We start from the raw sequence: 40384 nt of genomic DNA on the forward strand, positions 1-40384 counted from the left end.
TGCTATTGTACGTATTTGTGATGCTATTTCGCGAACGGACTTATAACTCGTAGACGATGCTCATCGGTGAAACGGTGATGCTCAAATGCGGATTGATGCTGCCCTGACAGCGAAATAATCACTTGAATGGCTTACAAAAATCATATTTATCCTCTCCGTATTAATTATCTATGTATTTGACATATTCACTTATCGAAAATATTTCACTTTCAGGGTCTATCATGATATCTGGCTCTGTCACGTGGTTATGTAGATTGTCAACTTGTATAATCTTTAATGCTTCCATTTGATCATCAATAATTAATGCATTGTCTATTAATAATGTTGTGTTTGGAAGTTCATCCCGAACCTTAGATAACAATGCAATTAAAGTGTTTTTCTTCTCTTCAGAATAATTTGCCACATGTACAAGTACTGGCATCCCCCTACTTTCCATTGCGCCCCCAATTAAACATATTTTAACCATATACAAAAAATTATAACATATGCATCATACGATACATATGTTATATCTGAATTTTCTAAATATTTTTAGAAAGAATGTTAATTTCTTACTAATCTGTCGCTACTTCAAATGTTCTATGCTCACTTTGTCAGTTAACCTTGAAAAACTTAAATCAATATTATCTTCTTCCACTAACCAACAGTATGCCGTTGTTTTAGATGCATATCCCCATGGTTCATAGGTTTTAGTATACGCATTGTAAAGCTGGGAAGATTCAAACGTAACATTTTTCAAATACGAGCCATCTGTATAGTCATTGCCATCAATTCTTGGCACTAGAGAAACAAATCGATAAAATCTACACCATGCATAGCCATCTTTAACAGAGAACATGTCATCTGTATTGTAGGTTAAGGTTTCAGTTCCGATCTCTTCACCACGATCATCTAGGAACTGATACCAACCCACAACATCAACACTGCCGTCACTTTGAGGCTTAACCGCTAAAGTGATTTTTACATCCTCGGCATCTGGGTAGGTTTCACTAGACCAATGGAGTGCCTGATCGCTATTGCTGTAGTACATGGGTTGCCAGCCATTCCCTTTATTACCAAGTCCCATATCGATACCACCATAAGTACCTAATACACCCACTGAAATAAAGGCATTGCGTTCTTCTTGATTAAGTTTTACTCGACTTAAATCAACTGATGTAAATAGCTCCGTATATTTGTATGACGCCAATGCCTGCAAATAATAATGCGCTCCAAACCCTTTTTCTAAAAAGGTCTCAACATGTCCATCATTATCTAACCCTTTTAGAATATCGTAGTTATATTCACATAGCGTATTCTCTTCCGACTCGCCTTCTATAGCAATTTTAAAATACTTTGTTTCCTGAGAAATCAATTCTGAATAACAGGCATCTTTCCATGCCGAAATCCAAATTTTATAATTTCCTGTCCCACTTAAATCTTTTTCATCAATATAGAGGCGCGACCGTCTTAAATCCTTAAACTCTATTTTCTCGCCTGTGTCTTGATTTAAAATTGCAACCCAATAGTATTTTCTTTTACTGACAGCTCTCCATCAAGGTCTAGTTCATCTTCAATGATAAAATAACCACCGGCGTAGTCGTTCTTGACCTTCATACCAATCGTTGTACCTGCAAACGACATGTCACCGCCGAGAATAGTAATCAAACAAAACAATAAAAACACTCTTTTCATGACTTCCTCTTTTTATAGCTTCACATGCTAAACACTTTTAAATTGAACAACTTCTTTTTACAATTTGGTTATAGCAGATTATAAAAATACTCTTTTTAGGGGAGAAATTTATGTAAAAGATATCTCTTATATTTTCAAGAGACCTCTTTTGGGCTAAAGCTATTCGTATTCATTTAAGATTGCGACGTATTCGTTTTCGATGAAATCAAATTCAGCTTTAGTTGCGACTTTTTCAGCGACTGATATGAGTAATTCTAAGAGAAATTTGTAGTTTTTAAGAAACTTTTCTGGTTGCTTAATTAATAGATTTTTATAAATTTTTAAGCTTTCGAGCCTATGTTTTAGTTCGTTTGAAAAGTCTTCTGATTGACTTAAATATTGTGAATTACTATGGTGACAAACCGCTAGATTGTGCCACGTCGTCCATAAGGATGGATAATCCTCGCCATAAGTTGATTTTTCTTTTTCTGCTACTTTTTCATACAGGGCAATCGCTTCGTCATATTGGCCTTTTTTTTCAAAAACATACGCTTCTGCTGATAAAGCTACTAAATCTTCTTTACTTTGATCTCCATAATTTTTTGCACATAGCTCCTCATAAGTTTTTGATAAATCAGAAGCCTCATTTAACAAGCCAAATTGATTCATATACCTAATTACTCTTACTACATCCGTTACATTTTCTTGTTCAGAAAGCGCCCTCAATATGTCTTTATCCCAACGGTTTTTTTTCATCATCAACCCAAGGCTCATCTCATAATACTGCTCCTTGCAAGAAACATTAAAAACATCTGCCCTTGATAGAAGTGACTTTAGACCTAAATCATCTTTTAGAGTATTATACTGATAAATTACTTCCTTCACACTCCTATTAGTTTTTGGTTGATCGATAAAAAATAAGATAATCTGTCTTTTAAGGTTATTAATTTCTTTTTCTGATAGTATTGTTTCAATCGTTCTTAGGGTATAGGCATGGCGCCACTTGTATCTCCCATTGTCCTCAATCATAAAATGTCTTATTGAGCCTAATAGAAGATCCATATCTATAACATCTAGTGTAATGTTGAATTGTTGTTTTAATATACTCATCAATTCTACCATTGTAATACCATATTCTGAAACATATATAAGACCGATCACAATCTGAATCAGCTGCTTTCCATAAATTTCAATGCGCTTGTTAAAAACAGCAATCATAAAATCTTCAATATTTATAACCGTAGAGCCCTTTGAATCTTTTGTGTAGTCATTAATCACAGACATCAAATTGTCATGTTTTGAGTAAGTAACGAGTTCATGCAATAAATAAGATAAAAATAGTGGATTTGATTTTAACTGATTATCAACACTTAAAACGCTTGATAACATTTCCTCTCGTATATGTGGTTTACCATATTTTTTCATAAACGTTTCTTTGATCAGTGCTTCCTGCTCCTCTAGCGTCATAGGATAAACATCAATAATTAGGCTTTGCTCTCCGATCATGAGTCTTTGTAGTTTGTCCATCTTATCATTGTTATCAGAAGCAATACTGATGATGATTTGAACGTTACTTGGGAGTCGTTCAGGCAGCCAATTAAAATTAGTATCATCCAGCTGATTAATACCATCTAAAATCAGTACTAGGTCCATATCACCGCCTTCAAGGCGACTAAGCCAATTTTTAAAAGTTCCAATTAACTCAGCGCGCTCATAAGGTATTTTTTCACTTGAAAATCTAATGTACCGATGCTGTAAGTCTATTAGAATCTTGGTGATATATTTTTCGAGATTAGCAGAAGCATTTTTCTCAACGTAGTATCCTAATACGTCTACTTCATCTGAATTCAGCAGGTCGTAATGCCACTTTGCAAGCACTGAGCTTTTACCCATACCAGACGCTCCTATCGCTATGGCGTATGACTTAACGGACTCATAGAATTCATTTAACTGCATTTCGAGCGCTCTTCGGGGTATGTAAGATTTTAATTGTTTACTTAGATAACCCTGTGTCATTATTTTATGGCACTCTAAAAGGTCTAGCTCATGAGGATATTTCTCTTCAATCATTTTTTTAATGTCATCAATCAATTGATTTTTTAGTGCTTCAGTATCTTTAAAAACACGACAGCATGCCTCATATTTTTTATGTATTTTATTTCTTAGGCTCTCTTGCAATACTTTCTGCTGTGGGGACTCTAAATAATTTTTATATTTTTGCTCGATTTCTTGTTGTGATAATGGCTGATCAATTGTACGTTCTAATAATTCATAGCGAAATGTTTCAAGATCTACAGGATATCGCTGGTCGTCCGTTAGGTAAAAGAGCACATGGGGATTTAATCTTTTATCAACGCCCAACATGAATTCTATTTCAGTAATTGATTTCCTTTCAGAGATAGACTTTTGAACAATTGCTTTATGGAAAGGACTGAATGTATTTTCATCAATTGCTGATAGATCCTCTTCTGTTGGGCACCAACCATATCTATTTCCCAAAAGACCTATAAAATATGGTGCACATGTTTCGATGGATTCTAAGCAGGCTTTAATCACCTTACCATTTTTGATTTGGTTTCCCTCTTGGTCAAAATCTGCATTGACACCTAATCTTAGATCTACCACATTTAACGTTACACCTCTTTTTTCAGCAAATGTCTCTACACTCAATATCCCTTCCTTGATGGCGTTGCGCTCTGCTTCTAAGTCCTCAAAAGTTGAGGATAAGAAAAAAACCATTTCTCTAGAATTGGGGTCTCGTAGTTCATCCTCTGGATTAACTTTGTTTAGTATTTGGTTGAGATTATATATTTCTTTCATTTTTTCAAATGTTTTCATTTGTATAGGTCCTTTTCCTCTATATTGAAAGTGTACTATTGTTAATCATAATATTTTTTTGGGGAGAGCTATTTTTTTAAACCTGCATGTTCATATGAAACTGATTTGATGCATTTAATCAAGTGATTTTCATATTTCTGCCTAGTTCTCGTCAAAAATCCTTCGCTGAGCATTGGCATTACGTATCTTTTATGCAACTCTCGATGTTCCATATCTAAATCATCCCATTTTTTCATAGAAGGGTTCATATTCAATAGGCTATTCTTGATTTCAGCATAAACGTACCCTTGTAATGAACGTTCATTAAACCAACGGTTATGTTCTGTAATAGAGAGATATTCTGTAAATTGATTTTCTAAACATTCCTTTGTACCACAGTTAAAATCAACACAATCAGCTAACGAATCCATTAAATCATAGATAAATTCAGTGTGAAGCACACTCATTAATGAAGAATCCTTAAACAATTCAGGTAGTTTGTCTAGGCTCGCGACTTCAAACTGATGGTTTGCATTGATTTTTGTATTGGTCATATAATTGATAAATACATCAATTGCTTTTGGCCCGAATTGTTTGTAAAAGGCGTCGAATTGAATTATTAGATCCGTTACGCGGCTAATATAAACTGCTGGATTACATTCTTTACCCAAAGAACCTTGTGTGATGATTGCGTTGATATAGTTGGTCAGAATCCCATATTCAGAATCATTACCTTTTGTTGTCACAAAAATTTCCTCTGTATTTTGAACAATATTTGTTTGACACGCTTTTTCGATAATCCTTCTAATTTCTGGTTCACTTGTGCTGCTAATATAAAACTGTTTAATGTGTGCTAACTCAGTTACAACTTTATCGGGTTTAATTGGTACTACTTTAAAATGCTCAGGATTTATACCAATATTGATATTATTCAGAATTGCTTCATCAGACATGTCACACACATTATAATCCAAGTAATAGACTGTATATGGCAACTGAGTATTGTAAATCGCAATTCTTGATATTTCGAAAAATGTTCTACGCAACAACTGCCGCGAACCGGCAACTAATATATTGATATCTTCTAGTGATGATTTAAACTTCTCAAAAGTAATTTTTTCATGTTTTGCCACATCTGCATCATCACAAAAAATTATTTTTGAAAGTGATGAGCCAATTTTGCTACTGGCAATCATCTGTCTGATTGAAATATCATAGGGGTTAATAAAGCAGGTATTAAACTCTCGATTGATTTGATTAAATGCAGGATCATAAGAATAAAAATTTCGCTCTTCATCTGTTTTATACTGAATATAACACAGTTTACTCTCCCCATTTCCAGCGCCCCAAGTTTTTTTGATAATTGCCTTAATCTCTTTTTTTAGATTTCCAGCATCTTTATTCTCACATTGAACTTGTGCCTCAAGGATATCCTTTTTCATCTGAAAAGCAAGCTTTTCGCTTTTTGTCCGGTAATAATTTTTGTAGATCATTTTAGCAATTTGGACATTTTTTTCAGTTAAATCACATAAAAGATAAACTGTTTTTGCGTTTGAGATATTACAAGCTTCTAAACTCTTAATCAATCGTTTATCATCATAAATGTTAATATAAACATGTGGAATTTCACCGTCCTGATTTACTTTTGAAAAATCAATGATATCTGTGTACCCAATAACGACTTTTTTATTAAAAGGTGCTTTTCTTGAAAGTGTTTTGGCTAAATCGGTAATATAGCCTTCAGGTCGGTCAGAAATAATCACAACATCTTTATAAAAGCTCCGAATTAAAAAATAGCGCAACTTTTGATGCAATAAAACAATGACAATTGAACCGGAAGCAACAAATAGTGCTAAAAAACGTCCTACACTCAGCAAATGGTTTATTTCGATTTGTTCATCAATATGCCATTCTCCTAAGAAAAGCAGCATTGCACTGTAAATAGCATCTTGAAAAGCAATCTTTACTTCTAATGTTAAAATAGCAATCATATTGATGAAAAAAGTGACAACCCATAAGCTTACCAAAATACGTTTTTCAATCGATATTCGTTTGGCAAGTATTAAAATGATATATTCAGCAGCCGCAAACACAAGTACAAAGAATATCAATGGATCTTTTCCCATTCTTAACATTAACGGTATTTGATAGAACCAAACCATGCCACTCATCAATGCTAAGCAAAAAATATAAATAGTGACTGATATGCCTTTATGTAATCCCATGTCCTGATTATTATGTTTATCCATCTTAACCGCCCTCCTAATATGGTACCATTTCACTTTATACTAAGATCGCATTCATTTTCTTTATACATTTCACAAGCTGTCTTGTATAGTACAATTCATCAAAGTGGTAACTTCGCATTATAATTCCCCAATATTTATATTATTACATAAATTTAGCAATTTTACATACAAACGCCTAAATAATAAATTGAGGTAGTAACAATTTAATAGGCATTTGCCACTACCTCATGTTTGATAATATTTCTAGATGTTGTAAGCATCACAACAAAGTTTTCATTGTTCGTAAATTTGCCAAAGACACCCAACTAACACTTTGCAATGTCGTCATCATTCTCTACACCTTCTCCAAACCGTTTAGTATACCATTTTATGATTGATTTAATCCTCACAAAATAATCTTTACAGTGGTTCAGTTATTAGTTAACAGGTCATTGAATTTAAAAATAATAGAGGTTACTTATGAATGTCTATTTAGAATCATTCATAGTATCTGAATAATCCTTTGTTCAAACTTATTATTTTAATTGCTTCTTCAAAACTAGAGAACTCTTTTATAGATGCACATGATTTTAATCCAACTAATGACTTAGTATTGGTGAATGCACCATTGTCATGAGTATCAATCACCTCTATCTTACCCGATTCAAATTTATTTACATATAGTGTATGTCCAGCCGGGAAGTGTGGCGTTCCTGTTGCTATACGTATGAATATTCCCTCCGGGTGCTTTATCAGTAAATTGTTGAGGCGCTGTTCAAAGCTTGAACTCGAGCTTGGAATAGCTTCAGAAGAAATGCTATATTTATTTTTTTCTGTCACAGGCATTACTTTAGTAGGATTAAACCATACGGTATAACCATTATTTGAGTACACTTGTCTTGGCGTAATTTGATAACCAACTAGGTTGGAAAGAAGGTTTGATGCAGAGATAATATAACAGCTACTTTTAATAGTAAAGCCTTGGTAACCAACCCCCATCACATAAGGTGTGTACTTTTTCAGATTACCCATATAGACATATTTCCCCACATAATTGCTTCGATTGTGAAATCTGGCGATGATCCCAAAAGGATTTCCTGTATCTGCATAAATCACTTTGCTTATAAAGAGTGGATTATAACGAGTGTATGCAATAATGGGGTACTTATTACCTGTTAAATCATATGTGCGCGGATATGATCGAATCGGTGCGTCATTAATTGGCTGATAAAAACCGGTTGCATCTTTGTATGAGGTATATTTCAAGTCATTCATTTTAATATATGTGTCATTGTATGTTTGCCCATATGGCGTGCTAGAGATGTATTTTATTGCTTTTATACTGACATACTTATCTTTTAAGAGCGTTTTACTGCTAGGAATAGGTAAATAGCTACCCATTGTATAAATATTTGATTGCCTAATAGCAATGTAATTTCCTGGGGGATATACTGTTGCAGCATAAGATGAACTGTTGATGTTAATAAAAATTACACTGAGGACAAATAATAATAACAATTTAGTAATCATCAGAATCCTTTTTTCCGTTGAAGTTTTTCCATATCTATCATTACTTTGAACTTGACAAAAATTATGATAATGACACTTTATCTTGAATAAGTTTTCAAACATAGTAACCTCCTTAATAATAAACACACACATGTGAACATCAACAATCTATCTTACGAATGGCCTTCGATAGTATTATTATAACTAGTTACAACAATTCCAACTTTAGGGGGAGGTTTTTAATAAAAAGGACCCTCTAGTATGTTCAGGGAGTATACTCTATTGCTTTATTATTGCCTAAATTCTAAATATCTAGCAATCAATATTCTAATAGCAGTAATCAAAGTACTGCTTCCTTTAACTACTGCTATTTTAGTTGTTACTTTGAGATCATAATCTGTTCAATCTCATGTTGCATCCAATCAATAAGTTGCCACTGTTCACGGTACAAGTATTGCTTGATACTAACTGGTAAAACATTGGATGTTTCTAGCTCTTGAAAAGGTTCAAACATATTTCGTGCCTGTTCAAGATACATCTCATTTTCCTTTTCTAATGCATCAAACACCCTGTTTTGAATCAAATTACTTTTTGAGCGATTAACTCGATCAACTTTTACAACAAGGTACTGTTTATGCGACTGAAATTCAGATAATATTACTTTGATTACTTCATAAAAGTTATTTAAAAAGGTTTGCAATTCCTCTTTACTAAAATATTTTAGTTCCAATTCCCACCCATCAATTCTTTCTAGTATAACCTCACTAGTGGGTATTTTAAATTCTTGGTGACCTTCATTTAATGTCGATGCCATTTACTTGCCTCCTTTTTATAAGGCTTGGTATTTTTGGTTTTCAATGAGGTTGTAGTATTCCATAAGCAATTTATCTATGCCGTCATAGTAGTAGTCAATTTTCTTCTTAAGCGATTCAAGCGCTTTCGATTTCATATACTCATTTTTATAAGTATAGATACGCTCTTCAAAGCCTTCGATAAGTACTTGAAATTCATCCTCTTTTTCATCAATTGCCTGCAACGCATTTGATTCATTTTGTTTAAATGCTCGAGTGAGTTCTACTTGTAGTGTAGCGTTCATTTGCATTAACCGCTGCTCCATGGTTTTTTGAAGGCTTTTTACCCTTGCTTGCTGGATTACTTGCATTTCGTTGTTTTGCGCCTTAAGTTCATCCACCATCAATTCGATTTCCGCATTGTCGACAACTTGCGTTTTTCTTCGGTTGAGCATTTTGGATACAATACCGACGTTTTTTTCTCGAAATTGTCGTAATAACATCTGCGTATCATTCGTACGCGTTTGGATAATTCTTGATGATTCTGACACCGTGTTTTCCATAGCGTCTCTTGAAGACATATCTCTTTGATCCAACACTCTAATTTCTGACATATAGCATACTCCTTTCATTATCAACACCCTTTGGTGTAACATCACTTCTTATGAATCTTTCTTAAGTTTTCGACTTTTAAAATCATCTAAAATTGTCACGATATCCGTAATGAGATTTCTGTCCAGATCCTTTTCAATTTCATCTCTGAACTTGTGCATATCGCGTTCTGTTTTGAGGGTATAGTTCTCATATTTGTCCTCGACCACATCTGCTTCAACCGCTTGTTCAAACATTTTTAAATCACTGTCATACTTAATCATGTCCATTGCACGTCTAAAGTCTAACCTGTTTTTCTTCATTTCAATTCTGTATTCCAAGTCTTCTTTGGCAATCTCTTGAAGTGGGATTACAAAAGGCACTAAGGCACCTGCAATATGATTAAACAGAACGTACATAGTCAATTCAAGAACTAGCGCTATTAACCCTACCAATACTAAGACCCACCATGAATAAGTCGTTTCAACATTGAAACTCATGTTGATTGTCTCTTTAAAATTTTCAAATAGGGCTACATTTTTGTGTATGTTTCCCTCAAAGGTATCCTTGGATAAAGAATCAAGAGTCGCTTCATAATCTGAGTTAAGCGCATCAAGCCTTTCATTATGTGCGCTAACCAGCGCACTTTGTTCTGCCAAGAGCTGCATATAACGTTCACCGATGCCGGTAACTCTTTCCTTTTCTTTTTCTTCCTCAAGCTGATTGTATTGGTCCAAATAACTATCATTTTCAAGCTTCACTGCATTTTCATACTGGTCTTTGGCAAGTACTTGACTCTCAGCTAAAATCTCATCTACATTTTGATTGAGCATCACACCCGAAATCGTTATACAGGTAAAAAGTGCTGCAATCCCAACTAGAAAGAGGCGCCATACGACGCTTATAAACTGCATCGCACCATCCATCTGCTTTGTAAATCGTTCGATAAAAATACTGGAGATCTTCGCCAAATCAAGTGCAATCCCAGCAAGTAATGGGATATATGTATTTGGAAAAATACTATCCACCACAAATACCGTTGTTGAAACGCTGATTAAAAATGCTGCGATGCCACAAACCAACAGAATAACCCATATTCCCAATTTGATGAATTTTGCAAAAAACAATATGGGTGAAATGTCCATAAGCCTTCTTCTCATCCTAACTACCCCTTTCTAAATCATTTAGATTTACGTTTAAAAACCTCTTAAAACTACTTACACGATTAGTCTTAGGATTGACCTTCGATATACTAATTGTAAATGATTTAAGTTAGTCACTTATTAGGGGGGAGATTTTTATGCAAAAAGAGACCTCTTAGATTTTCAAGAGACCTCTTTTTTAGGTTAAAGCTATTCGTATTGATTTAAGATTGCAACATATTCGTTTTTGATGAAATCAAATTCTTCTTTAGTTGCGACTTTTTTAGCAACTGATATGAGTGATTCTAAGAGCACTTTATAATTTTCAAGAAATTCTTCCGGTTGCTTAATTAGAAGATTTTTGTAAATTTTTAAACTTTCAATCCTATGTTTTAGTTCGTTTGAAAAATCTTCTATTTGACTTAAATATTGTGATTTATTATGGTAGCAAACCGCTAGATTGTGCCACGTCGTCCATAAGGATGGATAGTCCTCGCCATACGCCGTTAGGCGTTTTTCTGTTACTTTTTCATACAGGGCAATCGCTTCGTCATATTGGCCTTTTAATCTCAGTGCGCCGGCTAGATTGTGCCACGTCGTCCATAAGGATGGATAATCCTCGCCATACGCCGTTAGGCGTTTTTCTGCTACTTTTTCATACAGGGCGATTGCTTCGTCATATTGGCCTTTTGATCTCCGTGCGCCGGCTAGATTGTTCCATGTCGTCCATAAGGATGGATAATCCTCACCATACGCCGTTAGGCGTTTTTCTGCTACTTTTTCATACAGGGCGATTGCTTCGTCATATTGGCCTTTTGATCTCCGTGCGCCGGCTAGATTGTGCCACGTCGTCCATAAAGATGGATAGTCCTCGCCATACGTCTTTGACATCTTTTCTGCTACTTTTTCATACAGGGCGATTGCTGAGTCATATTGGCCTTTTGATCTCAGTGCCCCAGCTAGATTGTTCCACGTCGTCCATAAATCTGGATGGTCCTCGCCATAGGTTGATTTATCTTTTTCTGCTACTTTTTCGTACAGGGCGATTGCTTCATCATATTGGCCTTTTGATTCTAAAGCCCCTGCTAGATTGTGCCACGTCGTCCATAAGGCGGGATAGTCCTCACCATACGCCGTTAGGCGTTTTTCTGCTACTTTTTCATACAGGGCAATCGCTTCGTCATATTGGCCTTTTGATTCTAAACCCCCTGCTAGATTTCCCCATGTCGTCCATAAGGATGGATAGTCCTCGCCATACGCCGTTAGGCGTTTTTCTGCTACTTTTCTATACAGGGAGATTGCTGTATCATATTGTCCTTTTGATTTTAGTGCAAAAGCTAGATTGTGCCACGTCGTCCATAATTCTGGATTGTCCTCGCCATACGCCGTTAGGCGTTTTTCTGCTACTTTTTCATACAGGGAGATCGCTGTATCATATTGTCCTTTTGAGTTCAGTGCTCCTGCTAGATTATCCCATGTTGTCCACAAGGATGGATAATCCTCGCCATAGGTTGATTTTCCTTTTTCTGCTACTTTTTCATACAGGGCGATTGCTTTGTCATATTGGCCTTTTGATTCTAAAGCGCCGGCTAGATTGTTCCACGTCGTCCATAAGGATGGATAATCCTCACCATACGCCGTTAGGCGTTTTTCTGCTACTTTTTCATACAGGGCGATTGCTCCGTCATATTGGCCTTTTGATTCTAAAGCGACGGCTAGATTGTGCCACGTCGTCCATAAGGCGGGATAGTCCTCACCATACGCCGTTAGGCGTTTTTCTGCTACTTTTTCATACAGGGCAATCGCTTCGTCATATTGGCCTTTTGATTCTAAACCCCCTGCTAGATTGTGCCACGTCGTCCATAAGGATGGATAATCCTCGCCATACGTTGATTTTTCTTTTTCTGCTACTTTTTCATACAGGGCGATTGCTTCGTCATATTGGCCTTTTGATTTCAGTGATAAGGCTAGATTTCCCCACGTCGTCCATAAGGTTGGATAATCCTCGCCATACGTTGATTTTTCTTTTTCTGCTACTTTTTTATACAGGGCGATTGCTGCGTCATATTGGCCTTTTAAACTCAGTGCACTGGCTAGATTTCCCCACGTCGTCCACAAGGATGGATAATCCTCACCATACGCCGTTAGGCGTTTTTCTGCTACTTTTTCATTCAGAGTGATTGCTTCGTCATATTGGCCTTTTGAGCTCAATGCGTTGGCTAGATTGTGCCACGTCGTCCATAAGGATGAGGAGTCCTCACCTTTTAAACTAACATGTAAGTCACTTTGGTTTTTTAAAAGTCTCATTTGACTATCATAGCTACCGTAGTAACCTAAAATATTCGAGCATTTATTGACTAAATATTCTCTAAGGTTAGTGTGATCTAACTCTAATATCTCTTTAAGAATCTCCGATAAAATATCATCGATCTTCTCTTCTTTAAACACATTCCCAATACTTTGCTCTAACTCATCATAATGTTCCATACATAAGATAACAAACGTACTCAGGTTACTAATGAGAGTACTATAGTCTTCTTTAGATTTGAGGCTGACGACCTGATAAAAGAATTCTGAAATATTGTTTGAAGTGGCTTCTTCTTTAGTTCTATCTCTAAAAAATTCTAGGAGTTCTCGCCTTGCACTTAACTCGCCATCAAATTTATAGGACTCATGTATCGCCTCAACGATATAGCTATGGTAAAACCTATACTGGCCTTCTGTTATAATCATATGGTTTTCAAGCATGGAAAGTACCGGCGTATATGCGATTGCCTTGTATTTTTTTTCAAGTAATGCTCTGATTTCTTCATCATATAGACCATTTCTAGAATAGACAAATAGCGTACAGATGGCTTTGACGATCTCAGGTGTATAGATCGTTTCATAGTACTTGATTAATTTTGTAAAAACTTCCCTCAGATCTAAACTCGTATAATAATAGTTTAATAGCTGTACCATGCAGTGGATGTCTGAAGGATCCTCGATAACTTCATCATGTAGATGGTTTTTTATCGTTTCAATATCCATACGTCTGCTTTCCATAGCGTCATCGTGTTTTGAATGACGTATTAAAGGAAGGCCAGACATGGTCATTTCCCGCAAAATCAATGTCAAAAATAAGGGGGTATTCTGAAGTTTTCCATTTTGTGAAATCAAATAGTCATGCACTAAAGGATCTAGCTTCTTTGCATTACTATTAAGATAAGCACTAATGTATGCTCCCTTTGCCTTTTCTGTAAAAGGCTTTAGTTCTATTGCCAAGGCACGATTAGGATTAAGCTTTGCCATTTCATAATAATCCGTTGTGGTACTAATGATGAGTTTGACATCCTCTTTGAGCACATAGGGTAGGTAGTTGAAAAAATGGTCCCACTGATTGTCATTCGCCATTGATATTTGATTTACGCCATCTAAAATGATAATGGTAGGGCTTTTCAGTTTAGCAAGCCATTCAGACAGGGACGTTCTTAATTGTTCTTTATCTAGCTCTACCTGACCTTCTATCTGATTTAGGCGGTTGACTTCTTCTGCGATGAACCTAATGACGCTCTCTATACTACTAATGTTGTTGTCACTTCCCACATAGCAGCGTATAAGCTGATAGGTTTTCTTTTCCTCATTATGTGCTATGATGCCTTGTGCAGCCCTGCTGAGCAGGGCACTTTTGCCTACACCAGATGCCCCGTGGATGATTAATGGCTTGTTTTGTGCTTCTGAACTCGTAACATATTTTTTTATGCTGTTATCTTCAGGTCTTTTGACATAGTAAGTGGTCTTGGCTTTTTCAAAAATATGATAGTTCATGTATTGCTTTTGTTCGTCGTTGAGTTTGAGATCGTCAAACCTTTTGATCTCGGTAAAACCTTTTTTATGTAAGTCATGAATCAAATCTTCACTAATTAGCCTTGTTAGGTCATTTAGTACCATTGTTGCAAGGGACCCTTTGTCTTCAAAGTCACCTCCATAGTAGCCTTTATCTTTAATTTCATTTTTTAGGCTATTCAGCTTTTCTATTTTTTCTGTTGTAGGGATATGATCCTTTGATTTTTCATTGGCTCTAAACTTATAGGCTTCCCTCGTGCCATCCCCAAAATAAAATTTTGTCACCAGTGGTTTTTCATCAGTTTGACCCATCTGTTGATTGACCCAGTCCCGATCTAAAACACCAAATCTGATTTCCATTTCCGTAATGCTGATATTTTTTTCAAAGTATGCTTCCAAAATAGCTTGGTACTCATTATAAAACTGGTAATTTTCTCTTAATGTCAGTTGTGGTTCAAAATTTTCAGCCGACGTCTTTTGAGGAATTGTCCCATAAGACCGCCCTAAAAGACCTATAAAGTAGGGCTGGGCGGCATTGACCTCTTTTAGGCATGTGGCAATGAGATATTCAGGATTTTGATCTTCATTGTAAACGCCCCACCTTAGGTCGATCACGCTGATATTGACACCTATCTCTCTAAACTTCTTTTGAATACTTGGAAACACCTCATTTTTAAGGATTATTCTTTCTTCAGTAAGGTCATCAAAGGTTGATGATAAAAATATTTTAATGTTTCTAGGCAGCGCCATAATGAGCTGCCTATCTCTTTCATTCATTTGGCTTTTCCCCTTCTTTTATTTTAGTGTAATCTGCTATTCTTTTTCGATCTTATAGCCCATTTTAATGATAAGTTTTAGGGTTTCGAGGGCTGAATTACGGTCATATGCTTTTTCGCTTTCATCGAGGTCTTCATAAGGGACGAGAAGGTGTGTCGTCTTGGCAATCGGATCTTTTGTTTCACCGTAGCGCCAGCCTTCTGAAATTCTGCCGACCGCCCATACGTCGTGGACGTTTGCTGCAATTTTCTCTGTGAGGTCTAATAGGTCTTGTGAGAGTTTAATCTCACTGGTATCAATGGGTTTTGGGGTATACATAGTGCCTCCTTTTAGTTTTCCATCTTTAATTTTAGGGTTTCTCCTATTTTTAGGATAGCCTCTGGTGATGAGATGAGCATGTTTTTTAAGTGACTAAAGTCTATATGCATGCTTGCAAAGCCCTTGGTCACAACCATGTCATCGCTTTCTTTGTTAGTGTCGGTAAGTCTCATTAGGTGTTGATCTATCGCAACGTCATCAAAGTAGCCAGTTTTAAGAACTTCGTAGTAGGTGTAGATTTTTAACATCTCATCTGGCTGCGTCATGATACGCTTGATTCTCTCAGATGAATAGACAAAGCTTGCTGTACTTTGTATTTCATCTATTTCTAATGCATTGATAAAGCTAAGTTCAGCCATTTCTTTGAGCTTTTCTAAAATCTCTTGCTCTGAAGGCTCTATTATTATTTTATCGACTTTAAGGTCGTTATACCATATTAAGAGTCTTTTTTCACTTTCAGAGTGCTTTTTCTGAATATTTATCAATCGTTCGTCAATAAAGCGTGTTGGATCTGAAAATAGTATTTGGCAAGCCTGCTGATAAGATTCATCCATTATAAGTTTAATCTTACTTGTATCAGAGGTATACCGCCTCACTTTTGAACCTTCAAATAAAACACCTGCGTCTATTAGGGATGAAATCAGTTTTTTGACACCTTTGTAGGTATAACTTGGTAAAAATAAATTTGTCTCTGATAGCCTTGGTGCTTCAATAGGCCCTATTGTCAATGCTAACACCAGATCGTTTTGATCTGAGAAGTTTTTTAGCACACCACATAGATGATGCCATGCGTTAATACTTTGAAAAAAAGCTTCTTTTGAGCCCTTTAGGCAATAGTGTCCACTGTAGACATCCCATAGTTTTTCATAGTCTAGCGCATATTCTAATGGTCTTGATTCGCATGTGAATTGTCCTGACCGTATTGAAAGGTCATCTACACTGATAAATGAATGGTCTTCAATATACGCTAAATTCTCACACCTTGTTATTTTGCGAAAAGCTTTATTTGAAACATCGAATTCAAAATAAGGTAGCTTTTCCTTTATCGCTTTTTTATACTGCTGATTATGACGAGACATTTGAAATAGATCTGTTGAACCATCATAATAGTCAATCATTCTTTCGAACAGTAAAGGAACTATTTTTTTTATAGCGTCAATTTCATCATTACAAATAATACACTCATAGTCAAAGCCTGATATTTTTGTTTTTAGTAATTCTAAATTAGAGTACAGGTCATTTTGAGCCTCTGCTATAAGCTTATCACAGACAGCAACCAATAGCCCAATCTCCATATGCATATTTTTACGTTTCATGAAGCTGCTTATAGCTGATAGTGTCTTCACCAGCGTGGTGAGTCTCTGTGGTTTATCAAAGTAATAGGTAAAGCTTATTTTTTGGGGGTTAATCATCATCGCTGATGTGATATTTTTCAAATTGGTGTTTATGGTAATATCACTATCGTAACCATCATACAGCGCTAGGGCTAGATGGGTCTTTGTCTGATATGTCAAGATAAAGGGGATTTTTCTCACAAGGATTTCATCGTATGCTTTATAGTTCCGGTATAGGTTGCGCTCTATAATTGGGAAAAAATATCGCTTAATCTGCTCTAGCCGCAGTTTGATTTCGTCTTGATCTTCTTTTGCCATAGGTGTTATCGCGTTTATTAACTCATTATGGAAGTAGCTAAAACGTTCTGTATATGCCCTGTTGCCATTGATGATATGTTCAAGACAGGAGGTGTAGTGGTTATAGGCAATGATAATGTTCTCACCTACATTTTGCACAAGCTCTTCAATAACCAATAGGTCTTTTTGATAGCTGTCTCTTAAAGCGAGTCTCTGCTCGGCGTAGGTTTTAAAGCACTGATGTAATCCTATAGAAACATGGTCGAGCTCATCAAGAGCTGCATCAATCTCTGGATCATCCCATTTTGCCTGGTTATTTTCAGCATAATCCGCCCTACTGAGTGGCATTTTTTCACTACAATCCACGAGACAAGGGTGCAACTTTTTAAGATGGTCTTTAACACTACCATTCACTACACAATAGTTAAAATCAATCTCGCCATGAGGATTTCTTGGCGCATCCCAGCCATCAACGACTTTTTCGATGACCCATCTGCGGTGCTCGTACTTGACCATTTCAGAAAATATACTAGGAACCTTGATTGCATTAGCATAGGCTTTTGCCAAATCACTCAAGTCTTTATGGCGTTGATAGTCTATCCCTAAACTTTTTAATTTATACCGAATCCCCATGGCAAATGACATGGATGATTCATAGTTGTATTTTTCTTTAAAAGTCTTATATTCAGCTTGGAGATCAACACACCTGCTGTTAGCCCAAGAGAGATGGGTATTAAACGCCATACGCTCTAGCTCAGGATCAATAGAAGAAGGGGTTATTGGTTCATAAATCCGTATCGGCGAAGGCTTCCCCCTATTTGTTTTATCCCTACTTACATAAACTTCATCACTGATTAAGTAATTCACTGAACAGTTAACTTTGGAAGCTTTTGCCTTTCTTGCGTAACTATTTGCGATTGACCCATTCAGCTGATCATCGCCAAGTGCGACTAGGATATACTGAAAAGGCTGTGTTCTATGACACTTCATGAGTTCATCTATGATTTGTTGATTCATTTCGGCATCTTCTTTTGAAAAATGTTCCTTTTCTGTAGAGATGCTTTTGAAATTTAGATTTGCAAAAGGCGTCTTTTCATGATTTTGCCATTTGCCATTAATGTTTACAAAATTGCTGATGCCTTTTCTAAACTGTATGTACATCGCTTCATGGTCAGATGGCTTTTCAGTGATGGCTGTGATATTTAGGGTATAGTTTGGCACCTGAGCCGCTTGAAGTACTAGGTCGATAAACTTTTGTGCATAAGTCCCTGCCCCAATGACCAATACATCAATTGTATGAACCTTTTCTGGAACCCAATCCAGTAATGGCTTGTGATATAAAAGGTTTTGTAGCCTTGTGGTTACATTAATATGTTCCGGTTCTTTATCAATAAAGGCCAGTGTTTGGTAGCTTGAGGTTAAACTCTGATTATGAACACTTGGTAAAAGCTGAATACTCAAATTCTCGAGATCCTCTATGACGTATTCACAACAGCTATAGCGATTATCTGCATTAGGGTTTAAAGCCATTTTTAAGATATGGGACAATTTAGTCCTAAAGTATATGTTTTGACTGTATTCAGAGTTATTGAGAAGCTTTGACGATTTTACGAAATCATCAATATTTTTATAATATGCATCACAGTAAGGTTCATTTTCTAAACCATCAATGATGATTAGAGCATTAAAGAGCATGGCACCAATCGCATAAATGTCTGAACGGTTATCGGCTTCTCCTCTTGCGACTTCTGGTGCTCTATAACCTAGTGTACCCGCAATGGTTTTATAGTCACTATCCACTTTATAGAGGGTATTGAGGTCGAACATTGATATGGCGTAAGGATTAATCTCAAGATTACTGTCATGTAATGCGAGAAAGTTTGAAGGTTTTATATCAAGATGTAAAAGCCCTGCAGTGTGCAAGGCTTTAATCCCATCTGTAATGGTTGTGATGACCTTGATGGTATTAAATATTTTTGTTGCGGGCGATTGGTTTGGATTCTCTTTGATATACTCTAAATACTGATCAAAGGTTTGCCCCTCTTTGTCATCAGGAGTCCACACATAAACACTCGCTTGTTCTGTAACGTCATTGGTATACCCGTATAGGATTTTATAGGCGGGTATGTAATTGTTTAGGATTTCATGACTCTCGCGGGTTTCTTTGCCGCATTTAATGCTTTCAAGTGTTTGATAAACCTCGGCGAAATCATCACATAGCTGTCTATACCTTGCTGTCATGGCTTCACCTACTGCAGTCAACTGATTGGTTGCCGTTCTTTTTAGGTGAAAATAATGTGGTGCTAACCCCTCAAGTGCTGTATCTCGTGGATAAAATTCCTTTAAACGTCCCATTTTACCGTCAATGCTAGCTTTATAGCAAATGGTAGATCCACCTTCGCCGACGATACCACTAATACGACAGGTTTCTGGATTTTCACCATTTTTATATGGCGATAATGTAATGACATCATCTTTTTTTAATGCAAATCTATTATTCTCACTCACAAGTAGCCTCCAGAGTACTGATTGGTTCTAGTGTATTTAATATAAAGCTGCAGTCATCTTCAATTTCAATCCGATCAATGAGCTTGCAGATTAAGGGGTAGTCATTTTGTAGCATCGCATTTTGAATTGCCTCTGAGTATTTATGTCCTTTTAACAAATGGTGAAAACCATCTGAACAAATGAAAAAAGATACATCTACCCAAGCAGATATGATTTTTACCTGAGTATATTTATATGCCTCTTCAGTAGTCGTTAAGCAGCTGACATTTACGCCAAAATTGCGCGGTGGACTGATTAGGCTATATTGATGGTCTTTTTTTAAAAATATGGCGCCATCGCCTAAATTGAACATGAGTACCCTGTGCAACATTTTATCAATAAAACAAAATGCTAATGTACTGCCAAACTGATCCACTGGTTTATCCATAGTTTCAGCATACTTTTTTATTTTACTAAAAACCTGTTCATTGATTAAAAAGGCTATTTTACTTTCATTCCAGTCAAAGATTTCAGATCCTACCAGAAAAAGATAATCCTTTACTGTATTGCAGGCTATTTTCGCTCCTAAAGCACTCTCACTACATGCTGAAGCACCATCTGCTAAGGCTATGAGGTAAAATCTCTGATTTTCGTCTTTAAAGGTATAATCTTGATTTTCTTCATTTCTCCTTTGATGGTATCTGCCTATTTTACTGTAATACTTTGTGTCAATTTTTAATCCCCCCTTGGATTTGTTACCTTTAATATACTATGACTTTAATGTGGCTTTTTTAGGGGGGAGATTTTTAGTCCATTTAACTTAATATACGTCAATTTGAGAATCAACATACCATAGGTAAAGCGAAAAAATCACATACATATCTAAAATATTCTTTTCATAGATTTTCTGATACCTGCACTCCTCTAAAATCTTATTAATCCCATTTGAGGTGATTCGTTCCCCTGTATCATCCCCACTAACAAAGCGCTTATAAAATTTATTCATCTCTTTTATCTCAAGGTCATTTTTAAGGTCAACATTCTCATAGATAAAAACACAGACATAAAGCAAAATCAAGTTTGTACGTGAGGCTTCGATTTTTGTTATATCCTTCATCTCATGGATTGTATTTAATTTTTGGTCAATCTTTTCAAGGAGCGAACTGAATGATTTATCATTTAGCATGTTTTTAATTCTCGCATCGTTATTTGCTTGATTTTCAAAATAAGACAGTAGATTTTGCAAGTCTGTCGCTAGCTGGTCTGGTAACTCATTACGATAAACTCTAATTTTCTCCATCAAGGTGTGTAGATATTTTTCGGCTGTGAACTGATTTGATGCAGCTAAAAAATCGCTTTTTTCTCGGTTATCCTTAAAATCATAATTTGATGCAATATAATCTATGAATGCTTCTTCTGATAACATTAGTATATTACTTTGTAAATTATTTTTATATAGGATCGTTTCTTTTGGCATTGATTTTTTGGGCATCTTTTTTAGTGCCTGATGACGCTTTTTACATGCATCAATCATTTGATGTATGCGTTTGAGCTTTTCAGAAGATGTTAAAGCAAAGTCTCTTCTCGTAATATAGTAAATATAGATTGCTTCAACAAAGTTCTTAAAATTTATACCTTCACTGGTAGGTTCTTTCTCTTGACTGCTCTTATCCTCTAAAAAAGTTTTATTCGAGACGTATCTGAGATAATTATCCCCGTAAAAGTCATAGAATAGATTCTTTTCAAGATCGCGTGAAGCATCATAATCACCACTTTCATGATCAAAGTAATACATAAGGTCAAACGCAACTGCAAATGGATACAAGTAGGACTTCGTCGCGCCATTCGTATAGAATGCGCCATTTGCAAGGCTATTTGAAAGCTTTAATAGAAAATTGTTATCTGATATAACGTTATCCTTAGCTGCATCATATTTTTCCATTAATGAAGCAATTTTTCCTTTACTTGTTGTGTAACTGATAGGCTTAAGGTGTTCTCTGTATTCTTTTTCAAGCTGAGTTACGGTGTGCATGACTTCTGTAGATTGCTCAAATTCTAACCAATTAATTTGCTTACAATCTAGAAAAACTTTAATAAATTCACTTATATCTTGAGGATTTATCTCGTTTTTTTCTAGCTCAGGGGAAAACTTTTTTATAGATATAAAACGTTCTTCCAGCTGTCCTGAAACGACAAAGCCCTCTTTTCCAAGTTTTTCAACGTGGAGTTTTTTATTAAGATATTTTATCAGTTTAATATTGCCAAGATAGCTCTCACCAAATCTAAATAGTGAATCGTCAATTTTATTTATGATGAATACCCTGGCATCATTTCCTTTTAATTTTTTATATTGTTTCTTTTCATCAGCAGAAAAAGTTCTTTCAATGCGCTTAATAATGGGCTTTGTATAATAATCTGTTACGCCAATCATATGCTTAAGGATTCTAACCCTTAAGGGATCACCTGAGAACTTATCACCAAGGCGCTGATTTACAATCCGCTCTATATAATTCTCTGATGCCGGAAAGGCTTTATAGACACTATACATCTCTAAAAGCAATATTTTTTTAAGCTCTTTACGCGTTGGAATTTTTCCCAGTTCATCTTTAATTGTTGCTTTATCTAGCAAAAGTTCTATCGATATTTCATATGCTATACACATTTCTCTAAGGACTTTTTTCTTACTCGGTGCCCCTGATTTTTCTTTTGGATTATTAATCCTTTTAATCATATATTCAAAATCTTCTCTGCAATAATACTGTGGTATATTGGTGATTGACCCTGATATGATTTTTTTTAAGTTTGCTGTAATATTCTCATTCAATTGACTCATCTGGCACCTCCTAGAATTTGTATATTAATATTATGCAATAATATTGGATAGAATAATAGCCCTCTTGTACTTGAGGGCTATTGGTAGGTTATTGATATGCTATTTTAGTTAATATATTTCCAGGTAGTGTGTATATAATAGCACCTTCATCTTTTGCAGCCTTATATAATTTTTTTGCAACTCTATGGTAATTAAAAGTTCTTCCAGACAGTACAAGTACAACTGTTTCTCCCTCTGCATTTAAACTGTATGTTGCCATTCCCTTTGCAACAACCGCATACATACCCGCCTGTAAATCTAAATTTTTTGCCATTTGGTAGCATTGCTCACTGTTATAGTAAGTATATGTCCCAACTGTAAATCCATACATATTTTTATATGGGTATGGACCATCACTTCTCCCTCTTACAGTACCTGCAAAAGAAGATACCATAAAACTCGATATAACGGTGACAATTAACATTAAAGTAATCCATTTTTTTAACATATGATTCCTCCCTAGAATTATTTTGTGTGAATTTCTTACAATTTAAAAGTTGATAATCATTAATATTTCTGTCAACTACTATTACAATTATTATACGGTAACAAAAAATTAATTCTTCTAGGGGGGAGGTTTTTGTCAACTTCTTTACAGGTTATTATAAATAATCATTTCATAGGTTATTCAAGAAAGGTATTGATCTCAGAAATACTGAAATCACCACGCCTTACCTCAAGGTATTCCGGAAATATTACAAAGCAAATTTCAGTAATCTCATCCCATCCATACTCATCTCCTGATAAAAATGGCACGTGAATTTCTTGATCCAGAGACTCGATAGCATTTACATGTTCAAGAATTATTTCATTTCTTGGTCCTGATTTTATTTCAAGCTTTATTTTCTTAATCTTTTGGTATGCATTCTTTACTTTGAATTGAAAGAATGCCTCTTCCTGAGCATTGTCAATCATAGCTTCTAAGTTGATCGGTTTTCTATATTTCAACACCATACTTGTAAATGTTGGTTTTTCGTTATTTTCATTAACTGCATCAAAATTAAACGCAATGTTCACTTCTTTATCATTGCCGATTTTTGTTACTTGAAGGGCTTCAGGCACACCATTACTACTAATATTGAGAATTTTCGACCGTGTCACGAGATTTGATGCATTTGTTTGTTGAATTAACTCAGAAATCGTTTGATGAAAATCTTCAATCTGCTTTAAGTACAACTCAATATCGCCATCGATTACACCGATATCAATCAATTTTGTTACAAGGAGTTTTATTTCACCTTCTGTATTTAGACCAATTGCCTGTGTCGTATGTATTGGTGTATTATTAAGAACAGCAGTATTAATTGGGTGTAATACCAAAGGAAATAAATACTTATTCGTATCTTCATTTTTAGCTTCAAATAATTTCATCCATGCTGCGCCTAATTCCATCACACAAAACTTACTCGCTAAATATTCTTCACTTAATATAGCAATAAACACATCTGCATTATTTAAACCATTAATGATCTTGTTTAGAAAATCCTCACCTACGTTTAAATGTCCTTCCATAGATGAACAGAATAATGTCACATTAGGATTCAAATCACTTATAAAATGTCCCAGTTCATTAACGATCTTTCTATTTTTTGATGAATGACTGATAAAAACTTTCATGATAAAACGCCTCCTATATTTAATCGTTTAGATTAGTAGTGAAAGAATATCATCTTCTAATTATTGGATATAATGTGAATAAATATATTCTTTCTCTATTTTAGAATATCAAAAATATTTCATAGGTGCTATATAGAATTATCAATCTACAAAGATTCGTTTATTTATCAAAATTATAAAATGTTGTTATCAGAATAAAAACCCCGAAAACACTGTATTAACAATGTCTTCGGGGTTTATCATTTCTACTCCCACTCAATCGTACTTGGCGGCTTACTCGTCACATCATACAAAATACGGTTAACCCCCGGTACTTCATTGACGATTCGTGAAGAAATTTTGTCGAGTACTTCGTATGGAATGCGCGCCCAGTCGCTGGTCATGCCGTCAATTGACGTTACCGCGCGAATGCCGATAGCATGGTTGTAAGTTCGCTCATCACCCATAACGCCGACGGAACGGATATTTGGAAGGACGGTAAAGTACTGCCAGATATCTCTTTCAAGGCCGTTCTTGGCAACTTCATCTCTTAAAATCGCATCCGATTCTTTGACGAGGAAAAGTGCTTCTTCGGTAATTTCACCGAGGATGCGAATGGCGAGACCCGGGCCTGGAAACGGCTGACGCCAAACGATATGATGCGGCACTCCGATTTCTTCGCCGACGCGGCGCACTTCATCTTTAAAGAGGTCGCGCAGCGGTTCGATCAGTGCGAGATCCATATCTTCAGGGAGTCCGCCGACATTGTGATGGCTCTTGATAACATCTGCTGTATCCGTTCCGCTCTCAATAACATCCGGATACACCGTGCCTTGTACGAGGTAATCTATATCAGTCAGTTTGCGCGATTCTTCTTCAAAGACGCGAATGAATTCTTCGCCGATGATTTTGCGTTTGCGTTCCGGATCTGAAACCCCTGCCAGTTTGCCTAAGAAACGTTCTTGAGCGTTAATGCGAATAAAATTCATGTGGAACTGTTCTGAAAATACTTTTTCCACTTCATCGCCTTCATTTTTTCTGAGGAGGCCGTGATCGACAAAGATACAGGTGAGCTGATCGCCAACAGCCTTGTGTACCAGCGTCGCCGCAACCGATGAATCAACACCGCCTGAAAGCGCACAGAGTACTTTTTTGCCGCCGACCTTTTCACGGATATGTTCAATCATGTTTTGTGCGAAATCGCCCATATTCCAGTCACCTGAACAGCCACAGATATCGTAGACGAAGTTCTTAATCAGTTTTCGGCCAAACGGCGTATGCTCAACTTCTGCATGAAACTGTACGGCATAGAGATTTTTATCAACATCCTTCATCGCCGCGACAGGGCAATTGTCTGTTGTCGCCGTAATCTCAAACCCTGCCGGCGCTTCGGAAACATAGTCAAAATGGCTCATCCAGCACTGCGAACCGTTATCAATCCCTATAAAAAGACCTTGATCATTGTGAATATTGAGTTTAATCTTCCCATATTCCTGCTGTGTTGCTCTGGAAACCTTCCCACCAAGCGTCTGTGCCATTAGCTGCATACCGTAGCAGATGCCTAAAATCGGCAACCCGAGTTCAAAGATTTCTTTATCCAAATGCGGTGCATTTTCTGCATATACGGAATTCGGTCCCCCTGTAAAGATGACGCCCATTGGATTTTTTTCCTTAATTTTTGCCAGTGCATGCCGCCATGATACGACTTCACTGTACACGCCCGCCTCTCTGACGCGACGCGCGATTAACTGATTATATTGCCCACCAAAGTCGACAATCATAATTAATTCATTGTTCACGAATTTGCCTCCCGGAAACTAAAAAGATAATATCACTGCTTCTATTTTACACGAGTAATCGTATTTGCGCCATGGCTTTGTACCATGGATTTTCACGACTTGAAAATCACATCCAAAAAAGATGCCGTTTAAAAACTGCTTTAAAATGACAGCGTCACGCAAAACGTGACGCTGGTTTAAGATTGCTCTGACACTTTTGAAAGTTCATTTTATATGCAACGCAGCTTATACGCTGTATGAATACAGCAAGCCATTAGTGATCGCTGCTCGAAATGCTATAGTTTGGCGGTTCTTTGGTAATGGAAATATCGTGTGGATGCGATTCTTTAAGGCCTGCATTGGTAATGCGGATAAATTTGCCGTTTGCCTTGAGATCTTCAATACTGCCAGTGCCGCAGTATCCCATCCCGGATCTTAAGCCGCCGACGAGTTGATAGATAATGTCCTTGAGGTAGCCCCTGTAAGGCACACGTCCTTCAACACCTTCCGGTACAAATTTTTTCGTATCGTTTTGGAAGTAACGGTCTTTGGAACCCGCTTCCATCGCTGCTGTAGAGCCCATGCCGCGATACATTTTAAAGCTTCTGCCCTGATACATGACGATTTCGCCCGGGCTCTCCTCTGTACCTGCAAAGAGTGAACCAAGCATGACGACATCAGCACCTGATGCAATGGCTTTTGGAATGTCACCGGAAAACTTAATTCCGCCGTCAGCGATCACAGGAATATCATAAGCTGCCGCAACTCTTGAACAGTCGTAAACAGCGGTTACCTGCGGCACGCCAATCCCTGCAACGACACGCGTTGTACAGATCGACCCAGGACCGATACCGACCTTTATGGCATCGGCACCGGCTTCGATTAAATCTTTTGTCGCTTCCGCCGTTGCCACATTTCCTGCAATGACGTCGAGATTTGGATAAGCATCTTTAATGACTTTAACCGCTTTAATGATGTTAATGCTGTGACCGTGTGCCGAGTCAAGCGCGACGACATCAACGCCCGCTTTTACCAACGCCTCGACGCGTTCCATCATATCACTGCCAATTCCAACTGCGGCGCCTGCGAGCAATCTGCCTCTTTCATCTGTCGCGCGAAGCGGGTATTTAACGGTTTTTTCAATATCTTTAATAGTAATAAGCCCTTTGAGCAATCCCGCTTCATCTACGAGCGGTAATTTTTCAATTTTATGCTTTCTGAGAATTTTTTCAGCGTCTTCCAACGAAATGTCGGCAGGTGCTGTAATAAGCTCTTCCTTTGTCATGACGTCAGAAATCTTAGCCTGCATATCCGGTTCAAAACGAATATCGCGGTTCGTGATAATCCCGACGAGTTTTTCATTTGCATCCACGACGGGAACACCTGAAATACGGTATCTGGACATGAGGTTTTCAGCATCCTGAACAATATGATCCGGTGTCAATGAGAAAGGATCGACGATAACGCCGTGTTCACATCTTTTGACGCGATCCACTTCCAGTGCCTGTTTGGCAATGCTCATGTTCTTGTGAATAATTCCAAGACCGCCTTCACGTGCAATGGCAATGGCGAGCTTTGACTCTGTCACTGTATCCATGCCGGCACTGATAATTGGGATATTCAACATAATTTTCTTTGTAAGCTTAGTCTTTGTGCTGACTTCATTTGGGAGCACATATGACTTCTGTGGTATGAGTAGGACGTCATCATACGTCAATCCCTCTTTGACGAGCTTATCTTCCATGTATCTCTTCCTCCAAATCTCGATCTGCATCGATCGCTCAATAGTCTTGAACCGACGATACGCTAATCACTAATATCTGCGTTTCAATTTCTACTTTTAATTTTCACGGTAAATTCATCCGAAAATACAGTTATTTTAGCCATTTAAGGCAATTGTCTCATTTGCTATATACAATGGCCACATTGAATTGAAATCAAAAAAGACAACCCTGGAGTTGTCTCTAAACGCTCTCACCATGTCAAATGAAACATGCATAAGATTCAGCAACAACCCATAGTGTGGTAATGCTAGGCTACCACGTAGAAACATCCAAGCCATCTCATTGGAAATATATGAGTTCTGTGATTCAGTTCTGTAAATTTATTAATACTCAAATTATCACGTTTGCAGGGGTTTGTCAACAAGGGACTTGCAATTAATTAACGACTTATTGTTAATTTTTTTTAATAGCGCACAATCCGCTAAATTCCACGTTCATTTATGTTAAAATAGAGCTAATTACAATCAATTAGGAGCTTCTATGCAAATTTTGACACATCTAAAACCTTTTCTGAAAAAGCATATGAAATATTATGCCTTTGGCATTTTCCTGCTCATTGCCGTTGACGTCCTGCAAATGCTGCCGCCTATCATCATCGGCAATTTTACAGACATGCTGACGGCCAGAACATTGAAGACACCGGATACCATTCGCACTATTTTTTATATCATCATTGTTGCCATTGGCGTCGCACTTGGACGTTTTGGCTGGCGTATGACCATTATTAAATCATCAAAGACATTGGAATACTGGCTGAGAAATCGCGTGTTCGCACACCTTGAGACTTTGCCGCTCTCTTATTACAATACCCACAAAACAGGTGATCTCATGGCACACGCCACCAATGACATCAATGCTGTCCGCATGTCATTCGGCCCCGGTATTATCATGTTCATCGATGCATTTTTCATGAGTACCTTAACCATTTGCCTAATGATGATCAAAGTTAATTTAAAACTGACACTGGTGGCACTCGCGCCATTACCGCTCGTGGCATTTTTTATCATTACGTTCGGTAAGCTCATTCGTCAAAGGTTCAAACGCGTTCAGGAAGCCTTTTCAGATTTAAGCGATAATGTACAGGAAACATTTTCAGGCATGCGTGTTATTAAATCCTTCGTCCGCGAACAATCAACGCAAGCACATTTTAACCTTATTAATGAAGAAAACTTTGCCGTCAACATGAAACTCGCAAAGATTTCAGGTCTGATGCATCCGCTTCTTGGGTTTATCACCATGCTCAGTACACTGATCGCACTGGTGTACGGCGGCTACCTCGTCATCTATGATACCATTACCGTTGGTGCCTTCGTCACTTTCTTTATGTATGTAGGGATGCTCTCTTGGCCGATGATGGCCATTGGTTTCGTCTATAATACCATGCAGCGCGGACAGGTTTCCCTGCAGCGTATCAATGCGATTCTCGACGAGCCAAGCGCTTTTGACGATGATCGTAATGATTTAGACTTTAGCGGCACCCCTGCTATTCAGTTTAAAAATCTTACCTTTCAATACCCGGGGCAAATCATTCCGGCGCTCAAAGACATCACTTTCGATCTCGAAGCTGGTAAAACACTTGCCATTGTCGGCAAGACAGGCAGCGGCAAGACGACGCTGATGAATTTGCTGCTCAGACTTTACGAAGTTGATCCCGGACACCTTTTTATCGGCGGTGACGACATTACAGATATTGAGCCGAAGTCTCTTCGCCATGCCATTGGCTATGTGCCGCAGGACAACTTCCTTTTTTCCAAGGAAATTGTCTACAATATTTGTTTTGGACTCGACACACCTGATCTCGACACTTCCGTGGAGGCCGCCAAACGCGCTCAAATTCACGATGAGATAATAAGCTTTAAAGATTCGTATCAATCAGAACTCGGCGAGCGCGGCGTCAACATGTCCGGCGGTCAAAAGCAGCGTACATCCATTGCACGCGCTCTCGCTAAGCAGCCAAAGATTTTATGCCTTGACGATGCACTGTCAGCCGTCGATACCAAAACGGAGGAAGCTTTTTTGAAAGAGTTGGCGAAGCTGCGCGAGAAAACCACGACGCTCATTGTCTCGCATCGCGTCTCCACCGTGAAAGACGCCGACCAAATTCTCTACCTCGAACAGGGTGAAATCTTGGAACGCGGCACTCACCAATCGCTGCTCAGCCAAAAAGGCGCCTACTACGAACTCTATCAAAAGCAATTATTAGAAGAAAAAATCACGAAGGAGTCGTAAATGTCAAAATCCATTCATGAAGAACAAGCCATACAATCTCATTTTGACCTTGCACTGATGCGACGCCTCTTTGGATATGCAAAAGCACAGACGGGTATTTTATTGTTTAGTGTCGCCCTAATGACATTGGTGACACTGGTCGATCTCTCCGTGCCTTATTTTACGAAAACGGCTGTCGATAATTATATTTCGCCAACTCATTATACATTTATCCCAACACAAGTTGACGCTGTTTCAGCATTGAGCACAGATGCGAGTACAACACCGAGCAGCGAAAACAATGTTGCCGCAACAGGCGATGCAGCAAATAATGCCGCGAGTCCTTCGGTGGGGAATACAGCCAATCCCAAGGCTACACCGGCAAATGATCCTGACACACTGATGCAGGCAGTGGTCAACGGTGAATACCGTTTGGAAAAGCCCCTGGAAATAACGGGAAATGCAGGGGAAATTGATGTCGATTACGATCGTGAAACCGGTGTCTATACATTGCTAATCGAAGCGGATCGTACCAAGGACATCTCATTCACAGCGACAGATCCTTTCGATTTGAAACTAAAGGATCTTCGCGTCAGTACATTAAGACATCTCGTCTTTGTACTCGTTGGCTTTCTACTCATCAGCCTCGTCAGCGGTTTTCTGCATACTTATCTTTTGAACTATGCCAGTCAGAAAATCGTCTTTGCACTGCGTAAAAAACTCTTTTCCCACATTGAAGCGCAAAGCCTTAACTTTTTTGATAAGAATCCCGTTGGAAGATTGGTTACACGCGTCTCCAACGACATGAACAACATCAACGAAATGTTTACCGACGTCCTCGTTACGTCACTGAAAGATTTCTTTCTCCTCGCGGGTACAGTCATCGTCATGCTTAGCATCAACGCCAAGCTAGCGCTCTACTGTTTTACCACCGTACCTTTTGTCCTAATTGCTGCACGTATTTTCAGGGACAAGGCACGTGCCGTGCAGCGCGAAGTCAAAGTAAAACTCGCCGCCATTAACGCAACACTGGCAGAGAATATCAACGGCATGAAAATCATTCAGATTTTTAATAAAGAGCAGGGAATCTACGAAGCTTTTGATCAAATCAATGCGAATTACTTAAGCAGCAGTATTAAGGAAACAAAAATCTACGCGACGTTTAGACCCCTGATGAATCTCGCTTATTCAGTCTCACTGGGGATGCTCATCTGGTTCGGCAGCGGTGATGCGCTCAGTGGCATCGTGGAACTCGGCGTTCTCATTGCCTTTATTTCCTATACACAGCAATTTTTCCGTCCCATTATGGATCTCACTGAAAAATTTAATATTTTTCAGTCTTCCATGGCATCTGCCGAAAGAATTTTTCTCATCCTTGACACTGAAAACGTCATTCCAAACCCGACTGTTCCAGAAATAGTACCTGACACTGTTTTCAGAGGCCGTATCGAATTTAAGCATGTTTGGTTCAGTTATGAGACAGACCCTCAGTCTCTTGAAGACTATGTGTTGAAAGATGTCTCCTTTACCATTGACCCCGGCAGTTCCGTCGCTTTTGTCGGCGCCACCGGTTCCGGGAAGACGACCATCATCAATTTGATTAACCGTTTCTACGACATTCAAAAAGGTGAAATTCTCGTCGATGACATTCCCATTGGCAGTTGGGATAAATCTGCATTGCGTGAAAAAATCGGGATGGTCCTTCAAGACGTCTTCCTCTTTTCAGGTGATATTCGCGAAAACATTCGACTCAATCATCCTGAAATCACAGATGAACAGATAATAAAAGTATCCAAATACGTCAACGCGCACCCCTTTATCTGTTCATTGCCGAATGGTTATGATGAAGTGGTTGTGGAACGCGGCGCTACGCTTTCATCCGGTCAGCGTCAGCTGCTCTCCTTTGCAAGGGCACTGGTTTATGATCCAAAAGTGCTGATCCTCGATGAAGCCACCAGTAATATTGATACGGAAACTGAACTGCTCATTCAGGATGCCATTTCAAAGATGATCCAAAATCGCACCACGCTCATTGTTGCTCACAGACTTTCCACCATCCAGCACGTCGATCAAATCGTCGTCATGCATAAAGGCGAAATCAAAGAGCGCGGCAAACATCAAGACTTATTGGCGCTCGGCGGTTTTTACTACGACCTTTATAAGCTGCAATATCAAGAAAACGTTTCGTGATGCAGTCTGTGCTTAAACGCGTTCCTTGTAAAGCTAACAGACCTTGTAAAGCTAACAGATGAAAGACAATTAGTTGAAAGACAAATGCCTATAAAGCAGATCATTAAAACCCTATTGAATCCACAGCATTATGATGTACCCCCAATACGTTAGCATTTCGGTCTAACTTATTGGGAGCAGTTCACATCATTTTGGAATCAATAGGGTTTTAATCTTTTTTTATAAAAAATTAAGAATCGATTTAAAGCCCGTTTAGATTTGACCTCTAAGCTAAAAATATCATACTCAGCGGAGGTTCTCATGAAATATAAAAAACTGATTGGCATACTGCTCATCGTCATCATCGTCGGTGCAGCAGGCATTACTTACTTTAGGCGTCAAACGCCTGATACGACTACGAACAACACCAATACACAGGTATCTTTTGAAATTCGCGAAATGCCGCTTTCAGAAACGTATACCACAACGGGCACGGTCACGGCTAAGAACGATCAAACGATCACCGTAGGGTTCAGCTCTAAAGTGCTTGAAATCTATGCCGAAGCGGGAGAAACAGTCAAAGCCGGTGATCCGATCATGCTTCTCGACGACACCGATCTTAACTATGAAATCGCAAATGCACAATACGAAATCGCAACCCTTGAAGGCACTATAAAAAGCAGCGAAGCGACTGGTGCCACTTCACTTGAAAACGCATTGAACGAGGCACAAACCAGCCTAGACGACGCACAAAAGTCATATGATGACGCCAAGCTGCTCTATGATGCAGGGTCCATCTCACAAAGCGATTTCGACAGTTACACCACCTCACTACAGAGCGCTAAAAATAAAGTCACTGAAGCCAAAAACAGCTTAGACAGCTATTACGCGAAAAATGAAATTGCACTTTCAAAATCGAAACTGGCACTCCTGAAGCTCAATCTTGAAAATCTGGAGTCCGATCTAGACAATATTCTGATTGTCGCACCGTTTGACGGTACAATTGCCAATCTCTATTATAATGTTGGCGAAAACGTAACAGAGAATTCGAATCTCGTCCAAGTGACAGATCTTACCAACTTACAGATCGAGTCAAGTATCAGCGAATACGATGTCTATCAATTTAAAAAGGGCATGTCTGCAGAGATCTCGACACTTTCCAATAAAAACCTCGGCCTAACAGCAACTATATCAAACATTGGAATTATTGGCGACGTTTCCGGCACAGAGGTATCAATCCCTGTAACACTCACAATGGATGACGGACAGGATGTCTCAAGTCTATATCCTAACTTCACAGCCACCGTTGATATTCTGGTTTCCGAATCGCCAAGCGCACTGGTCGTTCCCTTTGAAGCTGTGTCGGAAGATGCAAGTGACCAACGATATGTTCTTAAGCAATCCGGCGACAGTCTTATCCCAGTCACTGTTACCACCGGTATCACCAATGAAATCTATGTAGAAATCATTTCTGATGAATTGACTGCCGGTGACACGATCGTCTATTCAACGTCAAGTGATACCACAGCAGACACTGCACGGGGCGGCCTTCTCGGCATCGGCATGGGCGGTGGCGGAGGTGGTGGCGGTACACACCCTTCTGATATGGGAGGCGGCGGTACACCTCCAAGCGGCGGTGGCGCACCTAACTAGACATTAAGGAAGTGATTACATGACTAAAAAAGCCATTATCGAGATGACAGATCTCAAAAAAGTTTACGGTGCCGCCACGCTGTCTGTCACAGCCTTGGACGGCATCAACCTCAAAATCTATGAAAACGAATACGTCTCCATTACAGGACCATCGGGTTCCGGCAAATCGACTTTAATGAATATTCTCGGTTGTCTTGACAGAGCTACCAGTGGCAGTTATCAACTTGATGGCATCCCCGTTGAAGAACACAAGTCCAACGAACTTGCAGAAATTAGAAATAAAAAAATAGGGTTTGTCTTTCAAAGTTTCAATCTAATTCCCAGAATCAGTGCACTTCGAAACGTGGAACTGCCGCTGATCTATTCCAACATTCCTGCAAGCGACCGCAAACGCCTCAGCGAAGAAGCACTATCCTTGGTTGGACTTGGCGAACGAATGGATCATAAGCCCAGCGAGCTCTCCGGAGGACAGAAACAACGCGTTGCCATTGCGCGGGCACTCGTCACAAACCCTGCCGTCATCCTTGCCGACGAACCAACGGGAAACCTTGACTCCCATTCGACAGAAGATATTCTTCAGCTATTCAGAGCTTTGCATCATCAAGGCAAGACCATTATCATCGTTACCCACGAGCAGGAAGTCGCAGACCAAACCGATCGAAATGTCGTCATAAAAGATGGTCAAATTGTATCTGACATGCCGGTCGTTCACGGTGCACACCTTGATATCAAACGCACTTTCAATGGACCAGTACGATAACCTTCATAATGAAGTCAATAATCTCAAGTCGGAGGTGTCGCAATGAGTTTTCTCGAATCCCTAAAAATCGCCGTCTCATCCATTTTGAGCAATAAGTTTAGATCTTTCTTGACGATGCTGGGCCTTATTATCGGAATTTCTTCCGTCGTTACCATTTTTGCCATTGGCAACGGCTCACAGAGCTCCATCGAAGACCAGCTCAATTCACTGGGAACAAATGTCGTCACCCTTCAGCGAAGCCGCAGTGCTACACTTACCTCATCGGAACAACTGACACTTGAAGACATCGATTCTATCAAGCTTCGGTTTAAAGACGACCTCGTTGGCGTCGTCCCATCAATATCCGTCAGCGGCACGTTGATGGAGGACGTTGATGACACCAGCATCACAATTAGCGCAGCAGTCGAGAATATCACCACGATCGAAAGCCTTGATCTGGTCGCCGGTCGAGAATTCTATACACAGGATGTCGATAACCTCAAAAACAACATCATTATCAGCAGTGATTTAGCCGAATCAATATACGGCAGTGCCGCAAATGCTGTCGGCAATAAAATCTTTATTACCTCCCAGAACAATACACTGGCCTATTCCGTTATCGGTGTCTATCAATCTGAGGAAACCAACACTGGATTTAGTGCAGAGACAGGCTATGTTCCCTACACGACCATCCAGAAAAATTTCAATATCCGCACCAGTCTTTCCAGCATCAAAATTGCACTGAAAACGGATGTTGACGTTTCAGCCTTCGGTGATGAAGTCGTCAATTACATCAGCGCTAAAAAGGATAATTTAGGTGAGGATAAGTACACCACCTACAGTATGGAAGAACAAATCGAAATGATTTCTTCTGTACTCGGTTCCATTACACTGCTCATAAGTTCCATAGCCGCTATTTCTCTAGTCGTCGGCGGGATTGGCGTCATGAACATCATGCTCGTTTCCGTGACAGAACGCACCCGTGAAATCGGCATTCGAAAGGCGCTCGGCGCCAAATACAGCAACATCTTAATGCAGTTCCTAATCGAATCCGTTGTCGTTTCAGGTTTAGGTGGTATAATAGGTACTATATTGGGCTTTATCTTCTCAGGCATTGCGGGTAATATCATGGATGTTGCAGCATCTGTCGATATCTTTGCCGTCCTGTTTGCAACACTGTTCTCTTCTGCGATCGGCATCATCTTTGGTGTCTATCCGGCGAGCAAGGCTGCCAAACTCGATCCAATAGAGGCACTTCGGTACGAGTAAAGACACACAAGTAACATGAATGTGAGGAAGAGATGAAATCAATATCGCTGCATAAACTTTCATTGAAAAAAAGGGCACTTATCACTTTTTTAACTACCAGCATCGTCTTTATCGTGCTCATCGGCATTGCATCTCGGCTTTATATCACTACCATTATGAAAAGTTATACCAATGAGCGCGAATCCAACAATGCCTTTATCGGTTTTGAATTTGCAAAAATCATTCGCTTTTATGCTGAAACAGATCCTGAAAAACTGATCACGTCGGATCTGCTTCAGCTTTATTCTAATTTAGAAGATGAAACGCCGCTCGCCGTCTTAAAAGATGACACCGTCATCTTTGGCGAAAGTTTTTATAAGACGTACATTGGCAACACGACAGACTCAGAGAGCAATAATATTCAGATTCTTAAATATTCACTGGAAGACGCGGACAACACTGTAATCACCATCGTTCAGCTCTTGCCTTCCGATCAGCCTGAACGACCGAATCCGGTTCCCTTTAAACGCGTTGATCAGTTCGCGACGTTATCGTTTGTCGCCTACCTTGTCCTATTGATCTTTATGTTCATGCTGTTTTTAAACCGTATCCTAAAACCACTCGAAGATGTCAAACAAGCGGCCATTGAAATTAAAAACGGCAACCTTGATTATCAGATCACTTATACGCACCATGATGAAATCGGTGAAGTCTACGAAGCCATAGAAGAAATGCGCAACGAATTAAAAGACGCCGCTATCATGAGAGAACAATATGAAAAAAACAGAAACGAACTGCTTTCCAATATCACACATGATCTTAAAACGCCTCTAACTTCTATAAAGGGTTATATAGAGGGAATCGTCGATGGCGTTGCCGGTACACCGGAAAAAATACAACGTTATGCCATGACAATTCACAAACATACCGTGGATATGGATGTACTCCTCAACGATCTCTTTCTCATGTCAAAACTGGACATCGACCAAATTGATTTTAAATATGAAACTTTTAAGGTAGATGATTTTTTGTCAGACTGTTATGAAGACTTTTATTTCGACCTTTCATCAAAAGGCATACAATTTACTTACGAAAACCTTTGTACGACTCCACTGTACATTGACGGCGATCGTCAAAATTTAAAGCGCGTCATGATTAATATTATTCAAAACAGTCTCAATCATTTGGACAAGGGTGAGAAGCGTATCGCTTTGGTGCTTGATACGACGCCGAGCATGCAGCAGGTCGTCATTACACTGACCGACAACGGCAAAGGCATCCCGGAAGATCAGCTCAACTATATCTTCGATCGCTTTTATCGCATTGATAATGCCAGAAGCTCTGATTCAGGCGGAAGCGGCATAGGTCTTTCCATTGTGAAAAAAATTATTGATAAGCACGATGGCCACATTACAGCCACTAGCGCCCTTGGCAAATGGACAAAGATGACCATTGTACTGCCCGCCGCAAAAGAGGAGGTATCACCGTGAAGCGCATCCTAATCATCGAAGATGAACTCGATATTGCAGAACTGGAAAAGGATTATCTTGAAATAAACGGCTATACCGTCGATATCATTCAAAACGGTGCAGAAGGTTTTAAACGCGCATTGAGCAATCAATACCATCTCATCATTCTCGATATTATGCTGCCTGAAATGGACGGTTATAAAATCTGTCGCGAAATCAGAGGAATCGTCGATATCCCCATCATCATCGTTTCCGCAAAGAAAGATGAAATCGATAAAATCAGAGGACTTGGCATCGGTGCAGATGATTATATCACCAAACCCTTTTCACCGCAGGAACTCGTCGCACGGATCAAATCGCACTTATCCCGTTATGAACGGCTTAAAAACAATTCCAGCATCAGCGTGAAAGAACTGCATTTCAACACCCTCCGCATCGAACCCGAAACGCGACGCGTCTATTTAGCCGAGCGGGAAATTATACTGACCACAAAGGAATTTGACCTGTTGCTTTTTTTGGCATCAAACCCCGATATCGTCTTTAACAAAGATGCGCTCTTCGAAAAGATCTGGGGGCTAGACAGCCTAGGCGACGTCGCGACTGTAACCGTTCACATTCGAAAGCTCAGAGAAAAAATAGAACAGGATCCATCTGATCCCAAATATATTGAAACCATCTGGGGCGCAGGCTACCGTTTTAAAAAGAGCCTTTAACCGTTCCGCAATGACACACGTGTCGTTTTGTCAAACCCATTATGTCTTACCACCTTTATAAGCTTTTCAGGTTTATTCTGAACGTGACAATTATCCGCAAAAAAATCGCCCTTTTTATTGGGCGATTTTTCATTCAAAAGTAAAACGACTTTTCAATTGTATCCGTCAATGATTGACGTTGGCTTGCATTTTCTAAATGCCGGAACGCTTCAACGGGCCGTAAATAAAAGCAAAGATAACAGCCGTTAGCACAAACTCTGGGATGAGATAAGAGGCATTGTAGACAATTGAATAAATCAGCGGCGACTGTCCTTCCGGCGCATAGGCTCCGAAGACGACGACGCCTGAAATCACATGTCCGGCAAATCGGAAGAAGATGCCAATAAACATCCCGACAAGACACTTGCCCAGCGGATCCTTCATGCGCGCGATATAACCCGCCAGTCCAAGCGCTGCAAAAGCGACGATATAGTCGCCTAAAATAGAGATGATGTGAAAGGACCACTTTGGTCCCAAAATAAATTGAATAATACCATAAACTGCCCCGACAAAAAGTCCTTTCGAACCGCCCCATCGATAGGCAAAAATAATAATCGGCAACATACTGCCCGCTGTAATTGAACCGCCATTCGGCATTTCCCATACCTTAACTAAACTAAGGACATAGGCCAGTGCAATCATCATCGCACCTTCTACCAGCATTTTTAAATGACTCTGACTTGCATTTGACTTTTCCATTGCTTTCCTCCATTTTTTTCAGAACATAGAAGACAAGCCCGGGAAGTGCGCAAATAAAAAAACCGCGTGCATCGCAACACCGGTTCTCTTTGGATTTGCCACGCTTTCCTCCGCTAGCTTTAACTAGTTCAGGTTCAAAGGGTTACGTTAAACGTTCTCAGCCATCGGCACCCCTAGGTGATCTATGAAACTAAAATCATTATACCACAGCTTGACAAAAACTCAAGTCGTGTGCTACAATTTCTATTATTATACGAATGATTGTCAATTTATCATTGTCTATTGTTCACGTTTTTATTAACAATTGTAAAATTTATACCTGCCCACTAGTCCTAACCCATTAGGATTTTATCATTTTTTGGTTCCATTATACCTATGATCGCATACTTTTGTTCCAACGAGACAGAACTTTCATATACATTGTCTTTGTGTGTCTATGCATACATCCGACGCGTTCGAAAGCACACCAGTACTTTCTACATGAAGAAATTGCATTATTTAAATTTTAATGCTTTCACCACCATTTGTTTTTGCCCGTAAGGCAAAACCAATATGCCGTGATGAAAATTCACTAAAAGGACATTATGCAATTTCCTTACATAGCAAAAGAGAATGGGGGAATTCAAATGAAAGAAAAAACGTTATTCCAAAAGAAAGGTGATGCGGCAACAAAAAAAGAGAACGCCGCGGCGCAAATGACAAATGGCGATTCAGTGAAAATGTCAAAGATCAAAGCCAAAAAAGAAAAATCATCAAAATTCAAAAGAAAAAAAAGTGACAAAAAACCGTTAAATGCCAAAGACGGTAAAAGAGTATCATTAAAAGAACGTCTCTTCAAAATGACGCTCTTCAAAAAAAATATGGTCGGCTATCTTGTCAATCTATTGATTTTATTAGCGATGTCCGCGTATATCTTCACGGGGATTTCACAACTGACCGCGCTGTCGCTATCAATGGGCACAGAATACTCGCCGCGCGTCGTTGCCATTATGCGCATTAAACAGCTGACAACACAGATCCATCTTGACATCGAAGAAATCATGGCTGATAAGGCTGAATCCGATACCATGGACGCCATCAAAGATTACTATAAGGAGATTGAATTTTACTTGGACGCCCTCAAAGACGGCGGTTCAAAATACGATGTCACATTAGTCGGCCTTGAAGATGATGCAGAACTTGCTGAACTTCGCACATCGCTGGAATCTTACTATGCCTTTAAAAACGTTCTGACACAGCGTTATCAAAATAAATTCCAAAATAATGCAGCTGATTCTAAAGAAATCGAAACGGCGTTTGATGATTCTTTTAATACCGTTCTTACCAGTTTTACCAACTTGGAAGCAATGATGTACACCGATATGGATGTCATCCGTGCTGAAACGGATGCTTACGCGTTCAGATTTAAGATGACCACACTTGTCGTTTTTCTCGCAACGATTATTCTGTCATTTCTCATTGGGATTTTCGTCACGCGCAATATGACAAGGCCTGTCAAACAAATTAACGACCTGCTCATTGCTATCGCTGTTTCTGATTTCTAGTTCTGTCATTGCCTAGCTCATAACTCTTGCCGTAGCTAGCTCGCTTATCTTGCCTCAAAAAATGCGTGTAGTGGCTGCAGTGTTACTGCAGCCCAATAATCATG

27 protein-coding genes and 2 riboswitches are annotated in these 40384 nt (G+C 38.8%); of the genes, 8 read left to right on the forward strand and 19 right to left on the reverse strand.

Features of this window, described 5'->3' with window-relative positions; all coding sequences use genetic code 11:
- Positions 1-160 precede the first annotated feature (160 nt).
- From KHM83_RS16425 to guaB, 18 genes are all read right to left on the reverse strand, one after another.
- A complete protein-coding gene (locus KHM83_RS16425; RefSeq protein WP_213238137.1) occupies positions 161-436 on the reverse strand; it encodes a hypothetical protein in 276 nt (91 codons plus the stop codon).
- Positions 437-565: 129 nt separating this feature from the next.
- Positions 566-1354, reverse strand: coding sequence for a hypothetical protein (locus KHM83_RS16430; protein WP_213238138.1), 789 nt, complete (start codon positions 1352-1354; stop codon positions 566-568).
- 134 nt (positions 1355-1488) lie between these two features.
- Positions 1489-1674: a hypothetical protein gene (locus KHM83_RS16435; protein WP_213238139.1), complete on the reverse strand. Its 186-nt coding sequence runs from the start codon at positions 1672-1674 to the stop codon at positions 1489-1491.
- A 159-nt stretch (positions 1675-1833) separates the two neighbouring features.
- On the reverse strand, positions 1834-4491 hold the full coding sequence (locus KHM83_RS16440) for a DUF4062 domain-containing protein (RefSeq protein WP_213238140.1): 2658 nt from the start codon (positions 4489-4491) through the stop codon (positions 1834-1836).
- A gap of 68 nt (positions 4492-4559) precedes the next feature.
- Positions 4560-6719 (reverse strand): hypothetical protein, encoded by a 2160-nt coding sequence (locus KHM83_RS16445; protein ID WP_213238141.1) that lies wholly within the window; start codon positions 6717-6719, stop codon positions 4560-4562.
- Positions 6720-7196: 477 nt separating this feature from the next.
- Positions 7197-8330, reverse strand: a complete 1134-nt coding sequence (locus KHM83_RS16450; protein WP_213238142.1) for a hypothetical protein — start codon at positions 8328-8330, stop codon at positions 7197-7199.
- A 256-nt stretch (positions 8331-8586) separates the two neighbouring features.
- A complete protein-coding gene (locus KHM83_RS16455) occupies positions 8587-9021 on the reverse strand; it encodes a hypothetical protein (protein ID WP_213238143.1) in 435 nt (144 codons plus the stop codon).
- A 15-nt stretch (positions 9022-9036) separates the two neighbouring features.
- Entirely contained in the window at positions 9037-9612 is a 576-nt protein-coding gene (locus tag KHM83_RS16460) for a hypothetical protein (RefSeq protein ID WP_213238144.1), read from the reverse strand.
- Between the two features lie 48 nt (positions 9613-9660).
- Positions 9661-10749, reverse strand: coding sequence for a hypothetical protein (locus KHM83_RS16465; protein WP_213238145.1), 1089 nt, complete (start codon positions 10747-10749; stop codon positions 9661-9663).
- A 192-nt stretch (positions 10750-10941) separates the two neighbouring features.
- Positions 10942-15333, reverse strand: coding sequence for a tetratricopeptide repeat protein (locus KHM83_RS16470; protein ID WP_213238146.1), 4392 nt, complete (start codon positions 15331-15333; stop codon positions 10942-10944).
- Between the two features lie 36 nt (positions 15334-15369).
- Complete coding sequence (locus KHM83_RS16475) at positions 15370-15651, reverse strand: RyR domain-containing protein (protein WP_213238147.1); 282 nt, start codon at positions 15649-15651, stop codon at positions 15370-15372.
- Between the two features lie 11 nt (positions 15652-15662).
- A complete protein-coding gene (locus tag KHM83_RS16480; RefSeq protein ID WP_213238148.1) occupies positions 15663-19790 on the reverse strand; it encodes a protein kinase domain-containing protein in 4128 nt (1375 codons plus the stop codon).
- The gene (locus tag KHM83_RS16485; RefSeq protein ID WP_213238162.1) at positions 19783-20535 is read right to left on the reverse strand and encodes a protein phosphatase 2C domain-containing protein; all 753 of its coding nucleotides are present in this window, start codon (positions 20533-20535) and stop codon (positions 19783-19785) included. Before KHM83_RS16485 ends, KHM83_RS16480 begins: the two co-directional genes overlap by 8 nt.
- 54 nt (positions 20536-20589) lie before the next feature.
- The gene (locus KHM83_RS16490) at positions 20590-22602 is read right to left on the reverse strand and encodes a hypothetical protein (RefSeq protein ID WP_213238149.1); all 2013 of its coding nucleotides are present in this window, start codon (positions 22600-22602) and stop codon (positions 20590-20592) included.
- 88 nt (positions 22603-22690) lie between these two features.
- Positions 22691-23089: a hypothetical protein gene (locus tag KHM83_RS16495; protein ID WP_213238150.1), complete on the reverse strand. Its 399-nt coding sequence runs from the start codon at positions 23087-23089 to the stop codon at positions 22691-22693.
- Between the two features lie 176 nt (positions 23090-23265).
- Entirely contained in the window at positions 23266-24258 is a 993-nt protein-coding gene (locus KHM83_RS16500; protein WP_213238151.1) for a toll/interleukin-1 receptor domain-containing protein, read from the reverse strand.
- Positions 24259-24503: 245 nt separating this feature from the next.
- Positions 24504-26036, reverse strand: a complete 1533-nt coding sequence (guaA, locus tag KHM83_RS16505; protein ID WP_213238152.1) for a glutamine-hydrolyzing GMP synthase — start codon at positions 26034-26036, stop codon at positions 24504-24506.
- Between the two features lie 253 nt (positions 26037-26289).
- A complete protein-coding gene (gene guaB / locus KHM83_RS16510; RefSeq protein ID WP_213238153.1) occupies positions 26290-27759 on the reverse strand; it encodes an IMP dehydrogenase in 1470 nt (489 codons plus the stop codon).
- A gap of 254 nt (positions 27760-28013) precedes the next feature.
- Positions 28014-28115, reverse strand: a riboswitch (purine riboswitch).
- Positions 28116-28279: 164 nt separating this feature from the next.
- Between guaB and KHM83_RS16515 the strand changes: the two genes are divergently transcribed.
- The 7 genes from KHM83_RS16515 to KHM83_RS16545 all read left to right on the forward strand — a co-directional run bounded on the left by KHM83_RS16515 (position 28280) and on the right by KHM83_RS16545 (position 37998).
- Positions 28280-30028, forward strand: coding sequence for an ABC transporter ATP-binding protein (locus KHM83_RS16515; RefSeq protein ID WP_213238154.1), 1749 nt, complete (start codon positions 28280-28282; stop codon positions 30026-30028).
- Positions 30029-32197, forward strand: coding sequence for an ABC transporter ATP-binding protein (locus KHM83_RS16520; RefSeq protein ID WP_213238155.1), 2169 nt, complete (start codon positions 30029-30031; stop codon positions 32195-32197).
- Positions 32198-32497: 300 nt separating this feature from the next.
- Positions 32498-33829: an efflux RND transporter periplasmic adaptor subunit gene (locus KHM83_RS16525; RefSeq protein ID WP_213238156.1), complete on the forward strand. Its 1332-nt coding sequence runs from the start codon at positions 32498-32500 to the stop codon at positions 33827-33829.
- Positions 33830-33848: 19 nt separating this feature from the next.
- A complete protein-coding gene (locus KHM83_RS16530) occupies positions 33849-34589 on the forward strand; it encodes an ABC transporter ATP-binding protein (protein WP_246543163.1) in 741 nt (246 codons plus the stop codon).
- 42 nt (positions 34590-34631) lie between these two features.
- Positions 34632-35837, forward strand: a complete 1206-nt coding sequence (locus KHM83_RS16535) for an ABC transporter permease (protein ID WP_213238157.1) — start codon at positions 34632-34634, stop codon at positions 35835-35837.
- Between the two features lie 32 nt (positions 35838-35869).
- Entirely contained in the window at positions 35870-37306 is a 1437-nt protein-coding gene (locus KHM83_RS19985) for a sensor histidine kinase (protein WP_213238158.1), read from the forward strand.
- Positions 37303-37998, forward strand: a complete 696-nt coding sequence (locus KHM83_RS16545) for a response regulator transcription factor (protein WP_343213168.1) — start codon at positions 37303-37305, stop codon at positions 37996-37998. The genes KHM83_RS19985 and KHM83_RS16545 overlap by 4 nt, the downstream gene beginning before the upstream one ends.
- Before the next feature lie 192 nt (positions 37999-38190).
- On the opposite strand, the gene thiT is transcribed toward KHM83_RS16545, so the two are convergent.
- Entirely contained in the window at positions 38191-38736 is a 546-nt protein-coding gene (thiT, locus tag KHM83_RS16550) for an energy-coupled thiamine transporter ThiT (protein ID WP_213238160.1), read from the reverse strand.
- Positions 38737-38823: 87 nt separating this feature from the next.
- Positions 38824-38921, reverse strand: a riboswitch (TPP riboswitch).
- 441 nt (positions 38922-39362) lie between these two features.
- Between thiT and KHM83_RS16555 the strand changes: the two genes are divergently transcribed.
- A complete protein-coding gene (locus tag KHM83_RS16555; RefSeq protein ID WP_213238161.1) occupies positions 39363-40280 on the forward strand; it encodes a hypothetical protein in 918 nt (305 codons plus the stop codon).
- Positions 40281-40384: the final 104 nt, after the last annotated feature.

It is taken from the genome of Fusibacter paucivorans, assembly GCF_018390735.1.
GTDB lineage: Bacteria > Bacillota > Clostridia > Peptostreptococcales > Acidaminobacteraceae > Fusibacter > Fusibacter paucivorans.

Bases quoted from the DNA above. Each gene is read 5' to 3' on its own strand.
- KHM83_RS16525 (WP_213238156.1), top strand. From the start codon at position 32,498: ATGAAATATAAAAAACTGATTGGCATACTGCTCATCGTCATCATCGTC.
- KHM83_RS16475 (WP_213238147.1), bottom strand. From the start codon at position 15,651: ATGTATACCCCAAAACCCATTGATACCAGTGAGATTAAACTCTCACAA.
- KHM83_RS16555 (WP_213238161.1), top strand. From the start codon at position 39,363: ATGAAAGAAAAAACGTTATTCCAAAAGAAAGGTGATGCGGCAACAAAA.
- KHM83_RS16435 (WP_213238139.1), bottom strand. From the start codon at position 1,674: ATGAAAAGAGTGTTTTTATTGTTTTGTTTGATTACTATTCTCGGCGGT.
- KHM83_RS16445 (WP_213238141.1), bottom strand. From the start codon at position 6,719: ATGGATAAACATAATAATCAGGACATGGGATTACATAAAGGCATATCA.
- KHM83_RS16470 (WP_213238146.1), bottom strand. From the start codon at position 15,333: ATGAATGAAAGAGATAGGCAGCTCATTATGGCGCTGCCTAGAAACATT.
- KHM83_RS16465 (WP_213238145.1), bottom strand. From the start codon at position 10,749: ATGAGAAGAAGGCTTATGGACATTTCACCCATATTGTTTTTTGCAAAA.
- KHM83_RS16450 (WP_213238142.1), bottom strand. From the start codon at position 8,330: ATGTTTGAAAACTTATTCAAGATAAAGTGTCATTATCATAATTTTTGT.
- KHM83_RS16500 (WP_213238151.1), bottom strand. From the start codon at position 24,258: ATGAAAGTTTTTATCAGTCATTCATCAAAAAATAGAAAGATCGTTAAT.
- guaB (WP_213238153.1), bottom strand. From the start codon at position 27,759: ATGGAAGATAAGCTCGTCAAAGAGGGATTGACGTATGATGACGTCCTA.
- KHM83_RS16495 (WP_213238150.1), bottom strand. From the start codon at position 23,089: ATGTTAAAAAAATGGATTACTTTAATGTTAATTGTCACCGTTATATCG.
- KHM83_RS16440 (WP_213238140.1), bottom strand. From the start codon at position 4,491: ATGAAAACATTTGAAAAAATGAAAGAAATATATAATCTCAACCAAATA.
- KHM83_RS16520 (WP_213238155.1), top strand. From the start codon at position 30,029: ATGTCAAAATCCATTCATGAAGAACAAGCCATACAATCTCATTTTGAC.
- thiT (WP_213238160.1), bottom strand. From the start codon at position 38,736: ATGGAAAAGTCAAATGCAAGTCAGAGTCATTTAAAAATGCTGGTAGAA.
- KHM83_RS16425 (WP_213238137.1), bottom strand. From the start codon at position 436: ATGGAAAGTAGGGGGATGCCAGTACTTGTACATGTGGCAAATTATTCT.
- KHM83_RS16515 (WP_213238154.1), top strand. From the start codon at position 28,280: ATGCAAATTTTGACACATCTAAAACCTTTTCTGAAAAAGCATATGAAA.
- KHM83_RS19985 (WP_213238158.1), top strand. From the start codon at position 35,870: ATGAAATCAATATCGCTGCATAAACTTTCATTGAAAAAAAGGGCACTT.
- KHM83_RS16455 (WP_213238143.1), bottom strand. From the start codon at position 9,021: ATGGCATCGACATTAAATGAAGGTCACCAAGAATTTAAAATACCCACT.
- KHM83_RS16530 (WP_246543163.1), top strand. From the start codon at position 33,849: ATGACTAAAAAAGCCATTATCGAGATGACAGATCTCAAAAAAGTTTAC.
- KHM83_RS16490 (WP_213238149.1), bottom strand. From the start codon at position 22,602: ATGAGTCAATTGAATGAGAATATTACAGCAAACTTAAAAAAAATCATA.
- KHM83_RS16460 (WP_213238144.1), bottom strand. From the start codon at position 9,612: ATGTCAGAAATTAGAGTGTTGGATCAAAGAGATATGTCTTCAAGAGAC.
- KHM83_RS16535 (WP_213238157.1), top strand. From the start codon at position 34,632: ATGAGTTTTCTCGAATCCCTAAAAATCGCCGTCTCATCCATTTTGAGC.